The sequence below is a fragment of the Pseudomonas sp. genome (assembly GCF_035554175.1).
Classification (GTDB): Bacteria; Pseudomonadota; Gammaproteobacteria; order Pseudomonadales; family Pseudomonadaceae; genus Aquipseudomonas.
This window is the reverse complement of the sequence record NZ_DATMIV010000050.1, coordinates 1-57,671: the sequence shown is the minus strand read 5'-3', so window position 1 is coordinate 57,671 and position 57,671 is coordinate 1. Positions and strand designations below refer to the sequence as shown.

General features: G+C 59.1%; 44 protein-coding genes (1 of these 44 running past the window's edge). 23 read left to right on the top strand and 21 right to left on the bottom strand.

Going from position 1 to position 57,671, the window contains the following annotated elements:
• The 4 genes in view from VNV36_RS21835 to VNV36_RS21820 are tightly spaced (at most 55 nt apart) and all read right to left on the bottom strand, a layout consistent with a single transcriptional unit that may run on beyond the window.
• Positions 1-880, bottom strand: partial view of a polyamine ABC transporter substrate-binding protein gene (locus tag VNV36_RS21835; protein ID WP_325720432.1) — the 5' portion only. 206 nt of this gene lie to the left of the window's left edge; 880 of the gene's 1,086 nt are visible here — the first part of the coding sequence; it begins with the start codon at positions 878-880; the stop codon falls past the left edge of the window.
• 55 nt (positions 881-935) lie between these two features.
• Positions 936-1,280, bottom strand: a complete 345-nt coding sequence (locus VNV36_RS21830) for a cupin domain-containing protein (protein WP_042610052.1) — start codon at positions 1,278-1,280, stop codon at positions 936-938.
• 31 nt (positions 1,281-1,311) lie between these two features.
• Entirely contained in the window at positions 1,312-2,718 is a 1,407-nt protein-coding gene (locus VNV36_RS21825) for an NAD(P)/FAD-dependent oxidoreductase (RefSeq protein WP_325720428.1), read from the bottom strand.
• Between the two features lie 52 nt (positions 2,719-2,770).
• Positions 2,771-3,586 (bottom strand): helix-turn-helix domain-containing protein, encoded by an 816-nt coding sequence (locus VNV36_RS21820; RefSeq protein WP_325720425.1) that lies wholly within the window; start codon positions 3,584-3,586, stop codon positions 2,771-2,773.
• A 265-nt stretch (positions 3,587-3,851) separates the two neighbouring features.
• Between VNV36_RS21820 and VNV36_RS21815 the strand changes: the two genes are divergently transcribed.
• Entirely contained in the window at positions 3,852-4,124 is a 273-nt protein-coding gene (locus VNV36_RS21815) for a DUF1652 domain-containing protein (protein WP_041480416.1), read from the top strand.
• 50 nt (positions 4,125-4,174) lie between these two features.
• Here VNV36_RS21815 and VNV36_RS21810 read toward each other — a convergent pair whose 3' ends face one another.
• Complete coding sequence (locus VNV36_RS21810) at positions 4,175-6,649, bottom strand: UvrD-helicase domain-containing protein (protein WP_325720423.1); 2,475 nt, start codon at positions 6,647-6,649, stop codon at positions 4,175-4,177.
• 256 nt (positions 6,650-6,905) lie between these two features.
• Here VNV36_RS21810 and VNV36_RS21805 point away from each other — a divergent pair, with 256 nt between their 5' ends.
• Complete coding sequence (locus tag VNV36_RS21805) at positions 6,906-7,601, top strand: pirin family protein (RefSeq protein ID WP_325720421.1); 696 nt, start codon at positions 6,906-6,908, stop codon at positions 7,599-7,601.
• Positions 7,602-7,655: 54 nt separating this feature from the next.
• Here VNV36_RS21805 and pgm read toward each other — a convergent pair whose 3' ends face one another.
• The 4 genes from pgm to VNV36_RS21785 all read right to left on the bottom strand — a co-directional run bounded on the left by pgm (position 7,656) and on the right by VNV36_RS21785 (position 13,898).
• The gene (pgm, locus tag VNV36_RS21800) at positions 7,656-9,302 is read right to left on the bottom strand and encodes a phosphoglucomutase (alpha-D-glucose-1,6-bisphosphate-dependent) (protein WP_325720419.1); all 1,647 of its coding nucleotides are present in this window, start codon (positions 9,300-9,302) and stop codon (positions 7,656-7,658) included.
• A gap of 108 nt (positions 9,303-9,410) precedes the next feature.
• Positions 9,411-10,811, bottom strand: coding sequence for an aminotransferase-like domain-containing protein (locus VNV36_RS21795; RefSeq protein WP_325720417.1), 1,401 nt, complete (start codon positions 10,809-10,811; stop codon positions 9,411-9,413).
• A gap of 49 nt (positions 10,812-10,860) precedes the next feature.
• Positions 10,861-12,327, bottom strand: coding sequence for a hypothetical protein (locus tag VNV36_RS21790; protein WP_325720415.1), 1,467 nt, complete (start codon positions 12,325-12,327; stop codon positions 10,861-10,863).
• Between the two features lie 548 nt (positions 12,328-12,875).
• On the bottom strand, positions 12,876-13,898 hold the full coding sequence (locus tag VNV36_RS21785) for a zinc-dependent alcohol dehydrogenase family protein (protein ID WP_325720413.1): 1,023 nt from the start codon (positions 13,896-13,898) through the stop codon (positions 12,876-12,878).
• A gap of 270 nt (positions 13,899-14,168) precedes the next feature.
• Here VNV36_RS21785 and VNV36_RS21780 point away from each other — a divergent pair, with 270 nt between their 5' ends.
• Positions 14,169-15,083, top strand: a complete 915-nt coding sequence (locus tag VNV36_RS21780; RefSeq protein WP_016774850.1) for a LysR family transcriptional regulator — start codon at positions 14,169-14,171, stop codon at positions 15,081-15,083.
• Between the two features lie 19 nt (positions 15,084-15,102).
• On the opposite strand, the gene VNV36_RS21775 is transcribed toward VNV36_RS21780, so the two are convergent.
• The 4 genes from VNV36_RS21775 to VNV36_RS21760 all read right to left on the bottom strand — a co-directional run bounded on the left by VNV36_RS21775 (position 15,103) and on the right by VNV36_RS21760 (position 17,981).
• Positions 15,103-15,864 carry an SDR family oxidoreductase gene (locus VNV36_RS21775; protein ID WP_325720409.1) on the bottom strand — a complete coding sequence of 254 codons (762 nt, stop codon included), beginning with the start codon at positions 15,862-15,864 and terminating at the stop codon, positions 15,103-15,105.
• 28 nt (positions 15,865-15,892) lie between these two features.
• Complete coding sequence (locus tag VNV36_RS21770) at positions 15,893-16,720, bottom strand: DMT family transporter (RefSeq protein ID WP_325720407.1); 828 nt, start codon at positions 16,718-16,720, stop codon at positions 15,893-15,895.
• Positions 16,721-16,795: 75 nt separating this feature from the next.
• Entirely contained in the window at positions 16,796-17,692 is an 897-nt protein-coding gene (gene gcvA / locus VNV36_RS21765; protein WP_325720405.1) for a transcriptional regulator GcvA, read from the bottom strand.
• 52 nt (positions 17,693-17,744) lie between these two features.
• Positions 17,745-17,981: a hypothetical protein gene (locus tag VNV36_RS21760; RefSeq protein WP_325720403.1), complete on the bottom strand. Its 237-nt coding sequence runs from the start codon at positions 17,979-17,981 to the stop codon at positions 17,745-17,747.
• Positions 17,982-18,107: 126 nt separating this feature from the next.
• Between VNV36_RS21760 and mexE the strand changes: the two genes are divergently transcribed.
• The 3 genes from mexE to VNV36_RS21745 are packed head-to-tail and all read left to right on the top strand — an operon-like array spanning position 18,108 to position 23,986.
• The gene (mexE, locus tag VNV36_RS21755) at positions 18,108-19,361 is read left to right on the top strand and encodes a multidrug efflux RND transporter periplasmic adaptor subunit MexE (RefSeq protein WP_325720401.1); all 1,254 of its coding nucleotides are present in this window, start codon (positions 18,108-18,110) and stop codon (positions 19,359-19,361) included.
• Positions 19,362-19,376: 15 nt separating this feature from the next.
• On the top strand, positions 19,377-22,568 hold the full coding sequence (locus VNV36_RS21750; protein ID WP_325720399.1) for an efflux RND transporter permease subunit: 3,192 nt from the start codon (positions 19,377-19,379) through the stop codon (positions 22,566-22,568).
• On the top strand, positions 22,565-23,986 hold the full coding sequence (locus VNV36_RS21745) for an efflux transporter outer membrane subunit (protein ID WP_325720397.1): 1,422 nt from the start codon (positions 22,565-22,567) through the stop codon (positions 23,984-23,986). The genes VNV36_RS21750 and VNV36_RS21745 overlap by 4 nt, the downstream gene beginning before the upstream one ends.
• A 226-nt stretch (positions 23,987-24,212) precedes the next feature.
• On the opposite strand, the gene VNV36_RS21740 is transcribed toward VNV36_RS21745, so the two are convergent.
• From VNV36_RS21740 to VNV36_RS21730, 3 genes are read right to left on the bottom strand one after another with little or no spacing between them, the layout of a single operon-like run.
• Entirely contained in the window at positions 24,213-25,136 is a 924-nt protein-coding gene (locus VNV36_RS21740) for an HlyD family secretion protein (RefSeq protein WP_414705535.1), read from the bottom strand.
• 25 nt (positions 25,137-25,161) lie between these two features.
• Positions 25,162-25,362, bottom strand: a complete 201-nt coding sequence (locus VNV36_RS21735; protein ID WP_325720393.1) for a DUF1656 domain-containing protein — start codon at positions 25,360-25,362, stop codon at positions 25,162-25,164.
• Positions 25,352-27,487 carry an FUSC family protein gene (locus VNV36_RS21730; RefSeq protein WP_325720391.1) on the bottom strand — a complete coding sequence of 712 codons (2,136 nt, stop codon included), beginning with the start codon at positions 27,485-27,487 and terminating at the stop codon, positions 25,352-25,354. The genes VNV36_RS21735 and VNV36_RS21730 overlap by 11 nt, the downstream gene beginning before the upstream one ends.
• 170 nt (positions 27,488-27,657) lie before the next feature.
• Between VNV36_RS21730 and VNV36_RS21725 the strand changes: the two genes are divergently transcribed.
• The 3 genes from VNV36_RS21725 to VNV36_RS21715 all read left to right on the top strand — a co-directional run bounded on the left by VNV36_RS21725 (position 27,658) and on the right by VNV36_RS21715 (position 32,021).
• Positions 27,658-28,713 (top strand): tetratricopeptide repeat protein, encoded by a 1,056-nt coding sequence (locus VNV36_RS21725; protein ID WP_325720389.1) that lies wholly within the window; start codon positions 27,658-27,660, stop codon positions 28,711-28,713.
• 132 nt (positions 28,714-28,845) lie between these two features.
• Entirely contained in the window at positions 28,846-30,348 is a 1,503-nt protein-coding gene (locus VNV36_RS21720) for an ATPase domain-containing protein (protein ID WP_325720387.1), read from the top strand.
• Between the two features lie 50 nt (positions 30,349-30,398).
• Positions 30,399-32,021, top strand: a complete 1,623-nt coding sequence (locus VNV36_RS21715) for an ATP-binding protein (protein ID WP_325720930.1) — start codon at positions 30,399-30,401, stop codon at positions 32,019-32,021.
• Positions 32,022-32,128: 107 nt separating this feature from the next.
• Here the strand turns inward: VNV36_RS21715 and VNV36_RS21710 are convergent, their stop codons facing one another.
• From VNV36_RS21710 to VNV36_RS21690, 5 genes are read right to left on the bottom strand one after another with little or no spacing between them, the layout of a single operon-like run.
• Positions 32,129-32,506: a response regulator gene (locus VNV36_RS21710; RefSeq protein ID WP_325720385.1), complete on the bottom strand. Its 378-nt coding sequence runs from the start codon at positions 32,504-32,506 to the stop codon at positions 32,129-32,131.
• Positions 32,507-32,550: 44 nt separating this feature from the next.
• Positions 32,551-33,765 carry a hybrid sensor histidine kinase/response regulator gene (locus tag VNV36_RS21705; protein ID WP_325720383.1) on the bottom strand — a complete coding sequence of 405 codons (1,215 nt, stop codon included), beginning with the start codon at positions 33,763-33,765 and terminating at the stop codon, positions 32,551-32,553.
• Positions 33,759-34,352 carry a chemotaxis protein CheB gene (locus VNV36_RS21700; protein ID WP_325720381.1) on the bottom strand — a complete coding sequence of 198 codons (594 nt, stop codon included), beginning with the start codon at positions 34,350-34,352 and terminating at the stop codon, positions 33,759-33,761. The genes VNV36_RS21705 and VNV36_RS21700 overlap by 7 nt, the downstream gene beginning before the upstream one ends.
• Positions 34,349-35,182 carry a CheR family methyltransferase gene (locus VNV36_RS21695; protein ID WP_325720379.1) on the bottom strand — a complete coding sequence of 278 codons (834 nt, stop codon included), beginning with the start codon at positions 35,180-35,182 and terminating at the stop codon, positions 34,349-34,351. The genes VNV36_RS21700 and VNV36_RS21695 overlap by 4 nt, the downstream gene beginning before the upstream one ends.
• Complete coding sequence (locus VNV36_RS21690; RefSeq protein WP_325720377.1) at positions 35,182-38,655, bottom strand: response regulator; 3,474 nt, start codon at positions 38,653-38,655, stop codon at positions 35,182-35,184. Before VNV36_RS21690 ends, VNV36_RS21695 begins: the two co-directional genes overlap by 1 nt.
• A gap of 266 nt (positions 38,656-38,921) precedes the next feature.
• Between VNV36_RS21690 and VNV36_RS21685 the strand changes: the two genes are divergently transcribed.
• The 14 genes from VNV36_RS21685 to tssI all read left to right on the top strand — a co-directional run.
• Positions 38,922-39,287 (top strand): response regulator, encoded by a 366-nt coding sequence (locus VNV36_RS21685; RefSeq protein WP_325720928.1) that lies wholly within the window; start codon positions 38,922-38,924, stop codon positions 39,285-39,287.
• 599 nt (positions 39,288-39,886) lie between these two features.
• Positions 39,887-43,375: a hypothetical protein gene (locus tag VNV36_RS21680; protein WP_325720375.1), complete on the top strand. Its 3,489-nt coding sequence runs from the start codon at positions 39,887-39,889 to the stop codon at positions 43,373-43,375.
• Positions 43,376-43,472: 97 nt separating this feature from the next.
• Positions 43,473-44,777: a glycosyltransferase gene (locus VNV36_RS21675; RefSeq protein ID WP_325720373.1), complete on the top strand. Its 1,305-nt coding sequence runs from the start codon at positions 43,473-43,475 to the stop codon at positions 44,775-44,777.
• Positions 44,778-44,890: 113 nt separating this feature from the next.
• Entirely contained in the window at positions 44,891-45,754 is an 864-nt protein-coding gene (locus tag VNV36_RS21670; protein WP_325720371.1) for a phosphatidylinositol-specific phospholipase C domain-containing protein, read from the top strand.
• Between the two features lie 90 nt (positions 45,755-45,844).
• Positions 45,845-46,750 (top strand): AraC family transcriptional regulator, encoded by a 906-nt coding sequence (locus VNV36_RS21665; protein WP_325720369.1) that lies wholly within the window; start codon positions 45,845-45,847, stop codon positions 46,748-46,750.
• Between the two features lie 342 nt (positions 46,751-47,092).
• Positions 47,093-48,403, top strand: coding sequence for an ABC transporter substrate-binding protein (locus tag VNV36_RS21660; RefSeq protein ID WP_325720367.1), 1,311 nt, complete (start codon positions 47,093-47,095; stop codon positions 48,401-48,403).
• Between the two features lie 186 nt (positions 48,404-48,589).
• A complete protein-coding gene (locus VNV36_RS21655; protein WP_325720365.1) occupies positions 48,590-49,516 on the top strand; it encodes a carbohydrate ABC transporter permease in 927 nt (308 codons plus the stop codon).
• Positions 49,517-49,524: 8 nt separating this feature from the next.
• Positions 49,525-50,355, top strand: coding sequence for a carbohydrate ABC transporter permease (locus tag VNV36_RS21650; RefSeq protein ID WP_016774872.1), 831 nt, complete (start codon positions 49,525-49,527; stop codon positions 50,353-50,355).
• Positions 50,356-50,486: 131 nt separating this feature from the next.
• Positions 50,487-51,590 (top strand): ABC transporter ATP-binding protein, encoded by a 1,104-nt coding sequence (locus VNV36_RS21645; RefSeq protein WP_325720362.1) that lies wholly within the window; start codon positions 50,487-50,489, stop codon positions 51,588-51,590.
• 15 nt (positions 51,591-51,605) lie between these two features.
• Positions 51,606-53,078: a mannitol dehydrogenase family protein gene (locus VNV36_RS21640; RefSeq protein ID WP_325720360.1), complete on the top strand. Its 1,473-nt coding sequence runs from the start codon at positions 51,606-51,608 to the stop codon at positions 53,076-53,078.
• 137 nt (positions 53,079-53,215) lie between these two features.
• Entirely contained in the window at positions 53,216-54,712 is a 1,497-nt protein-coding gene (xylB, locus tag VNV36_RS21635) for a xylulokinase (RefSeq protein WP_325720358.1), read from the top strand.
• Between the two features lie 13 nt (positions 54,713-54,725).
• The gene (locus VNV36_RS21630) at positions 54,726-55,664 is read left to right on the top strand and encodes a carbohydrate kinase family protein (protein ID WP_325720356.1); all 939 of its coding nucleotides are present in this window, start codon (positions 54,726-54,728) and stop codon (positions 55,662-55,664) included.
• A 44-nt stretch (positions 55,665-55,708) separates the two neighbouring features.
• Positions 55,709-56,329, top strand: coding sequence for a transglycosylase SLT domain-containing protein (locus VNV36_RS21625; RefSeq protein WP_325720354.1), 621 nt, complete (start codon positions 55,709-55,711; stop codon positions 56,327-56,329).
• Between the two features lie 285 nt (positions 56,330-56,614).
• Positions 56,615-57,671 (top strand): type VI secretion system tip protein TssI/VgrG (gene tssI, locus VNV36_RS21620; RefSeq protein ID WP_325720352.1); only part of this gene is annotated, 1,057 nt, incomplete at its 3' end.

Sequence of the window (57,671 nt, the reverse complement as noted above, 5' to 3'; positions counted from 1 at the left end):
CCGGGCGCAGCAGGTAGTTCATGAAGGCGTAGCCGGCCTTCTCATCCGGTGCGTCGGCGGGCATGGCGACCATGTCGAACCAGATCGCTGCGCCCTCTTTGGGAATGGCATACCCGATCTCGACGCCATTTTTAGCTTCCTTGGCGCGGTTCTCCGCTTGCAGGATGTCGCCGGAAAACCCGACCGCTACGCAGATATCGCCATTGGCCAGGTCACTGGTGTATTTCGAGGAATGGAAGTAGCTGACGTAGGGGCGGACTTTCATCAGCAGCGCTTCGGCTTTTTTGTAGTCTTCGGGGTTCTTGCTGTGGTGCGGCAGGCCGAGGTAGTTGAGCGCCGCCGGGAGCAGTTCCGGGCCATTGTCGAGGATCGCCACGCCGCACTTCTGCAGCTTTTCCATGTACTCGGGTTTGAAGATCAAGTCCCAGGAATCCACCGGCGCGTTGTCGCCCAGCACCGCTTTGACCTTGGCGATGTTGTAGCCGATGCCGGTGCTGCCCCACAGGTATGGAAAGCCGTGCTCGTTGTTCGGGTCGTTGGTCTGCAGGGCCTTGAGGAGCGCCGGATTAAGGTTCTTCCAGTTCGGTAACTGACTCTTGTCGAGCTTCTTCAGCGCCCCGCCCTGAATCTGCCGCGCCATGAAATGGTTCGACGGGAACACCACGTCGTATCCGGATTTGCCGGTCATCAACTTGCCGTCGAGGGTTTCGTTGCTGTCATAGACGTCGTAGGTGACGCCGATGCCCGTGTCTTTCTGGAAATTCTTCGTGGTATCCGGGGCGATGTAGTCCGACCAGTTGTAGACCTTGACCGTCTCGGCCGCGTGACTGATGGAAGCGACCAGCAGCAGCGGCGCCAATGCGAGGGTTTTCTGGATCATGGGGCGATTCCTGTATGGGCTTTTTTTGTTGGCAGGCAATCAAAGGATCAAACAGTCAGAAAATCAGCACGTAGCTCTTGCGCACGGTTTCCTGGATATCCCAGATCCCGAGCGTGTTAGCTGGCAACATCAGTGCGTCGCCGCCTTGTATGTGAAGGGTTTCACCACCACCGTCGGGGGTGAACGTGCAACGCCCGGAAATGAAATGGCAGAACTCCTGCGCGGTGATCTGCCGCCGCCAGCGCCCCGGGGTGCATTCCCAGACGCCGGTTTCAACGCCGTCGTCGCGCTCGACACTGGTGGTCGAGGCGATTGCAACGGGCTCGCCGAGGGGCACGGCGACCGGGCTGGATTCTTCGAGCGCCAGCGTGGCGGTGTTCTTGAATTGGGTGATGCTCATGGCGTGACCTGTTTGTCGAGGGAAACGGCGTTTAGTGCATGAAACCTTCCATGAAGCCGGCCACACGGCTGGCGAGTTTGCGTCGCCAAGGCGCAGTCGCAGGGTTGGCCAGGGTCTGGTCTTCATGCACAAAGCTTTTGATGATCGCGTTGTAACCCAGCCAACGGCACGGCTCCGGCTCCCAGGCACGCAGCGCATGAATGCCACCGTCGGGCAGCACCCACGGCTGCTGCACCAGTTCGCTGTCGCGCTCGAGAATCAGATCAGCCAGTGTGCGCCCGCCAAGGTTGCTGGCACCGACGCCCTCCCCGCCATAACCGCCGCTCAGCGCGATGCCGTTGGCGCGATCGCAGAGCATGTGCGGCTTGAAATGTCGCGACATGCCGAGGTTGCCGCCCCAGGCGTGGGTGATCTGCACGTTTTTCAATTGTGGGAACAATTCGCCGAACAGATACCGGCGCAGTTCGACCTCGTCGCGGGTGAGGTCGAAGTTGTCGCGCAATTTGCCGGCGAACTGATAACCGCCACGGGCGCCGAAAATCAGGCGGTTGTCGGCACTGCGTTGGCCATAGGTGACCTGACGGCTGAATTCACTGAAGGCCTGGCCACGGTCGAGGCCTATTTCATTCCAGGTCGCCGCGGACAGCGGCTCGGTGGCGACAATCAGGCTTTGCACCGGCAACTGATAACGGCCCAGCGGTGGCAACGTCACCGAATAACCTTCCACTGCTGGCACGATCCAGCGGCTGCGCACGCTGGCCTTGGCGGTACGCAAACTGCCGGATTGCCAGTGGGTGACCGGGCTGTTTTCGTAGATCTTCACGCCCATGTTCTGCACGGTCCGCGCCAGACCACGCACCAGTTTCGCCGGATGAATGGTCGCAACGTGAGGGGCAAAGATGCCACCGTAGGGTTTCGCCACACGAATCTGCTGGGCCAGTTGCTCGGGGCTGAGCCAGCGGTAATCGTTGTCGGTGAGGCCTTGGGCGTGCAGCTTGCTCAGGTAGTCGCGCAGAACGGTGCCCTGCTCTGGATAGCGCGCAGCACAATAAAGCACCCCGCCCTTGCGGTAATCGCAGTCGATGCCTTCGCGTTCGAGGACGATTTCCACCTCATCGGGAATGCTATGCAGCAGATCGAACGAAGCCCGGCGTTGTTCTGGCGACAACCCGGCCAACAGTCGGTCCTCGCCCAGCAAGTTCCCCATCAGCCAGCCACCATTGCGTCCGGACGCACCGAATCCGGCGGTTTGCGCCTCGACGATGGCGATATCCAGGCCAGGCGCATGTTTTTTCAGGTAGTACGCCGTCCACAGTCCGGTGTAACCGGCGCCGATTATCGCTACGTCGACATCCAGATCCCGTTCAAGCGCGGGCCGTGCCAGCAGCGGTTCATCGAGCTGATCCATCCACAAACTGATCGTGCGCCACGCCGACATGCCAGACTCCGCCACTGAAAAACTTCGATGACGTCGATCCTAGTGGCTGCCTTCAGTTGATGTCTTGCGCGCGTGCCCGCAGAGAAATTTGTTTGGCGTAGGCCTTCGGCGACTGACCGATGTGCTCGCGGAAGCATTTGTAAAATGCCGACAGCGAATTGAACCCGGCGGCAAACGCCAGCTCGTCGATGCGTAACGGCGGTGTGGCACTGTCGAGCGCACGCAGTAAATGCTGCAGGCGCGCCTGATTGACGTAGCGGTAAAAGCTTTGCCCGAGCACTTGATTGAGCAGATAGGAAATCTGATTGCGGCTGTACCCGCACTCCTTCGATACCCGCTGCAGATCGAGATCGGGGTCCAGATAGGGTTGCTGCTTTTCGAAATACTGCTGCAGATCCTCAGCCATGAAACTCAGTTGCCGCGGTGACAGACCGAGACGACTGACCGCCGGGCGCTGTCTCGACGCCGAGCCGTCGTCGGCCTGGGTTCGCACCAGAGAAGCGTATTCGTTGACGCGCCAGATCAGATCATCCTTGACCGTAATCGCTTCGCTGGAGCGGAAAGACACCAGACCGTCACCGCCGCGCAGCGTCACCTCGTACTGAATGAACGCGGTATTGCCATCCACCCGGATACGATCGCAGTGTTCGAGCAGCTCATCGGATTCCCGCGGCATGCTCACGCGCACGTACTCACGCAGCTCAGCGAGGCCGAGCACGCGGTTCTGGAAGAAATCGTTGTACTGGATGTCCGGGTGATAAAGCGCCATGACGCTGTCCAGATCCCGGTGTTTCCAGCTCAGGTGATAGCGCATGACCGTGGCGGCCGTGGCCTGGGTCTGTTCGGGGCCGTCATCGTCGGCGTGCATAAGAGGCTCGGCGAAAAAGAATCGAGCTTGCCCAAGTTCCTCTGCAGCTTCAATGAAAAATCCATAGTGGCAATTTGGCGATAAACCATGAGCCAGTGACTTACATCAAAAAACGCCAATCAATCGCCAAACAGACTGAAAAAACTCACAGTATTTTCACACACGGATGCTACTTTTATAGCTCAAGCACTGGTTGAGCCAATGACGGCTCTTCCCACCTAACATGAGCAAAAGGAAGCGCTCGATGAAGCAGGCCGGCAACACCATGAATAAAGGGTTCAGCAAAGTCACATTCCCCAATGCCTGCCAGCTGATGCGCTGGCATTTTCATCCCATGGGATTCGAAGCGACTATGGACGCACCGGGCAGCCTGATTGCCCGTCTGTTCGACCGCGCCAGCGGTGAAACCATGATCGCGATCGCCGGCATTCCCTGTGCGACAGTGATGAATGCGGCGGACGTCGAGCGAATCATCGAAGCCATTGAAGATGAGCTGGAAGCTTTCACTCCTCCGGAATCACTCAAGAACTACGCATAAGGCACTGACCTAAAACAAAAAAGCCCGCAGCGATGCGGGCTTTTTTTCATTCAGGCAGTTGTCTTTTCCTTTCGATGATCGACAAAAAACGGCCTGTCCTGGGCAACTCGATCCGATGCTCTGGGCATGTTCACAGCCTGGGCTTCTTGCGGCTCGACATACCAGTAGCAATGGCTGACGGCGCGGGTAATACCTACGTAGGCCAGACGCAGGATTTCATCCCTCTGTGCGCTGTCGTACGGCTCACTGTCACCAGCCTTACCGAGTCCAGCCATGCGATATACCTGGTTCTTGTAAGGCGAAGTGGTCAAGTGCTGACAATCGCCGAGCAGAAATACCGCATCAGCCTGCAAGCCCTTGGCGCTGTGATAGGTGAGCTGCTTCAACCTCCGCGCTTCGTAAGGCAAGCTCGAATCGACATTAACTACTGGCTGAATATGCTTTTCTATCAATGACTTATCGCTGCTTTTTCGATAAAGCATCAAGATCGAGTGACCTTGGCGGTAGTGTTCCGCCACGCGCTCACCCAGTGCTTGGTCATCACGTTCCAGCACGTTGACCGGTTGCAGCGGCTTGGGCGCGCCACTGGCCTTGGCCTTCTTCCCCGCAATGGCCGGGGCGGCGCGGACAATGTGCTCGGCGGCATCAATGATGTGCTGATGGCTGCGATAATTATCGCTGAGCATGACCCGGGTAGTGGCTGGCGACGGAAATTCCTTGTTGAACTCCATGAAATAGCTCGGCGAACTGCCGCGCCAGCCGTATATGGATTGCCAGTCATCACCGACGCACAACAGCGACGAACGCTGCGCGCCCCGCCCGACGTGCATTGCCGGGCCACGGCTGCGGATTTCATTAAGGCTGGCGCGAATCCACGAAACGATCTGCGGGGAAACATCCTGGAATTCGTCGATCATCAGATGCGCCATCGGCCGCAGAAGCGCGTCGCTGAGCAGCTTGAGATTTTCCGGTGAATGCTCGCTGAACAGCGCGAACATGCGGTTGTAGGTCATCACCGGCGGTTTCTGATCCAGCAAGTGATCTTCGAACGCGCGCCAGAACAGACTCAAGGCTTCAAAGAAAAACCGGTCGGGGTCATCCTTGGCGAAGCTCATGCGACTGACCGCGTCTGGCACATCCAGGCCGAGGTTTTCGATGAAGCCGGCTGCGCCGACAAAACAATCGAGCAACGGCGCCGATGCCAGCTCGCCTTTGACCTTGTAATCGAAACCTGGGCCAGCGCTGGCATCACCCGCCAGAGTCGCGAGAACACGCTTGGAAGACTCATAGTTTTCCAGCCATATCAATGGCTTACGACAGAAAGCTTGAAACAGGGTACGTTTGACAGCCCATTCTGCGCGGATACACAGCTTGGCGTTCGGCCGACACAGCTGTGGATTTTCCTTCGGGTCAAAGCCAAGCACCACCCAGGCATCAAGGCTCGGAATATAGCCGTGACAGTGGAACGTCGAGCCGTTGATTTCGAATGTCTGCCGATTGGGCTCGATGCCTTTGATGGGCCAGGCGCCTGCGCGAAACCAAAGATCCTCAATGACATCACACAGCTCTTCATCGCGTTTGGCCGCCAGTTCCGTAACGGCCATGCGTTTTTGCACATCGGGGTGGTCGCGTTCCAGCTCCTTCAATTGCAGGCCGGCACGGGATAGCGGCTGAATCAACTGGCGGAAACGTTCGTCGTCGTTGAACAAGCGGTAATAACAGGCGTTGAGTTGCTGGCGTTGCGCGTCATTGATGCGCAGGTCAAACGGATTGCTGTCGATGTCTTCGTCGCCACCCTGTGGTCGATCGCTGAGATTCTCAAAGGCCTGCAAACGCTCGAAACCCGGCAGGCTGCGAACCATCGGCAGGATGCGCGAATGGAAGGTTCGCACCAGTTCGCGGGCCTGCCTGAGGCTCAACGGCTGGTCCCACAGCGTAAAGATTTCAATGAGTTTGTTGATGAAGTCCTTGCGCGACTCGCGGGTAAACGTCACCACGGTCATCGAGTCCAGCTCAAAGCCCAGATAGTGGCTGAGCACAAGAATGCGCAGCACCAGCGTAGTCGATTTACCTGCGCCGGCACCGGCTACCACCGAGGTGGACGGTGTGTCGCTGAAGATCATTTTCCATTGTGCGGCGCTGGGCTGAGCGTGCGCCGGCAGTAATCGGGCAACATCAGCCTTTATGCGTTTCTTCAGCTCCGTCGTGAGCGGCAGGCGCCAGTCATCGAACAGATGATTATCGATACTGGGCGGGCGATGCTCAGTGTTGCGGCTGTCGCGAATCAGCAAGACCTGCCGTCCCTCTTCCAGCCCCTCAAGTTTGCCTTCCTTGAAACCGTATTCGACGCCAGCGGTGTGGCCACTGCGAAATCCGTCGGCCTGGCCGTGCAGCCACGAGGCCCGGTGTTGGGCGCGCAATTTTGTCAGACCATGACCAAAGAAACGCGCGGCCAGACGCTTGAACCAGGGCATCTCGGCCAGTGGACGAAGTTCGGGAGGAAGATCGGAGGTGTGTTGCGCCACGCTGACGGACTCCAGTGTGTGAGGCTGTGGCGGCTATGGTGTCTGGATTTGCCCTTTAGTTCTAGCGAAATGCTTACAGGTCATTGGTTTAGGCGACGAACTGAAAGTCGGGTAAGACCATTTCCGGGCTGCGTTCCATCTAATAACCCGATCATGATGCGGCAGTTTTTGCGCTTTTTATCGATGATTGGCTGATAGATGATCGTCGTCATCAACCACGGGGTCCGCCCTGACGAACCCTATTGAGGAGACGATCATGCTTGAACTCAGACCCTTCAACTCGCTGGGCGGCGCCCATCACGGCTGGCTGGATGCACACCATCACTTTTCGTTTGCCGAATACTATGACCCGCAGCGGATGAGCTGGGGCAATCTGCGGGTCTGGAACGATGACATCATCGCCGCCGGCAGCGGTTTCCCGCAGCATCCGCACCGCGACATGGAAATCATCACCTACGTGCGTGAAGGTGCAATCACCCACCAGGATAACCTCGGCAACAAGGGCCGCACCGAAGCCGGTGATGTACAAGTGATGAGCGCCGGTACTGGCATCGCCCACAGCGAATACAACCTGGAAGACAAGCAGACCAAAATCTTCCAGATCTGGATTCAGCCGACCGAAACCGGAGCGCCGCCATCCTGGGGAGCCAAGCCCTTCCCCAAAGGTGAGCGCGAAGGTTTCGTCACGCTGGCCAGCGGCAAGGAAGGCGATGATCAAAGCCTGCGCATCCGCGCCAATGCACGTCTGGTGGCGGCAAACATCAAGGCCGGCGAGACGGCTGAATACCGTCTGGAAGCAGGCCGTCGCGCCTATCTCGTCCCGGCCACCGGGGTAATCGACGTCAACGGTTTGCGCACGCAAGCCCGTGACGGTGTGGCAGTAGCTCATGAACAAGTGCTGACGGTCACGGCGATCGAAGACAGCGAGATCGTTCTGGTAGACCTGGCTTGATCGGCAGGCGATAAAAAAGGGCAACCATCACGGTTGCCCTTTTTCATGTGCGCATCATTGGGTGGAAATCGCGCCATCCACCAGAGTTTGCGCTTCGGCCACCAGTTGCTTGAGGTGGTCGTCGCCAATGAAGCTTTCGGCGTAGATCTTGTAGATGTCCTCGGTACCCGACGGACGTGCGGCGAACCAGCCGTTTTCGGTCATGACTTTCAGACCGCCAATCGCCTGATCGTTGCCCGGCGCATGGCTGAGAATGCTCTGAATCTTCTCCCCCGCCAGTTCGGTCGAAGTGACCTGCTCCGGCGAAAGTTTGCTCAGCAGGGCCTTTTGCTCAGGATTGGCCTTGGCATCGACGCGTACCGAGAATGGCTCGCCCAACTCGTCGGTCAGCGCGCGGTAGGCCTGACTTGGATCACGGCCCGTGCGCGCGGTCATTTCTGCGGCGAGCAAGGCCGGGATCAGACCGTCCTTGTCGGTGCTCCATACTCCGCCGTCCTTGCGCAGGAACGATGCACCGGCGCTCTCCTCGCCACCAAAACCCAGCGAACCGTCGAACAGGCCTTCGGCAAACCACTTGAAGCCAACCGGCACTTCGTACAGACGACGGCCCAGACGTTTGGCCACGCGATCGATCAGGCCGCTGCTGACCACGGTTTTGCCCACGGCGGCATCGGCGCGCCACTGCGGGCGGTTCTGGAACAGGTAATCGATCGACACCGCCAGGTAATTGTTCGGTGCGAGCAGACCACCGGACGGCGTGACGATGCCGTGACGGTCGTGATCAGGGTCACAGGCAAACGCCACGTCAAAGCGTTCCTTGAGACCGATCAGGCCCTGCATCGCGTGGCTGGACGAGGGGTCCATGCGGATCTGGCCGTCCCAGTCAACGGTCATGAAACGGAAAGTCGAATCGACTTGTTTATTCACCACGTCCAGATCGAGACGGTAATGTTCAGCGATCGCCGACCAGTAGCGCACCCCTGCTCCGCCCAGTGGATCGACGCCCAGGCGCAATTTAGCGTCGCGGATTGCATCGAAATCGATGACGTTGATCAGGTCGGCGACATAGGTGTTCAAGTAGTCGTGGCGATGAGTGGTGCTGGCCTTGAGCGCCTGCTCATAGCTCACGCGCTTGACGCCGGCCAGTTTGTTGGCCAGCAGTTCGTTGGCCTTGGCTTCGATCCACTTGGTGATGTGAGTATCGGCCGGGCCGCCGTTGGTAGGGTTGTATTTGTAGCCACCGCTTTGTGGCGGATTGTGCGACGGGGTGATGACGATACCGTCAGCTAGGCCGGAGGTGCGGCCGCGGTTGTAGCAGAGAATGGCGTGGGAAATCGCCGGGGTCGGCGTGTACTCATCACCCACGGCGATCATTACAGTTACGCCGTTGGCAGCCAGTACTTCCAGCGCACTGGCGCCCGCTGGAGTCGACAGTGCATGGGTGTCTATGCCGACAAACAGCGGCCCGGTGATGCCCTGGGCTTCGCGATACAGGCAGATCGCCTGACTGATGGCCAGAACGTGCCATTCATTGAAGCTCAGATCAAACGAGCTGCCACGGTGACCGGAAGTGCCGAACGCCACTCGCTGGGTAGAAATCGATGCATCAGGCTGGCCTGTGTAGTAGGCCGTAACCAGTCGCGGGATATCGACCAACAATTCTGCCGGTGCCGGTTTGCCCGCAAAAGGACTGAGTGTCATGCAATAACCTCTGAAATCGGAGTGGTTCAGGAAATACAGCGCAGTTTACTGGCAGTTTGACCACTGTGCGACGGGATGTATCCGATACACGTCCGATGTTTTTTAACGTTATCTGCCCGGGGATAAACGCAAGGCATCACCCAAAAGCCCGATGACACTCGATAGGTCTCTTTCGCCATGATTCAGCGCGCTTAAACGCAGATGGTCCGCGTGCAGGCCTTGCAGACTGAACAGCTCGCCCGGTGCAATGATGATCTGCTGCTTGAGCAGTCGGTGAAACACATTCGCCATGTCTACCGGTCGTAACGAACGCACCCAGACCGTCGCCCCGCTCTGTGGCTCGGCAATCTGCAACGCATCGCCCAAACGCTCGCGCAATACCTGGATCAACAGGGTACGACGCTCACTGAGCATTCGCCGCAGCACGAATAAATGCTGATCAAGCCGCCCACCGTTCAACAGTCTGGCAATCGCCTTCTGGCGGATGGGCGACAAGCGAAACGCGCGTAACAGGAAATGGCGTTGCAACGCCTGGCGCCAATGGCGCGACAAAACGAAGCCGAAAGGCGCTTCTGCGCCGATGAACTTCTCGAAGGTGGAAAACACCAGCAGGCGATCAGGGGCGAGCCAGTTACGCAACCGCTGCGCAACACTGCGCTCATCAAACTCGCTGTAGCAATCGTTTTCCAGTACCCAGATGCCGTATCGGTCGAGCAGCGTGGCGATTGCCTGCTGCTGATCCCGAGTGAAACTGCTGCCCTGAGGCATGCTCAACACCGACGACAGGAGCACCAGGCGTACCGGCTCGTTTATGAGCAGCGACTCCAGTGCCGGAAGATCGGGCGCACCTTCAGCCAGCAAAGGCCATTCGATCACACGCACTCCGCACGATTCGAGCAGGCGCAAGATCACCCAGTCACAAGGCGATTCAACAACGACGGCGGCCTGCCGCAACTCAAGCACCGAAATCAGAATCTCCAGTACCCCGCGCAGATCAGCGCCGATATAAACGTCATCGGCATGCCAATAATTCGCCGTCGAACAGGTGTACCGCGCGGCCAGGGCAACCCGCAATTCCAGCTCGCCACAAGGTTGCACAAGCGTCTGTGGCTGGCGGGGGTACTGGCGCAAGAGTTCGCGCTCCAACGTCAACAACGGACTGTCCAACGGTTGCAGCGAAGCCGGTTCGTCAGCACTCAACACACACATGCCGGGACGTCTGGCGTTGACGTAAACGGTTTCGAGCAGATCACTGCCACTGCCGGGCGCGTCCATGCTGAAAAGTGCTTGCGCGTAATACCCGGATTTGGCTTTCGAATAGACCCGACCTTCTTTTTCCAGCAGTGAATAGGCGTATTGCACCGTAGAAATGGAGACATTCAGCCGGTCGGCCAATTGGCGCAACGAGGGCATGCGGACTGCCGTGCTGCCACCCGCCTCCTCAATCAGCGTGGTCAGATACCGATAAACTGCTTGATAAACAAAGTCATTTTCCCGCGCGCCCTTCACACCCTCATTTCCGTAGACATTGGTTCACAACTCAGGCTATGGCTCACAATCAGCCTTCCGTCGACCGCTCGAATTGCGCGGCCGAACCCGCCTCGCCCGAACCTCCACTCTCAGCGGCGAATTCATCGGATGTACAAATCTGGACAGGACCCCTTGCATAAAGACGGCTCACTAGCCTGACTGGCAAACCACTGACCTCAGTGATCCATTTCAATACCTGCTCCGGCGCGTGCAGGCCCTGCATGGCGCGGTGCAGGTCAGGCATCGCGACCAACATGCCGGGGTGACAGTTGCGCAGGAACCGTTCGAGGCCTTTGCCGCCGTCGATGAACGGCGCGAATAAAAAGCACGCCAGTTGCGTTTCGTTCAGTCCGAAACCATGCAGAAGATAGTCCTCTGCCAGCATCCGCAGCGGCTCTGGCCCGCCGACATTGTCGTAACTGGCCAGTAAATGCTCGCAAATGGGCTGCGCAACCTGCTTTCGGCGCATTTCGGCCAGCGTGTGCTGCACATAATCGTCGATACCCGCCTCATAGGCGCGCCCCTCGATGAGCCGTGAGTGCAAACCTCGCACATGCGCCGAGATCAGAGGATCGGCAAAAACCGCTTCGCCTTCATACAACGCCAGATCATCAGGTTCATGACCAAGAAATTCGCCCAGCAACGGCCAGCGTTCCTCGGGTTTGCCGACCATCATGTCGTTGATGTCGATAAAACTGGTGCGCCGACAGGCTTCGAATTCGCCTTCGGGGCGCCAGGCCGTCTGCTCATCATCTGGACGCAGCTCGCGATAGAAATCGCCCCCGAGCCCGTCAAGTAGTGGAAACAGCGCTTCGAATCCGCTGTGGACAAGCCCGGGGCCTGCTATCGCAACTCGTTGCATCGCACGGTTCAGACCTTCGAGGAAACGCTGCTGACTACCCTTGGTTTCGGTGCTGATCATGGCGTCGACACCATTGTTCCAGCGAGCGATCTGGCTGTAGTACTCGGCAGTGGCCAGATAGGCGTCGTCCCATAATTCGGGCGTTTCAAGCCAGGTGCGACAGTGCCCGACAAGAAGAAGATTGACTCGGCTGGCCTCACGCCCCTCATCGCTGACAGGCGTGCGATGGTCGAATGGCAGCACCTCGCGGTTATCCACCATCAGCACTTCGACCCGCGGATCGTCATAAAGAAACAATGCGCTGTAGCTGCGATGCAGGTTCTGCAGAGCGACAGCGCTGTCTCCATTCCAGCGCAGCGTGGCTACCCGCAACTGAAACGTCGCCGGCGCACGACCGGCAATGGTCAACTGCGCAGCCCTGAGCAGGGCCAGGGTGTAGCAGCTGTCACGCGAGCCGGACTGGTGTACCAGCACCTTGAACTGTCCTATGTTTTCCATGCCGCCGGCGGCCACGACCAGGCGCTGGATCAACAGCTGCAACGCCGTTCGCTCGGCTCGGGAGAAGAAACTCAGCAGACGCTGCAGTACTTGCTGATAGACGTAGTTCATTGCCTGATCATGGATCGTGCTCATCGGTATTTACCCGGTATCAAAAGTTTCATGCCACGCAAACAGGACAGTGAGCGCGCGACAATTGGATCAATAAGTAATAGACGCTGAAATGCTAACACTTACAAAGTTGTAGTTATTTGAAACACTTGTCCTGAAAAAACCTCTCCAGACGCCAAGCGACGGGCTCATCCACCCGTATTCATTGAGCTTTCCTCGAGAGGAATCAATCTGAGGAAACTTCCCACAGCGTCCCACGACAATTCATTACAAGAAAAAGAGAAGCAACTTCCGAATCGCCCTACAGCAATTAAACAGAAATTGACGAAGCCAGCAGAACTAGCCGTTTGATATTGCGCAGGACGAATTAAAAGCACAGCCATAGCTCATTCCTTGAGATGAAAGTAATCATTCAATTATCAGTGCTTATAGTGCGATTAGAAGATACAGATACCGGGCAAAAACCAGTTCAGTTGCCGGATTTGGACACACACGACGATAGCAAGGTGCTACCGAGAAGAAGGGATATAAACAAAAAGAGTCCGTGGGGCCACGGACTCTGCTGAGCGGATTTACGCCGGCTCGACTTGAAGGGCTACCCGCTCGCGGCATGGGCATTCGTCCATGTAACGATGCGCTTCGACAAACTCGTTGAAGGGAAATACACGGGTCTTGAGCGGCAGCACCACACGGTCAGCCGTCAACTGGTTGATGTCACGCAATGCACGTTGCAAAGCGACGTGATCCTGGACAATGCCCAGCTCGGGCTTGCCGGTAAAGTTGCCGATGCAATGCACAAAGAACTGGATGTTCTTCTGGAACGCTGCGCAGGCCGGGAACGGCGTCTGGTTGCCGCCCTGCAAGCCGTACAGGACCAGACTGCCGCGTGGCGCCAGCACATCACCGAGCAATGACATCTGCGGGCCGCCGAGGCCGTCGAATACCACATCGACGCCACGGTTGTCGGTGATCTTGTTGACTCGCATCAACAGATCTTCCTCCTCGGTGACGATGACCTTTTCCGCCCCAAGGGACAGCAGATATTCGCGTTCCTGTGCCGACTTGGTGGCCGCTATCACGCGCACGCCCAGCGCCTTGCCCAATTGCACGAACGACGGACCGGCGCAGTGGCTGGCATCAGTCACCAGCGCGAATTGTCCCGGTTTGACCCGCGCCAGATCGGCATAAGCGAAGTAGGCGATGAGCAGCGGCGTGTAATGCACGCTGGCTTCGATCGGGCTGAGCACATCCGGATAGCGGGTCAGCGCGGTACGCGGCAAGACGATCGATTCGCCGTACACCGGGTAATCGTTCGGACTTTCGGCCGGGAAACTGGCGACTTTATCGCCAACGGACAGGTCGTCGACATCAGCGCCCACCGCTGTCACCACGCCAGCCATTTCATGACCCAGGCCCGATGGCAGACGTGCCTGAGACGACGCCAGGTTCTGGCGCCACAGGGTGTCGTACCAACTGATGCCGATTGCCTCGACACGCACCTGCACCTCGCCAGGACCTGGCTGAGCAGCCGCATGCTCTTCGCATTTGAGCACCTCGGCCGGACCAAACTTGTGAAAACGGATCGTGCGGGACATCGCAAACCTCGTCAAAGTAACCTCTAATGCCATGAACTCTATCTGGGCTTTCGACCCAAGACCATCAGTGGCTATTAATAGTCGACATGCCTGTCATTGATTCCGCAGCAGGAGCGGCATTGGCAAAATCCATGAAAAAAGGCCTGCCGCGGTCGCACTAAAGCTGAATTTTCCGGTGCAGAGTACCAGTCTTTCCCCGTAAGATTCATGCCGGCCATTGTTCTCATATGGCCGCCCTCGTCAAGTTTGATGACTCTGCCAGGACTCCAGATGAATCGTAATGACCTGCGTCGTGTCGACCTGAACCTGCTGATCGTGTTCGAAACATTGATGCACGAACGCAGTGTGACTCGGGCCGCGGAAAAGCTTTTCCTCGGCCAACCGGCTATCAGTGCGGCGCTGTCGCGCCTGCGCAGCCTGTTTGACGATCCACTGTTTGTCCGCACCGGCCGGAGCATGGAACCGTCCGCCCGGGCGGTGGAAATCTTCGCCCTGCTCTCGCCTGCCCTCGATTCGATCTCCACGGCGGTGAGTCGTGCCGCCGATTTCGATCCGGCGACCAGCACCTCGGTATTCCGCATCGGTTTGTCCGACGACGTCGAATTCGCCCTGCTGCCAATGCTGCTCAAACGCTTGCGTGCCGAAGCACCGGGCATCGTCCTCGTCGTGCGGCGAGTCAATTACATCTTGATGCCGGGCCTGCTGGCTTCTGGCGAAATTTCCATTGGTGTCAGCTACACCACCGATTTGCCGGCCAACGCCAAACGCAAGGTCTTGCGCCGCAGCGCCCCCAAGCTGTTGCGCGCCGATACCGTACCGGGGCCACTGAGCCTCGACGACTATTGCGCCCGCCCCCACGCGCTGGTGTCGTTTGCCGGTGACCTGAGCGGATTCGTCGATGAAGAGCTGGAAAAACTCGGGCGCAAACGGCACGTGGTGCTGGCAGTACCGCAGTTCAACGGCCTGGGTACGCTGCTGGCGGGCACCGACATCGTCGCGACCGTGCCGGATTACACGGCGGAAGCACTAACGGCAGCTGGCGGTCTGCGTGCTGAAGATCCGCCGTTGCCAACGCGTACGTTTGAGCTGCATATGGCCTGGCGCGGCTCGCAGGACAACGACCCGGGCGAGCGTTGGTTGCGGTCGCGGATTCAGATGTTCTTCGGCGATCCGGACAGTCTCTAGCAAACCTGCCCTGCCCGGTTCATTTGCCGCCCGTCACGTCCAGAAACGTACCGGTCACAAATGAGGCCTCCGCGCTGGCCAGCCACAAAATGGCCCGCGCCACCTCCTCCGGCTGGCCGCCGCGGCCCATCGGGATCGAGTCCTTGACCCGGTCTACCCGCCCCGGTTCGCCGCCGCTGGCGTGCATATCGGTATAGATGTGCCCCGGGCGGATACAGTTGACGCGAATCCCCTCTCGCGCCACCTCCTTGGCGAAGCCGATGGTGAAAGTTTCCAGTGCGCCTTTGGAGGCTGCGTAGTCGACGTATTCATTCGGGCTGCCCAAACGTGCCGAGGCTGACGAGACATTGATCACCACGCCGCCCGAACCGCCGTGCCGCAGGGACATGCGCTTCACAGCCTGCTGGGCACACAGAATCGGCCCGAGAGCGTTGACCGCAAAAATGCGTTGCATACGCTCGAAGTCCAAATCCTCAAGTCGTGACTGTTTCGCCAGCACGCCGGCGTTGTTGACCAGCACGTCGATGCGCCCGAATGTGCGGTCGATCGCCGTGAAAAGATCAGTGACCTGCTCGGGGTCGGCGCTGTCGGCGCGCAGTGCCAATGCCTTGCGCCCCATCGCTTCGATATCGGCCACCACCGCCAGGGCGGCGAACTCATTGGCCACGTAACTGATAGCGACGTCGTAGCCTTGTGCGGCGGCGAGTCGCGCGGTGGCGGCGCCCACGCCACGACTGCCACCGGTAATCAGAATCAGTGGGGCCTGCGAGACATTAGTCATGAAAGTGCTCCTGCACAGCCAAGCTGTGTCAGCCGATGATGATTGCGCCGCTGGCGATCACCACGCACGCCAGAACACGGCGGATGGTGAGTGTTTCGCCAAGGAACAGGTAACCAAGCAACGCCGCGAACAACACGCTGGTCTCGCGCAGTGCCGATACCGCGCCCAGTGGGGCTTCGTTCATCGCGTAGATAACGATCCCATAGGCCAGCAGAGAGACCAGCCCGCCCATCGCTGCAGCGGACATTCCAGGCCGAATCGAAAACAGACTGCGGGCTTCGCGCAGACCGATATACACCACCGGCATCAACACGCCCCACAGCGCGCTCATCCATACGGTGTAGGCCAACGGAGCACCGGAAAGCCTGGCGCCAATGCCGTCGACAACACTGTAAGCCGCGATAAAACAACCCGTTCCCAGCGCATAAGGCAGGCTCGGCACCGACAGGCTACGCCCCCGGAAGGCCAGCGAAATGATCCCGCCAGACACCAGCGCAATGCCGAGCAGCTCGCCGGGGGTGATGGTTTCGCCGGCAAACAGCGCGGCGCCGAGGGCGATCAGCGCGGGCGACGAGCCGCGGGAAATCGGATAAATCTGCCCAAGATCGCCGACCCGATAGCTGCGCACCAGAAACAGGTTGTAGCCGACATGCAGCAGCGCCGAGAGCAGCGCATAACCCCAGCTTTCGGGTGCCGGCGCCACCATGAACATGGCGGCGAACGCGCAGACGATGGCAATGGCAACGCACATCACCGTCATCGACCACAGCCGATCGGCGCCGCCACGCAGCAGCGCGTTCCAACTGGCGTGCAGCAGCGCCGCGAACAGGACAAGGAGGACGAGATGAGTAGGCATTGCCCATTCTAGACAGCCCGACCGAGCGGATTACAGAGAAGTCTCCTCATCGCACCATGAGCGATAATTCATACTTCAAGCCTGCAGTTTGAGCGCTTCACCGAGCAGCCATTCGCGGAAGCTGACAATGTGTGGCTGCGCCTCAATACCCTTGGGGCATACGAAATAGTAGGCAAGCGGTGACTGAAACGGCACATCGAACAGGCGCACCAGACGGCCATCGCCGATTTCCTTCTCGACATGGCCGCTGCGCACCAGCGCCACGCCATGGCCGAGCAAAGCCGCCTCCACCGTCATATTGGTATCGCCAAACCTGACGCTTTCCCGAAGCGGCGAAAATGCCAGCCCGACGGACTCGAACCACACTTCCCATTTCGGCGCCAGCTCGGCACCGTCGCGAGCCAGCAAAGGCAATCGCAACAACTCCGCGGGGCTGCCCGGCACCCCGACGCGCTGCAGGAATTCAGGACTGGCCACGGGGAAGACCTGTTCGCCGAACAGGAACTCCGAGTACAGTCCGGGCCAATTACCCTTGCCCAGGCGGATCGCGACATCGGCTTCACCGCTGGCGAAATGGATGATTTTGTCCGTGGTGTCCAGCGACACCAACAGCTCCGGATGCTGGCGGGACAGGCTCGGCAAACGTGGCAGCAGCCATTTCAAAGCGAAGGAATAAGTGGTGCTGACACTCAGCCGGACCCTGCCCTTTTGCTCGCGCAGATCAGCCAGCGTTGCCTCCAGGCTCATGAAGAATTCGCGCACAATCGGCGCCAGCGTTGCGCCCGCAGGCGTGAGGCGTAACGACTTGCCCCGTTCGAACAGCTGTAATCCCCAAAGATCTTCCAGGTGCCGGAGCTGGTGGCTGACCGCGCTCTGGGTCACATGCAACTCCTGTGCGGCAGCGGTGAACGTCGGGTGCCGGGTGGACACCTCGAAAGCACGCAAGGTCGCGGTTGGGGGCAGATCTCTCATGGGTACGGGTCCGAGAATTGGCAAAAACGCAGGGCATGAATGTCAGGTCATGTTAGAGCGAAAAGTCGCTCATCGCTTCTTCCACGTACAGGATCTGCGATGTTTGCGTATTGCTTCCGCTTGCTGTGCGCTGCGCCTGGACAGCGTGGGGGTGTCGAGTACCGGCAACCTCAATCGAGCTTTTAATCGCCGCGTAATCATCTGCGCGCAGCTTCATCCGCACCGTTGCAGATCGCGCAACACAGAATTGCCGGCAAGCCAATTGATAGCCACCTAACGAAAGGTGCATGCTAGAGGGCTCGTTCGGGCCTTATATCATTCCGGATGATAGTTACCTTCGCTTCATTCGATTCGTGCCATCACACCCGCGCCGAGCATCATCCGCCCATCTTCAATACTTCGGCGGATTGCATCCATGGAACAATCACTCAAACATTTGCGCTTCCCGTTGGCCATGTTGGCCGTTCTGGTGATGAGCGCCTGCGGCAAAACTCCGGAGAATGCCGGCGCCCCGCCAGCCGCCAAAGTCAGCGTGGCCAAGGTGCTGGAACAACCGGTCAACGAGTGGGACGAATTTACCGGGCGCCTGGAAGCGCCGGAAACCGTTGAAATCCGTCCGCGGGTTTCCGGCCAGATCGATCAAGTTGCCTTCACTGAAGGCGCACTGGTCAAGAAAGGCGATCTGCTGTTGCAGATCGACCCGCGCCCGTTCCAGGCCGAGGTACGCCGCCTCGAAGCACTGGTGGCCCAGGCCCGCGCTACCGCAACCCGCAGTGAAAACGAAGCCGCTCGCGGTGAGCGTCTGCGTGCCAGCAACGCCATTTCCGCGGAACTGGCCGACTCGCGCACCAGCGCCGCTCAAGAAGCACGCGCCGCCGTCGGCGCCCTGCAGGCACAACTGGATCTGGCCAAACTGAACCTAAGCTTCACCCGCGTCACCGCGCCGATCAGTGGCCGCGTCAGCCGTGCCGAAATCACTGCCGGCAACCTGGTGACCGCCGACACCACGGCGCTGACCAGCGTGGTCTCCACCGACAAGGTCTATGCCTACTTCGATGCCGACGAACGTGTGTTCCTCAAATACACCCAACTGGCGCGCAACGGCCAGCGCGGCGCGACAACGCCGGTGTACATGGGCTTGTCCAACGAAGACGGCAACCCGCACCTGGGCCAGATGAACTTCGTCGACAATCAGGTCAATCCGAAAACCGGCACCATCCGTGGTCGCGCCGTGTTCGACAACACCGACGGCACTTACACCCCGGGCCTGTATGCACGGTTGAAACTGGTCGGCAGCGGCACCTATAACGCCATGTTGATCAACGATGAAGCCGTCGGTACCGATCTGGGCAAGAAATTCGTGCTGGTGATGGATGGCGACAACAAGACCGCCTACCGCGCCGTCGAACTCGGGCCGAAAATCGAAGGCCTGCGCATCGTCCGCAACGGTTTGAACAAAGACGACACAATCATCGTCAAGGGCCTGCAGCGGGTGCGCCCTGGCTCGCCGGTCACCCCTGAAGTGATCCCGATGGCCAGCGAGCAGACCCTCGCCGCCCTTGCTCAACAACGTCAAGCGCTGGAAGCCAGCAACCTGCCCAAAGTTGCCCCTGCCAAGGGTGCATCGGGTTCGGCTGCGAAGCTGGCCGCTACGACCCCACGCGGTTAAGGGACGACAACTCCGATGAATTTTTCCCAATTCTTCATTTCCCGGCCGATCTTCGCAGCGGTGCTGTCGCTGTTGATCCTGATCGCCGGTGCGATCTCGCTGTTCCAGTTGCCGATCAGCGAATACCCGGAAGTCGTGCCGCCAACCGTGGTCGTACGCGCCAACTTCCCCGGCGCCAACCCGAAAGTCATCGGTGAAACCGTGGCCGCGCCTCTGGAGCAGGCCATCACCGGCGTCGAGAACATGCTGTACATGTCCTCGCAATCGACTGCCGACGGCAAGATCACCCTGACCATCACCTTCGCGCTGGGTACTGACCTGGACAACGCGCAGGTGCAGGTGCAGAACCGGGTGACCCGCACCGAGCCGAAGCTTCCCGAGGAAGTGACGCGCATCGGCATCACCGTCGACAAGGCTTCGCCCGACCTGACCATGGTTGTGCACTTGACCTCGCCGGACAAGCGCTACGACATGCTCTACCTGTCCAACTACGCAATCCTCAACATCAAGGATGAGCTCGCTCGCCTCGGTGGTGTCGGTGATGTGCAGTTGTTCGGCATGGGTGACTACTCGCTGCGCGTCTGGCTCGACCCGAACAAGACCGCTTCGCGCAATCTGACCGCCACCGATGTGGTCACCGCCATTCGCGAGCAGAACCGTCAGGTCGCCGCCGGCCAACTGGGCGCGCCTCCTGCGCCGACCGCGCAGAGTTTTCAACTGTCGGTCAACACTCAGGGTCGTCTGGTTTCCGAGGAAGAGTTCGAGAACATCGTCATCCGTTCCGGCGACGATGGTGAGATCACTCGCCTCAAAGACATCGCTCGCGTCGAACTCGGCTCCAGTCAATATGCCTTGCGTTCGCTGCTGAACAACCAGCCAGCCGTAGCGATTCCGATCTTCCAGCGTCCGGGCTCCAACGCCATCGACATTTCCAACGAAGTGCGCGGCAAGATGGAAGAGCTGAAGAAAGGCTTCCCGCAGGGCATGGACTACAGCATCGTCTATGACCCGACGATTTTCGTGCGCGGCTCGATCGAGGCGGTGGTTCACACCCTCTTCGAAGCGCTGATCCTCGTGGTGCTGGTGGTGATCCTGTTCCTGCAGACCTGGCGCGCCTCGATCATTCCGTTGGTGGCGGTGCCGGTATCGTTGATCGGTACATTTGCGGTCATGCACCTGTTCGGCTTTTCGCTCAACGCTCTGTCGCTGTTCGGCCTGGTGTTGGCCATCGGTATCGTGGTCGACGACGCCATCGTGGTGGTGGAGAACGTCGAACGAAACATCGAACTCGGACTCACGCCAGTCGAAGCCACCAAGCGCGCCATGCGCGAAGTGACCGGGCCGATCATTGCCACCGCGCTGGTGTTGTGTGCGGTGTTTGTTCCGGCGGCGTTCATTTCCGGTCTCACCGGGCAGTTCTATAAACAGTTCGCACTGACCATTGCGATTTCGACGGTGATCTCGGCGTTCAACTCGCTGACCCTGTCGCCTGCATTGGCCGCTGTGTTGCTGAAAAGCCACGACGCGCCGAAAGACCGCTTCTCGAAAGTGCTCGACAAGATCTTCGGTGGCTGGCTGTTCCGTCCGTTCAACCGGTTCTTCGACCGCGCCAGCCACGGCTACGTCGGCACCGTGCGCCGGGTCATCCGTGGCAGCGGCATCGCCCTGCTGCTGTACGCGGGTCTGATGGTGCTGACGTTCTTCGGTTTCTCCAGCACACCGACCGGTTTTGTACCCGGCCAGGACAAGCAATACCTGGTGGCTTTCGCGCAACTGCCCGACGCCGCGAGTCTGGATCGCACCGAAGACGTGATCAAGCGCATGTCCGACCTGGCGCTGAAGCAGCCCGGCGTGGAAAGCGCCGTAGCGTTCCCCGGCCTGTCAATCAACGGCTTCACCAATAGCCCGAATGCCGGCATCGTCTTCGTGACCCTGAAACCGTTCGATGAGCGTAAAGACCCGAGCATGTCCGCCGGTGCAATTGCCGGTGCCTTGAACGGCCAGTACGCGAACATTCAGGAAGCGTACATGGCGATCTTCCCGCCTCCACCGGTACAAGGCCTGGGCACCATTGGCGGTTTCCGTCTGCAAATCGAAGACCGGGGCAACCTCGGCTACGACGAGCTGTACAAGGAAACCATGAACATCATCACCAAGAGCCACAACGTGCCGGAACTGGCGGGCCTGTTCACCAGCTACACCGTGAACGTGCCGCAGGTCGATGCCGCCATCGACCGCGAAAAAGCCAAGACCCACGGCGTCGCCGTCAGCGACATCTTCGACACCCTGCAGATCTATCTGGGTTCGCTGTATGCCAACGACTTCAACCGCTTCGGGCGCACCTACCAGGTCAACGTTCAGGCTGAACAGCAGTTCCGCCTCGAATCCGACCAGATCGGTCAACTGAAGGTGCGCAACAACAAGGGCGAAATGATCCCGCTGGCGACCTTCATCAAGGTCAGCGACACCTCGGGTCCCGATCGCGTGATGCACTACAACGGCTTCATCACCGCTGAAATCAATGGTGCCGCAGCCCCGGGCTACAGCTCCGGCCAGGCCGAAAAAGCCATCGAGAAACTGCTCAAGGAAGAACTTCCGAACGGCATGACCTATGAATGGACCGACCTGACCTACCAGCAGATCCTGTCCGGCAACACTGCGCTGTTCGTGTTCCCGCTCTGCGTACTGCTGGCGTTCCTGGTACTCGCCGCCCAATACGAAAGCTGGAGCCTGCCACTGGCGGTGATCCTGATCGTACCGATGACCCTGCTGTCGGCCATCACCGGTGTGATCATCTCCGGCGGTGACAACAACATCTTCACCCAGATCGGCTTGATCGTACTGGTGGGACTGGCCTGCAAGAACGCGATTCTGATCGTCGAATTCGCCAAGGACAAACAGGAAGAAGGCCTCGACCCGCTCGCCGCGGTCCTGGAAGCCTGCCGCCTGCGTCTGCGGCCGATCCTGATGACCTCCTTCGCGTTCATCATGGGTGTGGTGCCACTGGTGTTCTCCAGCGGTGCCGGTGCCGAAATGCGTCATGCCATGGGTGTGGCGGTGTTCTCCGGGATGCTCGGGGTGACCTTCTTCGGTCTGTTGCTGACGCCGGTGTTCTACGTGCTGATCCGTAACTTCGTTGAACGCAGTGAGCAGCGCAAAGCAGCCAAGGCACACAATCTTCAAGAGCAACTGGAGGCGCAACAATGAGTCTGAAAGTCTTCCTGCCGAGTCTGCTGGTGCTGGCTCTCAGCGCCTGCGCAGTCGGCCCCGACTACAAGACCCCAGCCACGGAGGCGGCCAATATCACCACCGCCACCGATGGCGCCGCCGGGCAGAAGAACTTCGACCGGTCGAAATTCGAAGGCATCTGGTGGCAGCAATTCGACGATCCGACCCTCAACCAGTTGGTGAGCCAGTCGCTGCAAGGCAACCGTGAACTGCGCGTGGCGTTCGCCCGCTGGAAAGCCGCCCGGGCGATCCGCGACGACGCCAGCAACGACGCCATGCCGACCATCACCAGCCGCGCCAGCAGTGATCTGGGCAAGGGCCAGATTCCTGGCCAGACCACCGACCGGGTCAATAGCGAACGCTATGACCTGGGACTGGACATGGCCTGGGAGCTCGATCTGTTCGGGCGTATCCAGCGCAACCTGGAAGCCAGCGACGCCGACCAGCAGGCCGCCGAAGCCGACCTGTACCAACTGCAAGTCACCATGATTGCCGAGCTGGTCGATGCCTACGGCCAATTGCGCGGCGCCCAGTTGCGGGAAAAAATCGCCGTGGCCAACCTGAACAATCAGCAGGAATCGCGCAAGATCACCATCAGCCTGCGGGATGCCGGTGTCGGTGATCAGCTCGATGTCGAGCGCGCCGATGCGCGCCTGGCCAACGTTGAAGCCACCGTGCCGCAGTTGCAGGCAGAACAGGTTCGGCAGAAAAACCGTATCGCCACCCTGCTGGGTGAGCGGCCGGACAAACTGACCGTCGACCTGAGCCCGAAAGACCTGCCGGCAATCGCCAAAGCGTTGCCCATCGGTGATCCGGGTGAGCTGCTGCAACGCCGTCCGGACATCCTCAGCGCCGAACGGCAGTTGGCTTCGGCCACTGCGCGAATCGGCGTAGCCAAGGCCGACCTGTTTCCTCGGGTCAGTCTCAGCGGCTTCCTCGGCTGGACGGCCGGGCGCGGCTCGCAAATCGGTTCCTCGGCGGCCAATGCCTGGGCACTGGGTCCGAGCATCACCTGGGCAGCATTTGACCTGGGCAGCGTGCGCGCCCGACTGCGCGGCGCCGACGCCGATGCCGAAGGCGCACTGGCGAACTACGAGCAACAAGTGCTGCTGGCTCTGGAAGAATCGGAAAACGCCTTCAGCGATTATGGCAAACGTCAGCAACGCCTGATCTCGCTGATCCGTCAGAGTGAGTCGAGCCGCAAGGCTGCCGATCTTGCGCAAATCCGCTATCGCGAAGGCACGACCGACTTCCTCGTCCTGCTCGACGCCCAGCGCGAACGTCTGAACGCCGAAGACAGTCAGGCCCAGGCCGAAGTCGATCTGTATCGCGGCATCGTTGCCATCTACAAGGCCCTCGGCGGTGGCTGGCAACCGGAGACGGTCGCCAGCAAGTAAAGATTGTTGAAGAGCTCCTTTGGTTGGCCGCAACCAACCAAATTTTTTGCCCCGCGTATCATTCGGTCGCGGGGTTTTTTTATGCCTGCCTGATTCACCAATCCCGTGTAGGAGCTGTCGAGTGCAACGAGGCTGCGATCCTTGATGGGAATGCAGCCGGGGACGCTCTGCGTCCCAGGATCAAATGATCGCAGCCTCGTTGCACTCGACAGCTCCTACAGGGGGATCAGGGTTCCAGGACGGTGACGGTAGCGGTGGTACCGGCACGCAAGCGGTTCTTGCCGGCAAAGTCGCCATCAATGCCGATTCGCACCGGCACCCGTTGGGCCAGTTTTACCCAGGTGTAACTCGGGTTGATATTCGCCAGCAATCGACTGCCCGGCGCGTTTTCCCGGTCGGCGATGGCGAAGGCAATACTTTCTACCGTGCCGCCAAAGGTCTCTCCGCTCATCAACTGAATGCGTACGCGGGCGCCCTCCTCGATTCGCGGCAGTTTGGTTTCCTCGAAGTAACCGCTGATGTAGAACGAATCGCTGTCGACCAGCGCCAACAGCGCCGCGCCCGCTTGCGCATAATCACCCTGACGGGTCAGCAGGTTGGTCACGTAACCACTCACCGGCGATTCGACACGCGTGCGCTGCAAGTCCAGTTCGGCCTGAGTGAGCGCGGCGATTGCCAACTGTACATTGGCCTCGGCCAGACCAAGATTGGCCTGGTTGCGCAACAGATCGGCCTGAGCGACAGCCACGTCAGTGCTGGCTTTCTCCCACTCCTCACCGGAAATCGCGAAACCCTGCTTCAGCGTGCGGCGCCGGCGCTCTTCGCTCTGGCGCTGTTTGAGCAGCGCTTCGCTGGCAACAATCGCCGCCTGCGATTGCCCCAGCGAAGCCTTGGACACTTCCACCGAACGCCGGGCATGCTCGACCGCCAATTGATAGCGCGCCGGGTCGATCTCCAGCAACAACTGGCCTTTGTCGACATGCTGATTGTCCTGCACCGCCAGTTTGACGATACGCCCCGAGACATCCGCCGACAGCGTCACCACATCCGCCCTCACCCGCGCATCCCGCGTCCATGGCGCACGGGTGTAATACTCCCAGGCGAACCAGCCGAGGACGATCGCCAGGATCACCACCGCTACGGTCATCATTCGTGCAACTAGCGCTTTCAAGTCATCAGGCTCCCATCAACAAAATCAGCGTGGCACAGACGCAGGCGTAAAGAGCGCCCTCAAACAATGCTTCATGCCAGACCAGCCGCAGCACGCCCAAGCGTCGCAAGCACCAGTCCAGCAGCAGGAAAATCGGAACAGCCAGCAATAGCGCCTGGGCAATCGGCGGCAGATAGACCCCGCCAATCTCGAAATCAATGGGCAAGTTGCGGTTCTCCATCCAAAGCTTCGGGTTGCAGATATTCGCCATGGCGTTCCAGGAACGACACGACGATCAGTAGCGCGACGCGCATGCGGAACACCGACCATAAATGCTCATGGCTGGCGGTGTGCAGCTCGTCCAGTTCATCGCCCAGTTCGTGCAGCGTGGCCAGCAGCACCCTGAGCTGCATGTCCTGGCGTCCGGCGACGAAACGACCGGTCTTGCGCAAGGCTGAGGCCAGGCGCTGGCTGAACGCCTCGGTGAGTAAGGCGTTGCCCTGTGCTTGCTGGCGCAACTGATGCATCGCCACGCCCAGTGCCACGCAAGCCAGGCTGATTTCATACAAGCGCTGCATGGCGCGGTCGTTCACTGCCGGGAGTAAACCGAGCATGCTGGTCAGCCGATCGGTCATCCGACTCTCGAAGGCAAACTGTTGTTCATCGGTCGCCGGCATTTTGCTCAGTTGATACACCTGCTCCCGCGCTTCGCCGTACAAGCGCCCGATACGCAACCGCGGGCGGAACGGAAAGATCAGGGCATAGACGATCAGGGCCAGCATCGCTGCACTGACATAGGCGCCGGCGAATTCGAACCATTGAATCGCTGTGTTCTGCCCGGTGCCGGTATTTTGCGGTCCGAGCATGAGAAAACTGGACAGGCCAAGCCCCATGCCAATCCCCGCAGTGGCCGGGCTGGAAATACCGACGGCAATGGCATACAGCAGCGGCGCCAGCAGCAAGGCAAGCAACTCGAAATCACTGATCGCCGGCACCAGCATGAATTGATAAATCGCCGACACCACCAGCGCCAGGCCCAAGCCACGGGCATAGCTTTGCGCGGCCATCAGCGGACGCGGGAAGGTTGCCATGAGCGAGCAGAGAATCCCCACCAGAATCATCCCGCCCCGCGCGCCGTCCCATGCCGTTTCGATCCAGATCAACCCGGCAACCAGCAGTGCAGTAAAGGCACGAATCGCGTTCATCGAGGCCAGAGTGAAATCCAGATGCAAAGGACTGCTCTGCCCGCGATAAAGGCAACTGGCCGGGCGTCCTTCCTGAATGGCGTCGCTCAGCTCAAGAATCTGTTCCAGTTGCTGCAGCAGTCGCGCCTGCTCCCAGCGCAAGGCCCAGGCCAGCGAACGCAGGGTCGCGCTCATGTCCTCGGTCAGTTGTTCGGCCTTGTACGCCAGCGCTTCGAAGCGTTGCTGCAATGTGACGAAGCGCTGCCGATCTTCGCCCGACAAGGCCCGCCCTTGTTGCGCCAGTTGGTCCAGTAACGCCAGCTCCTCGGCACGCAGCTCCTGAACCTCCAGCGGCAGATCGCCTTCCCAGCGTGCGGTGAGCAATTCGCGCTGATGACGCAAAGCGGTCAGTCGCGACGTCAGCAACATCAGTTGATTGCCCAACAGCAGCACCAGGTTGTCGGCGCTGCGCAAACGTGGCGCATCGAAATACAAATGCCGCCGCAACCCTTCCAGCGCGCTGATTTCACCGAGCAGTTGCATTTGCCGACGCTGGAAATCGGCTTCGCTTTCTTGCGTACGAAGCACTTCAGCGGCGTGGCTGGCGGCCAGTTTGATCACTTGATCGACCTTGGCGAAATAACCCTTGGCCACGGCTTCCGGGCGCGCCGTCAGCAAACTGACCACGCAGACACAGGCCACCGCCAGCAGGGTTTCGGTCACACGGGTGACGGCCAGCAGGAACGTGCCGTCCTGATCCGGAATCGCCAGCAGCGCCACGACCACTGCGGTGTAACCACTGAGCACGAACGCCTGGGAGCTGGTGTAACGCAGCAAGGTGCCGCCCGCTGTGCACAGCGCCAGCCAGAGGGCCAGGGTGGTAATGAACGGCAGCGGCGCCTGCGGGAAAATCGCCATGATCAGCACCGCCACCGCAGCCCCAACGGTGGTGCCGATGACCTGGCCAAAGCTGCGCGCCAACGCCATACCCGCCAGTGGCTGGCTGACGATCACCACTGCCATGATTGACCACTTGGGCTGCTCGAGATCGAACACGAAGGCCAGATAAAGGGTCAACAGCCCGGCGGCGATGGTCCGCAGGGCGAACAGAAAAACAGCCTGACCGGGATGGATCAAAGCCTTGAAGTAAGCAAACAGCGCTGACATGGGCACACTCTTTAAAACGACTTCTGCAAGCGTAGACACTGGCGCAAAAGCCTGACGGAATTCACAGTCGACGCGAGTCGTAGGAGGATTCGCTGGCAAGGGTTTGACTCGCGCGCCAAGCTGACCGAAGCTTGCCGCTCTGCTCCAGTTCGAAGCTTTCGGAAACCCGCATGACTCAGTCCCGCCGCAACCTGCTGATCGGCCTTGGCCTCGTACTGATCCTCGGCGTCATCTGGCTGTCTTTGCGCAGCACCACACCGACCATCCCCGATGCTATCAAACATGGCTACAGCGAAGCGCTGAACGCCGCGCGAACCGGTGAGCCAGGGGCGGCGCGGCAGTTATACCAGCAACTGGGCCGCCCGGACATCTCGGTCAAGCGTCGGGTCTGGCTGCATGGCGAGCTGCCCAATTATCCGAGCCCACAAGCGTTGAAACTGGCTGACATCGACTTGCACCACGAAGCGCCGCAAGTGCGCGTGGCGGCGATTAAAAGCATCGTTGGTCTGGTGCCCGGCGGGCAGCGCAGCCTGTTGCTGGGCCCGTTGCTCGATGATCAAGAGCAAAGTGTGCGGTTCGCCACGATCAACGCCCTGCTCGGCCTGACGCCAGATGAGTTGGGGCTGTATTTCGCACCGTTGCAGCAAGCCATCGATGGCTGGCAACAGACACTCGAAGGCCAGCCGGAAAGCGCCGCCAACTACGCACAATTGGCACGTCTCTATATTCACAATGCCGAATACAGACAGGCGCGACAGGCATTGGACAATACCTTGCGCCTGGAACCCGGCAATCTGCCGGCGCTGGTCATGCAGATTGATGTGCTCGACCGTCAGGGCCAGAGCGATGCCGCCCGGCAACTGCTTGCGCAACAGCTCAAGGCACAACCCGATTCGGCCTATCTGCAACATGCTCTCGGTCTGTGGCTGTTGCATCACGGCCAGCGCGAATACGCCCTGCTTGGGCTGTCTAAAGCCGTCGAACTGGAACCCGACAACAAGGATTATCGCTACGACCTCGCCACCACTCTGCACAGCGCAGAAGAACTGGAAGCGGCGCAAAAGCAGCTGCAGGAAATCGTCCAGCGCCACCCGGCCGACCGCAAGGCGCGAGTGCTGCTGATCAATTACTGGAAGGAAAGCGGTCAGTTGCAGAATGTGCAGATTCTGTTGGCCCAACTCGAACAGTTGAATCCGGACGACCCCGCCCTGCAGCAAGGTCTTTGATCAACGTACAACGGGTGCAATTGGCCACCTGTCAAAAGAAAAAGCGGAACCGCCAACACGCCATGAGGTCAAGTTACTCAGGCGAAACAATTTGGAAACCGCCTGATTACCCTAGTCATAAGAGGGCATTTTTTGACTACATCAAACGAGTTGATCAGTGCGAAAGCCGCCATCGGCGTTGAAGGTCTGGATGACATCCTGGCCGGTGGTCTGTCTCGCGGCCACGTGTTTTTGCTCGAGGGTGAACCCGGAACCGGCAAAACCACGGTGGCGCTGCATTTTCTTCGAGCCGGCGCGCTGGCAGGGGAACGCTCCCTGTACATCACTCTCTCGGAAACCGAGAAAGAACTGCGCCAAGGCGCGCGCTCCCACGGCTGGGAGCTGAACGAAAACATTCAGATCTTCGAGCTGACGCCCCCGGAAAGCCTGCTCAATGCCGAGCATCAGCAAAGCCTGCTGTATTCCTCTGACCTGGAGCTGGGTGAGGCGACCAGGCAGATTTTCGAAGTGGTCGAACGTTTCAAACCGACCCGCGTGGTGCTCGACAGCCTTTCGGAGATCCGCCTGCTGGCGCAAAGCTCGTTGCGCTATCGTCGGCAGATTCTGGCGATCAAGCACTACTTCGTGCGCTACGACGCCACCGTCCTGTTGCTTGATGATTTGACTACCGAATCCCTCGATAAAACCGTGCACAGCGTCGCCCACGGCGTGATCCGTCTCGAAGAGCTGACACCGAGCTACGGCGCAGAGCGTCGCCGGGTGCGGGTGGTCAAATACCGCGGGCAGAAATACCGTGGAGGTTTCCACGACTTCACCATCATGAACGACGGCGTACACGTTTTCCCACGCCTGGTTGCGGCGGAACATCGCGGCGACTATGCGCGCCTGCAATTGTCCAGCGGCATCACGGAGCTGGACGCGCTGCTCGGCGGCGGTATTGAAACCGGTTCGAGTACCCTGGTGCTCGGCCCGGCCGGTACCGGCAAATCGCTGATTTCGATGATCTTCGCCGCCGCCGCAGTGGCTCGGGGCGAGAAAGCCGCGCTGTTCATTTTCGATGAAGAGCTGGGCCTGTTGTTCGAACGCATGCGCCACATCGGCATCGACCTCAAAGCATTGCAGGCGACCGGCAACCTGCTGATCGAGCAGGTGGATGCCGCCGAACTGTCTCCCGGCGAGTTGTCGCACCGCGTGCGACGCTGCGTCGATGAGCGTGACATCAAAACGGTGGTCATCGACAGTATCAACGGCTATCAAGCGGCAATGCCTGAAGAAAACGCGCTGGTGCTGCACATGCACGAGCTGCTGCTATACCTGAACCGCAAAGGCGCGTCGACCTTCATGACCGTCGCCCAACATGGCCTGGTCGGCGACATGCAGGCACCGGTCGACATCACTTATCTGGCCGACACGGTGATCCTGTTGCGTTACTTCGAAGCCCTGGGCAAAGTCCGCCGGGCCATTTCGATCATCAAAAAACGCACCGGCAACCATGAATCGACCATTCGTGAATATCGGATTTCTTCTCGCGGCATGACCATCGGTCAGCCGCTGGAATCCTTCCAGGGCGTGCTACGTGGCGTTCCGACTTATCTTGGAGCGAGCAATCCGTTGCTCGAGGATGAAAGCCCGTGACGGACATTGCGCCGCTGGTTCTGGCCGAACGGGTATTGATTCTGGCGCCCATGGGGCGCGACAGTCAGATCGCACTGATGATTCTCAACGAGGCCGGTTACGAAGGTAAGGTGACCACCGGCCTGGGCGCCTTGTGCACCGAACTCGAACTCGGTGCCGGGCTGCTGCTCATCTCGGTGGAAGCCTTGCGCGGGCCGGAACTGGAAGCCCTGATTGTGTATCTCGAAGAACAGCCGGCGTGGTCGGATCTGCCCATCGTGCTGCTGACCCATCACGGTGGCCAGGAGCAAGGGCCGCCTTCTCAGCTGAGTGCGCTATTGGGCAACGTCACCTTCCTTGAACGTCCGTTTCATCCTGCAACCCTGGTCAGCCTGGTCTCCGCCGCGCTGCGTGGGCGCCGACGACAATACGAGGCCCGCGATCGTCTGATCGATTTGAGTGAAAGTGAACGGCGTCTGCAGTCGACTCTCGAGACCCTTGAGCAACAGGTCGAAGAGCGCACTGCGCAATTGCGCCATAACGAAGAAGCCTTGCGTCAATCGCAAAAGATGGAAGCGGTCGGCCAGCTCACCGGCGGTATTGCTCACGACTTCAATAATATGCTCACGGGGATCATTGGCAGTCTCGAACTGTTGCGCCGGCGTCTGGCCCGAGGCCGCACCGAAGACCTCGACAGCCTGATCGATCTGGGCGTGACTTCGGCCAATCGAGCCGCCGGTTTGACCCACCGTCTGTTGGCGTTCTCTCGCCGTCAGTCACTCGATCCGAAAGCCGTGCAAATGAACTCACTGGTGCTGTCGATGGGTGAGTTGCTGCAGCGCAGCCTCAATGAAAGCATCCATCTGGAGATGCGCCTGGACGACAATCTCTGGGTCGCCGAAGCCGATCCCAATCAACTCGAAAGCGCCCTGCTCAACCTGGTGATCAACGCCCGCGATGCCATGCCCGATGGCGGCAAGCTGGTCGTCGAAACCAGTAATCAAGTGCTGCACCGCGATTTCACCGAGGCCTACAGCAATCTGGAACCGGGTGATTACGTGATGCTCAGCGTGACCGACAACGGCAGCGGCATGCCGCAAAGCGTGGTCAGTCGGGCGTTCGATCCGTTCTTCACCACCAAGCCCATCGGCCAGGGCACCGGGTTGGGCCTGTCGATGATCTATGGCTTCAGCAAGCAGTCACGCGGTCATGTCTCGATCGACAGTGAAATCGATCAGGGCACCACGGTAAAGCTTTACCTGCCGCGCTTTCGCGGTGAGGAAGTCGAGCATCCAAATTCCGATACGCCGCAAGCACCCTACGCAATGGACGGCGAAACCGTGCTGATCGTCGAAGACGACCCCGCGGTACGTGTACTGGTCAGCGCCGTGCTCAGTGAATTGGGTTATGCCTTTTTAGAGGCTGGTGACGCCGACGGCGCGATGCCGATTCTGAACTCTTCGCAGCGCATCGATCTGCTGATCAGCGACGTCGGCCTGCCGGGCATGAACGGTCGTCAACTGGCGGAGGTTGGCCGGCAGTATCGGCCAGGTCTGAAAGTCTTGTTCATCACCGGTTACGCCGAGCATGCGGCGGTGCGTGGCGGATTCCTTGATTCAGGCATGCAGATGATCACCAAACCGTTCACCTTCGATCTGCTGACCGCCAAGGTACGCGAGATGATCAACAGCTGAACCCGGGGAACTGCCGAAGGCTGCGAGCTTTGGACATTGATCCACAAAAGCAGGATCAAAAGATCGTCCGATCGCGGCCCGAGCCTTTGGCAGTTCCTGCATGCGAATCACGCGAGCAATTCCCGGATCTTTTCCTGCAGCACATCCAGATCGAATGGTTTTTCGAGGATCGGGGCTTTTTGCGTGATCGGGCTGCCGGTCTCGCGGATTTCCTGCGGGTAACCGCTGATGAAAATAACCTTGAGGTCGGGCCGCAATTTCACTGCCGGTTCGGCGATCTGCACGCCGGAGATCCCGCCCGGCAGGCGGAAATCGGTGATCAGCATGTCAAGGTGTGGCTTGCGGGCGAGAATATCGAAAGCCTGCTCACCGTTTTCCGCTTGCAACACGCGATAGCCCTGCCCTGACAGGTAATCCGTCAGGACCATCAAGATAACCGGTTCGTCCTCGACGACGAGTACTACATCTTGCGCATCTACGCTCATGGGAAGCCTTTGTTCGGTCAATAGCTGCTGATACGACCGTGTGGTCACTCAGAGGTTGCGTCGGATATGCCGTTTTCCTGGATCGGCAGGCAAACGCGAAACAGGGCGCCTTGGTTGATTTCACTCTCGACGACGATGCAGCCACCGTGGGCGGCGACGATCTGCTCGGAAATGAACAGCCCGAGCCCGAGCCCAGCCACCACCGTCTTGGCGGACACTCGTTCGAACTGCTGAAAAATACGCTTCTGGTTCTCGGCACTGATGCCGATACCATGATCCTGAACTTCGACCCGAGCTTCGTCCCCTTCGCGATAGACGCGTACCTGAATCGGGCTGCGACCGCCGTAGCGCAAAGCGTTGGTCAGCAGATTGGAGACCACTTGCTCAATGCGGAACTCATCCCAGCAACCTTCGACCGGCGCCGGCGCCTCGAAGGAAACGCTGGTTTCAGCCGCTTCCATCTGCGGAGCAAAGTTCTGCAGCAGATTGCTGACCAGACTCACCAAATCGAAGCGATGTGGACGGATCGACAGTTTGCCGGTACGGATTCGCGACACATCAAGCATGTCCTCGATCAGACGAATGAGGCTCTTGATCTGACGCTCGTCGCGATCGACCATCGCCTGCATCTTGTCGAGGGTGAACGCCGAGGCGTTGTCCCGGGCCAGGTGCATCTTGCGCAGTTGGGTTTCGAGAATCAGGCCGTTGAGCGGCGTGCGTACTTCGTGGGCGACGATGGACATGAAGTCATCACGCATGCGCACCGCTTGCTCCAGTTCAAGTTGCGTGCTTTGCAACTGTTGCAACAGCGCTTCCTGCTCGCGACGGGCCTGTTCCAGCGCCTCGACCTGCTGCTTCATGGCTTTGCTCTGGCGGTACAGATCGACGAACACGTTGACCTTGCTTTTCACCGCGTGGATATCCAGCGGCTTGTGCAGGAAATCCACCGCCCCGCTCTCGTAGCCTTTGAACGCGTAGTTCAGTTCACGGCCGGCGGCGCTGACAAAGATGATCGGGATGTTCTTGGTCTTCTCGGTGCCGCGCATCAGTTCGGCCAGTTCAAAGCCGTTCATGCCGGGCATCTGCACATCGAGAATGGCCATGGCGAATTCGTGTTGCAGCAGCAGCGACAGTGCTTCGTCCGCCGAAAGAGCCTTGTAGACCGTCCGATCTTCGCGCTTGATCAGCGCTTCCAGCGCCAGCAGGTTTTCTGGCAGATCGTCGACGATCAACAGTTTGGCTTGGATATTACTCAGCATGCGATTCGTTCCAGCTCGACTAGCAGACGGCCGATGCCGTGAATGGGTAGGACATGATCCGGCTGCAGAACGTTCAGTGCAGCCTGGGGCATGGTGGCGACTTGTGCATCCTCGGGGTCTTGAACAATGGTCAGGCCGCCGCAGCGCTTGACGTAAGCCAGCCCGCGCGCGCCGTCATGATTGGCGCCGGTCAGCAACACGGCGGCGAGAGTCGGGCCGTAAACGTCGGCGGCGGATTCGAACAGGTAATCGATCGAGGGCCGCGAATGGTGCACACGATCCTCAAGGCTCAAAGACAGGCTGCGATCCGCTTCGACCGACAGGTGATAGCCGGGCGTGGCGAAATACACTGTGCCGGCTTCGATGTCCTGTTTGTCTTCGGCCTCCTTAACCGGAATCGCCACGCGCCGGGAAAACACTTCGGCCAGATGACTGCGGCGCTCCTCCGGCAAATGCAGAACGATGATGATCGGCAGCCCATAGCCTTTGCGCAAAGGCCCGAGCAGGCTCAGCAAAGCCTCGACACCGCCTGCCGAGGCGCCGATCACGACAGCCTCGATGCGAGGCAGGCCCGGAGTGTCGTTCATGATTTGCGGTAGATCCGTTCTTGTTTGACCAACGCCTCGAACCGGTTCGAAAAGTTGGAAAAATCCAGGGTTTCCTTGCTGCCCAGCACCAGAAAGCCGCGGTGGCACAGCGATTCATGGAACAGTCCGAACGCCCGATCCTGCAGCTTCTTGTTGAAGTAGATCAGCACGTTGCGGCAGGAGATCAACTGGGTTTCGGAGAACACGCTGTCGGTGGCCAGGCTGTGGTCGGCGAACGTCACGTTTTCGCACAGGGTTTTGTCGAAAATCGCGTAACCATAGGCTGCCGTGTAGTAATCGGCAAACGAACGCTGGCCGCCCGCCTGCTGGTAATTGGCGGTGTAGGCGCGGACGTTTTCCATGGAGAAAATTCCCTGCTTGGCCTTTTCCAGCGAGCGCGGGTTGATGTCGGTGGCATAAATGATCGTGCGGTCGAGCAGGCCTTCTTCGCGCAGCAGAATCGCCATCGAATAAACCTCCTCGCCCGTACTGCACCCGGCTATCCAGATTTTCAGCGACGGATAGGTGCGCAGCAGTGGCACCACTTCGTTGCGAATCGCCAGAAAATGCGACGGGTCGCGGAACATCTCGCTGACCGGAATCGTCAGCAGTTGCAGCAACTGCATGAACGCCGTCGGGTCGTGCAGGACTTTTTCCTGCAGGGCCGAGATGGTCGCGCACTCGAACTGACTCAGCGCATGCTGCACCCGGCGCTTGATCGAAGCACCGGAGTAGTCACGAAAGTCATAGCTGTACTTCAGGTAAATCGCCTCGATCAACAAGCGTAATTCGATTTCGCTGTTGCGTTCGGCTGAACTGCTGCGTTCCACTAGATGCGTTCCATTTTCGGTAACCACACACGTATCAGCGAGAACAAACGATCAAGGTCGATGGGCTTGGCCAGGTAATCGTTGGCGCCCGCCTGCAGGCAGCGCTCCTGATCGTCCTTCATGGCCTTGGCCGTCACCGCGATGATCGGCAGCTTGCGCCAGCGCGGCTCCTTGCGGATTTCCATGGTGGCTTCGAAGCCATCCATTTCCGGCATCATCACGTCCATCAGCACCAGATCGATGTCATCGACTTCGCTTAGCCTCTCAATCGCTTCACGGCCATTACGACCTATCACCACGACCGCGCCCTTGTGTTCCAGCGCGCTGGTCAGGGCGAAGATGTTGCGCACATCGTCGTCGACCAGCAGCACTTTGCGCCCCTCGAAGACCTTGTCGCGGCTGCGCGCGGTCTTGAGCATCTTCTGCCGTTCATGGGACAGCTGCGATTCGACTTTGTGCAGAAAGAGTGTGACCTCGTCCAGCAGCCGCTCCGGCGAGCGTGCACCCTTGATGATGATCGAGCGCGAATACTTGCGCAGCTCGGCTTCTTCGTCGCGGGTCAGGTTGCGTCCGGTGTAGACGATCACCGGCGGGAACGAGCAGATGTCCTCGGTGGACATGCGCTTGAGCAGGTCATTGCCGAGCATGTCCGGCAGCTTCAGGTCGATGACCATGCAGTCGTAAATGGTCGTGCGCAACAACTCCAGCGCATCCTGCGCCAGGCCGACCGCGGTGATTTCGATGTCTTCGTCACCGATCAGCCGCGCGATGCTTTCGCGTTGCAGATCGTCGTCCTCGACCAGCAATACGCGTTTGACCTTCTGCGTCAGTTTCGCTTCCAGACGAGCGAACACATCCTTGAGCTCTTCGCGGGTCGTTGGCTTCACCGCATAGCCGATGGCGCCCATGTGCATCGCCGCTTCGACGCGGTCTTCGACGGAAATCACGTGCACCGGAATGTGCCGGGTTTCCGCGCGTTCCTTCAGGCGTTGCAGCACGGTCAGACCGGAGTGATCCGGTAGACGCATGTCGAGCAGAATGGCGTCCGGCACGAATTCGCGGGCCAGGTCGTAACCTTCGTCGGCGCCATGGGCGACCAGGCACTGATAGCCCAGTTCGTGAGCCAGATCGTAGAGGATGCGAGCGAAGTTGGGCTCATCCTCGACCACCAGAATGCAGCGCGTGGCGAATGGCGCCTGGTCGCGATCATCGGCAAAACGCGGAATCACCGCAGGCATCGCCGATGCCACCGGGGCCGCAATGGCCATTGGCGTTGGCGTCGAGGGAGGTGGGGTCAAGGTCAGCGGCGCAGCAGGCATTTCACCGAGCTCATGGTATTGACGTGGCAGCACCAGGGTAAAGCTGCTGCCCTGCCCCGGCACGCTGTCGACGCTGATCGAGCCGCCCAGCAATGTCGCCAGATCCCGCGAGATCGACAAGCCAAGACCGGTGCCGCCGTACTTGCGGTTGGTGGTGCCATCGGCCTGACGGAACGCCTCGAAAATACTTTCCTGCTGATCGGCAGCGATGCCGATCCCGGAATCCTTGACGATAAAGGCGATGTGATCGTCCGGCCAAGCACTGATCGTCAGGCTGACCGCGCCGTGCTCGGTAAACTTGATGGCGTTGGACAGCAGGTTTTTGATCACCTGTTCCAGACGCTGGCGATCGGTGAAGAGTACGCCGGGGGCGTCCGGCTGAACCTCGACACTGAAAGCCAGTTGCTTGTCCGCTGCCAGCGGTTCGAACATTGACCGCAACCCATCGACCAGGCGCTCTACCCGGGTGTTTTCCGCGATGACTTCGAGCTTGCCGGCTTCGACCTTGGAAATGTCGAGAATGTCGTTGATCAGGTTGAGCAGATCGTTGCCCGCCGAGTAGATCGATTCGGCGAACTTGACCTGTTCCGCCGATAGATTCTGCTGCGGGTTTTCCGCCAGCAGCTTGGCCAGGATCAACGAACTGTTCAGCGGCGTGCGCAGTTCGTGAGACATGTTGGCGAGGAACTCGGACTTGTACTTGCTCGAACGCTGCAGCTCTTCGGCACGCTCTTCGAGCTGGATCTGCGCCTGATTCAGCTCGGTGTTTTTCTTGTCCATCGCGTCGCGCTGTTCGGCGAGTTGCTCGTTGGTCTGCTCCAGTTCGACCTGCTGGGTTTCCAGATGGGCCTGGGATTCCTTGAGGATCCGCGACTGCTCTTCCAGCTCTTCGTTGGCGGTCTTGAGCTCTTCCTGCTGCACTTGCAGCTCTTCATTGAGCTGCTGGGTTTCGGCGAGCACTTCCTGCAAACGCTGGCGATAGCGCGCCGCCTCGATGGACGTACCGATGTTGCCGGCAATCAGTTCCAGCAGGTCGATGTCGCGGTCGGACAGCGGGCGCAGGAAGCCGAGTTCGATCACACCGTTGACCCGGTCGTCATCACTGGTCGGTACCACCAGCACACTGTGCGGCAGGCCGGCGCCGAGACCGGAGCTGACTTTGAAGTAATCGGCCGGAACCGAATCGAGGCGGATCAGCCGCGCTTGCTCCGCCACCTGGCCAACGATGCCTTCACCGCTGTAGATCGACTGGTTCTGCTCTTCCTGCTCGCGGGAGAAGCCATAACTGGCCACGCGCTTGAGGCCGCCATGTTCTTCACGAACATAAAGAGCAGCGACCGCAGTGCCCAGGTATTGCGCACAGAACTGCAGAATATTGCGCCCCAGCAGGTTGAGCGTCAGTTGCCCCAATACCTGCTCGGCCAGTTGTGTCTGGCCGTTGCGCAGCCACGCCTGTTTCTCCAGACGTTCGGCGCTGGCCTCTTGCGCAGCCAGATTGGCGCTGTAATTGGTCGAGAGGTTGAGCAGATCACGACGACCGATGTAGGCCAGCAAACCACTGATGCCGAGAATGAAGATCAGGTACAGCGTGATGCTCCAGATGGTGGTGCGGCGCACATCTTCGTTGCGCGTGGCACGCAGCACCTGCTCGGTTTCGATGACATCTTCGAACTGCTTGCGGATTTCATCGGTCAGGCGCTTGCCCCGCCCGGCCTTGACCGCGCCGCGATAATCGCCGCTGCTGCGTTGCAGATCGATCATCGATTGCGCGTAGTTTGCCCACTCCAGTTGCAATGCCTGCAGCCGACGCAGACGATCGGTCTGTACCGGATTGTCGGCGGTCAGTTCCAGCAGCGTATTAAGGGCCACGGCAATGCGCGGCTTGGCAGTTTCGTAGGGATCGAGGAAGTGCTCGTCGCCGCTGAGCAGATAACCGCGCATGCCGGTTTCCAGGTCGACGGTGAGCTTCACCGCTTCATTGGCGTTATTGATCACCCGGTCGGTGTGCTCGACCCATTGGATGACCGACAGCAAATAAGTGATCAGCGAGACGAAAAACACGGCACTGAGAACGCCGACGCCCAGCGGCAAGCTGACGTTGCGACTCAGGAGTTTACGAAACCGTTGTTCATCAACCGAGGACGGAGAGGACATGGGGCAGCCTTGTCGAACTGTTGAAAACCCGAGAGTTTGCCCCAAAACAACTGCGTGGATCCATTTTTCTCACACATTTGATGGCATTTTCCTACGCACGCCTGCGCATTGGGCGATGCCAACGGTTATCCTTGTCGCGTCGCACTGAGCTGTTCTTTTTTGTATCAGCTCGGGAACTTGTGGCTGTGCGCCACTTACTCATGCAAGAGTCCGGCAATTTCGATCGCTCGGTATCCCCCGATTTCATTTTTTTTGAGAGCCCCGCCATGTCTGCCACCCCATCCACCATCCTCGTCGTCGAAGACGATTCCATCGTGCGCATGCTGATCGTCGATGTGCTGGAGGAGTTGGAGTTCAATGTGCTTGAGGCTGAAGACGGTGACGCGGCACTTGAGATTCTCGCGGACACCGGCAAACCGATCGATTTGATGATGACCGACTACGGCCTGCCTCGCATGAATGGCCGCGAACTCGCTGACCGGGCGCGCAAGCTGCGCCCTGCTCTACCCATCCTGTTTGCCAGCGGTTATGCCGAGGCTATCGCAGCACCCGGCGACATGAATATTATCGGCAAACCCTTCTCCATTGATCAACTGCGCGACAAAGTTAAAAGCATCCTGAAAAACCCCTGACTAGTCCAACGCAGAAGCAACTTGTCATATCACCAAATAATCAGCAATCAACTAACGCTGCCATTCAATAACTTGCACCCTCTATCCTGAACGAACTTTGGCTACGTTAATGAATAACGAACATTCAGCCAGAGAACTTTCGACATTCAATCAGGATAGAGCCAATGAAATTTATCTCGTCCGACGTGCCTGCTGCCGTCGATCGCTCCACATACAACAAACAGGAACGCGCGCTTATTGCCCAGGCACTTGCCAAAGCGCTTGAAGCGAGCGAGCTTACAGTCTCGACTGGTTATTACTCGGCAAGCGCCTCGCTGCCTTTTACCAGTGTTTTCAATGTGCAAGACCGCTTCATACCCCGAGTCAGCGGTAGCAGTTTTGACGAACGCTGCGAGCCAGCACGACATGTCTTTGACAAAATGATCGCAACTCCCGAGTTTACCCAGCTATTACGCAAACATTCATATGCCGATGACATTCAGCTAGGAGTTGACGCCAACGCCAGCATGTTCGTTGTTTATGATTCTGAGTTGGAATCTCCTCGATTCAGCGTTGCATTTGATAGCAAAGAAACTTCCATATTTTCCGAAGAGCTGAACATGCTCGCCGATCTGGCAAAAAGCATCGGTGGCGTCGTTTATTCCGGCCAAGTGGTTGGCATCGCACAATGGTTGAATTTCAACGGTTATAACGTGCCGACTACTATTGGCGAGACCAGAGCATTGATCGAATGGCTTGCCTTCGAACTGCCTGAGCCGCCGGCCTTGGGCGACTACCACGAGTTGTTGCACGCCGACGTATCCTCGCCGTTTCATTTATCGATTGCAGACCGCAAAGTCATCACCCAGACAGCGCATGAACTGACCCAAGGCGCGACAAGCCTGCTGCAGGCACTCGCGTTCGCCAACTTCAACCTGATCCCTGCGCAAGAAATTCGCGACCACGCAGACAAATTTCTGCAAAACATCCTGAGTCGCAAGACGGCTCGCGCTTTGGGAGAAACCCTGCATCAACGGCTTGGCTGGCATCTGGAAGCGGGCGATCCGGATGTTCGCGAGCGCCAGCTCAACGAGTTGACCCTGGCTGCACTGATCATCGATATGCAATTGCGCTCCGATCAACCCCTTGTTGCCGGCTATGATTTCTACCAACCGGAGAACGCCGCACGAAGCGCGGCTGAAGTACGCGTCCTGTTCGAACAGCATCTGATTGAGCAGGGCCTGAGCGAACCACACAACAGCCCACTGGCAGCACATCTGTTACTGGCGGGTGGGGCACCGGAGCTGCTGATCGGACAGATCCCTTCCGGGCTGACGCTGGACAAACCTGGCTGGGTCACCGTTCGCCAGAACGTTGCCATCATCGAACACGCCGCACCTGGCAGCACGCGCGCGATGACCTTTGCGCAACTCAAGACATTTTCCGAGCTGACACCGGTTTCCGGTGAGCTCGAAAAGCTGTACGAGGCCGCAGCGATTCCCGCAGTGGTGGATTGGGCGGTATTGAACGGGGTCATTTCCTACCGCAGCAATAAAGACTACGACAAGGCAGCGGTGATCGAGGCCAGCGCGTACTTCTCGCGCTACATGGAGGCCCTGGCCCAATCTGAGACCGGATTGTCCACCGTGCCCCCCGACCGGCGCAAAATCGCGCTGCGTGCGCTGGAGCAGGTGATGCCCGCCGGCTCCTACCTTGAGCAACAAGCCTTCCAGATCAAGTACCTGGAGAGTATCGGCGAACGTCGCTGGCTAGAAAATTTGAAGGCTATACATCCGGGGGGAATCCTCAGCGATTTCTGGGATTTCCTCGCCAGCGCCACTGACAACAACGAATACGCACTCAACAGCCTGCTGCGCATGCGCCTGTCGATTCTGGATCTGTACCTTTCCGGGGATCTGGTCGAGGACGGACAACTGTCGGACAAATTCAAGACCCTCGATAACTTCCACCCCCCAGCCAATGCTTTCTCCCGCCTGGCCGAACTGCAGTCACCTTCGCAGCTGTTTGACCAGGAATTTGATCGTTACTACCAGAACGTGCGCGAGGGCTTGTCGTCGCTGATCAAAATGGCCATCACGCAGATGCCTGAGCGCGATCGTGTCGCCCTGACCAACGGCCAAATGTCCTTCTACACCGTCAGGAAAGAGGTCAATCCAGCGAATCCGCAACAGGAAACGCAGATCCAGCGAGACGAGGCCAATGGGCGGTACGGGATCATCCTCTGCTGCAACAACGGAGATCAGATCCGCGCCTACGAACTGTTCACTTTGCGCGGCGCCTGTTACGAGCGTCCCGATCTTGCGCTCATGTTGCGGGACACCGGTCTCGTTCATCAGCGTCCGACCCTCTCGTTTACCGGCAGCAAGTACGATTTCCAGGACAAGAACAAAGCCCGCGAATGGCCCCTCGATTATGCCGCCTACCGCGAGGGCAGCGAACCACGCCAGGACGTGACTTCCCAAGTGGTGGTGGAGAAGCTCTGGCAGTTGCACCTCGAAGCGACTGATGTACGCGCGGTTCCCCTGTTCTTTTCTGCACAACTGGATGAGCTCGCCACGTGCCTGCTCGATATCCATCCCGTCGCCCGTCGCGAAGAGTTGTATACAGCACTGGATGTGCGCAACGGGCTGGAAGAGTGGCGCACCAGCAGGGAAATCGTCGAAAACCTGGCAATCAACGTCATCGTGCCATTCAAACAGTGCATTGAAGACATTCGTTCCGGGCGCACCGACCGCGTCGCCGAAGGCATTGGTGGCTGCGTTCTTGACGGCCTGTCGGTCATCGGCCTGCTCGTCGGTCTCGGCGCGTCGGCAGCGAGCATTCTCGCCAAGAGCGGCTCGACTACTCTCAAGCTGTTGAAAGTCGCCAAAGCCGTCGCCCGATCGGCCGCGTCGTTGATCAACCCGTTCGATGGTTTGCCTTCCCTCGCCCGCAAAGGGTTTCGCCTGGTCAAGCGCGGCGTCGTACTTGCCGGCAAAAATGCGCTCGACTCCGCGCACGCCGCCAGCGTGCAATTGAGAAGATTGATGCATGGCGCCGAGGGTCGTGACTGGATCAGGCTGTCCCGCACCGGCGATGTGCGTCAGGCAACCTGGCGAGGGGTCGATGCGCTTGGCGAGGCACTCGATATCGCAGTGCTCGAGCGCAATCAGAATTGGCACGCGCTGAACATCCGCACCGGCGGCGCCTGGGGTCCCCGCCTGAAAATACTCGACTTGGGTAATTTCGCCCCGTTGAAGCGCCTGTTTGGCCGCTTCAAGCCGTTCAGCTACACCCGCGGCTATCTGAACAAAGCCATTCCGCATGCCCGGGCCAAACTGGACAACTCCATCAGTTCGCTGTCGCAATTGTCTTCCAACGACGACATTCGCGCGGTGCTCAGGCACGTATTCGGCAATGATTCCGATGAAATGGCCAAACATGTGGCGAATCACCTCAGCGCCATGCGCAAGGATCTCGAATCGATCACCTTCAGCAACATAACGTTCCGCCCCCATGAACCCGGCGTGATCGCGTCGCTGTCGCCGCCGGCTTACAAACGGTGGCAGACGGCGCTGCGCTCTGGTCAGAAAATCGACGAGTCCGCAGGCAGGTTTCTGTCGATCTATCCTGACAATCTGGATGAACTCTACAAGTCGCTGCGCTACGACGACGGCAGCGTTGCCGACGTTCTCATTCACGAAATGTCTCACGGTGGTCCGGACACCCTCGATCTGTATTACGGCAAGGTTTATCCCGAGTTGTATCATGCGGAGTTCGATGCCGTGGGCTTGCTGGAGCTGGCGCGCGATGCGCGAAAAGCTCATCCGGACAACCTGATCAATCCACACCATGCGCTGGCGCACCGACCGGGATTCGTTCTCTACGATCAGTTGAAAGGCAGTCTGCCGAAACTGGTTCAAGATCACCCCGCGCTGGCCAACGCCGAGTCCTATATGCTCGCGGTGTCTCTGCTCGACCAGGCCCAAACCCGGCCGGCCATATTGAGTTTCAATGTGAAGACCATGAACGATGCTGTAAGGCGCACCGCTGCCGGCAAGTTTCTGCCGGGACCGGTGCTGCTCAATCTTGCCAAGCCGGTCGGTTAAGCGCTGAAACGATCCGACGCTGAGTGGTACAGGGTGCATTTCAATCACTTCGTTGTGGTTTAATTGCGCCCTTTTTTCATGGGTCAGAGGAACAGTCGTGAGCCATTCGCGCACCACCAAAGTTCTGGTCATCGGCTACGTCTGGCCAGAGCCGCGCTCGTCAGCGGCCAGCGGGCACGTGATGCAGATTCTCGAGACTTTCGTCGATCAGGGCTGGGACATCACCTTCAGCAGCCCGGCTGGTCCGGGCGAGCACAAGGCCGATCTCACTACCCTGGGGATTCGTGAAGTACCGATCGAGCTCAACAGCAGCAGTTTCGATACGTTCATCAGGGCGCTGGCCCCGGATATCGTGCTGTTCGATCAGTTCATGATGGAAGAACAGTTCGGCTGGCGCGTGGAGAAACACTGCCCGGACGCCCTTCGCATCCTGGAAACATCCGATCTGCAAAGTCTGCGTCATGCGCGGCATCAGCGCTTGAAAGAGCGGCTGAAATTCAACGATGACCAAGCTGATTTCACTGAGCTGTTTTCGCCTGCGTTGCGTGACGAGTTCCAGCTCATGGCCGGTACCGACCTGGCCAAGCGGGAAATCGCCGCGCTCTACCGGTGTGACTTGAACCTGATGATTTCCGAATTCGAAATCAATCTGCTTGTGCAGGAATTCGGTCTTCCTCGCCAGCTCCTGCACTGGTGCCCGTTGATGGTAGAGCCTCCCGCAGCAGCATCAAGGACGTTCGCCGCCCGCGCGCATTTCCTCAGTATCGGCAATTTCCGGCATGCACCCAATTGGGATGCGGTGCTCTGGATGAAAACCACACTGTGGCCGTTGATTCGCGCGCAATTGCCTTGCGCGCAGTTGCATATCTATGGAGCGTATACGCCGCCCAAGGCCACCGCTCTGCATAACCCGGCCCAGGGTTTTCACATCATGAATTGGGCTGAAGATGCGCTCGAGGTCATGTCAGCCGCCCGCGTCTGCCTGGCACCATTGCGCTTTGGCGCGGGAATCAAGGGCAAACTGCTCGATGCGATGCTGTGTGGCACACCGAGCGTGACCACCCCGATTGGTGCCGAAGCCATGCACGGCGACAGTCCGTGGCCGGGAGCCGTTGCTCTCGGCGCGCACGCGTTAGCCGAGCAGGCCGTGCAACTCCACGAGGACCCGGCGCGCTGGCAGCAGGCGCAGGTCCTGGGGGAAACACTTGTGCGTCAACGCTATCAACGCAGCATTCACGGCGCCGCGCTTATTGGCAAAATCATTGAGTGCCGCGAACACTTGGTACAACTTAGAACCAACAACTTTACCGGTGCCATGTTACGCCACCACACGCTCAAGAGCACTCAATACATGGCCCAATGGATTGAAGCCAAAAATCGACCACACCCAAAAAATCAATAATCACACCAGTTACACGAATTGCATCACAAGCAAACTTCCTCCTTCAGCCAATTAATCTTATAAACATCCTGCGCGCAAACTCTATTACTTAACAAACTCGCAGGATGTACAACATGGACAACTTTGGCAGTTTTCAAGCCTATCAATGGATGGCTGACACCCCGCAAATCGATAATCTTTCGCTGTTTGAAATGACTTTACCCGGCACGCATAACGCTGGTTGCGACTGGGAGGCATCTTATGCGCTGATCCCTGGTAAAAACTGGCTTGCCTGCCAGGATATTTCTTTTTATTCACAATTGAATCGTGGTGCTCGCGCACTCGACGTACGCCTTGTTTACAACAACAAAGCGAAACATTTGGCCAGGTTCCGTTTCCACCACAATGGATATACCTCTTCGCGCACTCTCGAAGACCTGATCCGGGACTTGAAGGGATTTTATGAAAGAAGTCCGGATGAATTTGTCATCCTCGACTTCCATGAACTATCTGACGCTCAAGATCCATTCAATTACAAGGAATTCAAAATAGCGTTACTGGAACATCTCGGGGAGCGAATCATTCCCACCGAAAACTTGCATCTGACCTTGGGCCAACTCAAAGCCATCCACCCATTGCAACGCATCATGGTGGCAGCGTCGATGACTTGGGACACGCAGGACTATCGCTTTTACAACCAGATCACTCACAAATGGATCGGTCAAGCGCAGGTCAATACCTCGGATCTGCATGGTTATATCAATAACGTATTGAGCTTGCCGGTCAGTACGCGCCGGCCATGGTCGCTGTCGGCAACCAGTTACACCCTCGGCGGCCCCCAGCGGATCCTCGACAGTCTCGACAGCTGGTTCGATCCGGAAAAATCAGACTGGGCGAGCAAGTGCAACATCATCAATTTCGACTTCATCAAAAACTCGAACATTGTGCGCTTCTGCCAGATGGCCAATCTGCAAAAAGCCCGCGCCAAGCTCGACTGAGTAAAATGCCTGGCAAGGATTGGCCGCAAGTGGCACAAAGGTCGAAAAACGAGGCATGATCGCGCAGCTATTATAAAAAAGTGCCCTGTCATGACCCGAACCGCTCGCGTGACCGACCCCTCCTACGAGTTGATGGACGACCACAACGGTTTGTCCATCATCTATCGCCAGCATGGTTTCCCCTGCCCTCTGGTGCGCTGGCATTTTCATAAGGAATACGAGCTGCACCTGATCGTCGCCAGTTCCGGTAAGGTCTTCATCGGTGACTACATCGGCAACTTCTATCCGGAAACGTTGTTTTTGACCGGCCCGAATCTGCCACACAACTGGATCAGCCAGGTGGCAGAAGATGAAGTAGTCGAGAAGCGCGACATGCTGGTCAACTTCACCGAAGAATTGTTCGAGAGCGGGCATCAGGTATTCGCCGAACTGAAAACTCTTGTACCGTTGCTGGAGCGTGCGCAGTACGGCATTGAGTTCCGCTGCAAACGTACGATCCGCCAGGCCATGGCACTGATGCAGCGCATCGCCGACAGCACGGGTATCACTCGCCTCGGACACTTCTTCATCCTGATGGAGTTGCTCGCGGCCAGCGATGATTTCCAATTGTTGTCCGGGGCCACCACGCCGCAACTTGCCGACGAACATAATATTGACCGCACCAACCGTGCGGTCGATTACATCTTCAGCCACTACGCCCGGGACATCTCGCTGGAGGAAGTGGCTGAGCACCTGGGCATGACGCCGACCTATTTCAGCCGCGTATTCAAACAAGCCACCGGGCGCAACTTCATCGAGTTCGTCAACCGTTTGCGCATCAGCAAGTCTTGCGAACTGCTGGCCGATGGCCTCAAACCGGTGACCGAGGTGTGCTTTGAGTCGGGATTCAACAACATCTCCAACTTCAATCGGCGCTTTCAGCAACTCAAGGGCATGACGCCGTCGCATTACCGGCGGCTGGCGGTGCAGCGCCTCACAGAACAAAACCACCTGTAACACCATTGTTCGCAGTGGGAGCGAGCCTGCTCGCGAAAGCATCTTTTCATTAAAAAACCCTGTGGCTGACACACCGTCTTCGCGAGCAGGCTCGCTCCCACAAAAGACTGTGCCCGGCATCAGAAATCTGTACGCATTCGCTAACCCTCCCTCGCGCAAAACCCCTTCCCAGCGCTCACCCAACCAAACCCCAGTGCAAAAAAGTATCAACAAAAGTGCTAGGGATGATTTGTCAGCCCCCCAATTGAAGGCTGTAATCAGCGCACATTCTTCCTGCATTCGGAAGACACAAAAACAATAACTGTCCTTCTGCCCCGTCGGGTGTCAGAAAAGGAGTGCACGATGCAACCCACCGCAAAAGCTCTGCTCGCTCTCACCTGCATGACCCTCAGCAGCGTCAGCCTTGGCGCCCAGACCCTGACCATCGCCACCGTCAACAACAGCGACATGATCCGCATGCAAAAACTCTCGAAAACCTTCGAGAGCGAGCACCCGGACATCAAGCTCAATTGGGTGGTGCTGGAAGAAAACGTGTTGCGTCAGCGCCTGACCACTGACATCGCCACTCAGGGCGGCCAGTTCGACGTGTTGACCATCGGCATGTACGAAGCGGCACTCTGGGGCGGCAAGGGCTGGCTGGAGCCGATGAAGGATCTGCCGGCCAGTTACGCCCTTGACGATGTCTTCCCGTCGGTGCGCGAAGGCCTGTCGGTGAAGGGTTCGCTGTATGCCCTGCCGTTCTACGCGGAGAGTTCGATCACCTACTACCGCACCGATTTGTTCAAACAAGCCGGGCTGAGCATGCCCGAGCGTCCGACCTGGGAAGAGATTGCCGGTTTCGCCGAAAAGCTCACCCAGAAAGACAAAGAGCAGTACGGCATCTGCCTGCGCGGCAAGGCTGGCTGGGGCGAGAACATGGCGCTGGTCACAACAGTCGCCAACGCCTACGGCGCGCGCTGGTTCGATGAGCAGTGGAAACCGGAATTCAGCGGGCCGGAATGGAAAAACGCGCTGAATTTCTACGTCAACACCATGAAGAAATCCGGCCCGCCGGGCGCGTCCAGCAACGGTTTCAATGAAAACCTTGCCCTGTTCAACAGCGGCAAATGCGCGATCTGGGTCGATGCCAGCGTCGCCGGCTCGTTCGTCACCGACAAGACCCAAAGCAAGGTCGCCGATCACGTCGGTTTCACCTTCGCCCCGCATCAGGTCACCGACAAAGGTTCCGCCTGGCTGTACTCGTGGGCGCTGGCGATTCCGACCAGCTCCAAGGCCAAAGAGGCGGCAAAAACCTTCAGCGCCTGGGCCACGTCCAAAGAGTACGGCGAACTGGTCGCCAAAACCGATGGCATTGCCAACGTGCCGCCTGGAACCCGCGCCTCGACTTATAGCGCTGAATACATGAGCGCCGCGCCGTTCGCCAAGGTGACGCTGGAATCGCTGAAGGCCGCCGACCCGAGCAAACCGACGCTCAAACCGGTGCCGTACATTGGCATTCAACTGGTGACCATTCCTGAGTTCCAGGCCGTAGGCACCCAGGTCGGCAAACTGTTCTCGGCGGCGCTGATCGGCCAGACCTCGGTGGATCAGGCCCTGGCCGCGGCGCAGCAGACCACGGAACGCGAGATGAAGCGCGCGGGTTATCCGAAGTAAGCGCCATCCACTTCCAATTGTGGCGAGGGAGCTTGCTACCGCTGGGCTGCGAAGCGGCCCTCGACCAGGCAATCGCGGTTTACCTGAATGATTAGGATCGCCGGGTTTACGACTGCTGCGCAGCCGAGCGGGAGCAAGCTCCCTCGCCACAGAGAACTCGCTGTATCCGAGTAAGTGAGCATCACCATGAATACTTCAACTGCCAAAGCCCACATCGACCTGTCGCCACCCCAGCGCAAGCTGCGCATGCGCAATCCTGGCTGGTTTCTCGTCAGCCCGTCGGTGGCGCTGTTGCTGCTGTGGATGGTCGTGCCACTGGGCATGACCGTGTACTTTTCGATGATCCGCTACAACCTGCTCTACCCCGGCGAAAACGAATTCGTCGGGCTGGAAAACTTCACCTATTTCCTCACCGACTCAGGTTTCATGCCCGGTGCGACCAATACGTTATTGCTGGTTGGCAGCGTGCTGCTGATCAGTGTGGTGTTCGGCGTGTTGATCAGCGCGTTGCTGGAGGCCAGTGAATTTCTCGGTCGCGGCCTCGTGCGGGTCATGCTGATTTCACCGTTTTTCATCATGCCCACGGTGGGCGCGCTGATCTGGAAGAACCTGATCTTCCATCCGGTTTCCGGGATCCTCGCCTACATCTGGAAACTGTTCGGCGCGCAACCGGTGGACTGGCTGGCGCACTACCCGCTGCTGTCGATCATCATCATCGTCTCGTGGCAATGGCTGCCCTTCGCGATCCTGATTCTGATGACGGCCATGCAGTCGCTGGATCAGGAACAGAAAGAAGCCGCGCGCCTGGACGGAGCCGGCCCGATCGCAATTTTCTGGCACCTGACCCTACCGCATCTGGCGCGGCCGATTGCCGTGGTGGTGATGATCGAAACGATCTTCCTGCTCTCGGTGTTCGCCGAAATCTTCACCACCACCAACGGCGGCCCCGGCTACGCATCGACCAACCTCGCCTACCTGATCTACAACCAGGCGCTGGTGCAGTTCGACGTCGGCATGGCCTCGGCGGGCGGTTTGATTGCCGTGGTCATCGCCAACATCGCCGCGATCATTCTGGTGCGGATGATCGGCAAAAACCTGACTGACAAAGCGTGAGGCCTGCCATGACCCTGCAACAATCCCGCCGCCTGCAAAGCCTGCTGCTCGGCACGCTGGCCTGGGCCATCGCGATCGTGATTTTCTTCCCGATCTTCTGGATGGTGATGACCAGTTTCAAAAGCGAAATCGACGCCTTCGCCACGCCGCCGCAATTCATCTTCACGCCGACGCTGGAGAACTACCTGCACATCAACGAGCGCAGCGACTACTTCAGTTTCGCCTGGAACTCGGTGGTGATTTCTTTCAGCGCCACCGCACTGTGTCTGTTGATCGCAGTGCCGGCGGCGTACTCGATGGCGTTCTACGAAACCCAGCGCACCAAGGGCACGCTGTTGTGGATGCTCTCGACCAAGATGCTGCCGCCAGTGGGCGTGCTGATGCCGATCTACTTGCTGGCCAAGAGTTTCGGCCTGCTCGACACACGCATTGCGCTGATCGTGATCTACACGCTGATCAACCTGCCGATCGTGGTCTGGATGGTTTACACCTACTTCAAGGACATCCCCAAAGACATCCTCGAAGCCGCCCGTCTCGACGGCGCGACGCTGTGGCAGGAAATGGTTCGCGTGCTGCTGCCGATCGCCAAGGGCGGCCTCGCCTCGACCGTACTGCTGTCGCTGATCCTGTGCTGGAACGAAGCGTTCTGGTCGCTCAACCTGACCTCGTCGAATGCCGCGCCACTGACTGCGTTGATCGCCTCGTACTCAAGCCCCGAAGGACTGTTCTGGGCCAAGTTGTCGGCGGTGTCGACCCTGGCCTGCGCGCCGATCCTGATCTTCGGCTGGATCAGCCAGAAGCAACTGGTGCGCGGCCTGTCGTTTGGTGCCGTCAAGTGAATTGAAAAGCAAAAGATCGCAGCCTTCGGCAGCTCCTACAGGAGATTTATGCCGATTCGACATTCCATATAGGAGCTGCCGAAGGCTGCGATCTTTTGATCTTGAAAAACAACAATGCGGAGGCCCATCACATGGCCAACCTGAAAATCAAGAATCTGCAAAAAGGCTTCGAAGGTTTTTCCATCATCAAAGGCATTGACCTGGAAGTGAACGACAAGGAGTTCGTGGTGTTCGTCGGCCCGTCGGGCTGCGGCAAGTCCACCCTGCTGCGGCTGATTGCCGGCCTTGAGGAGGTCAGCGGCGGCACCATCGAACTCGACGGCCGCGACATTACCGAAGTCAGCCCGGCCAGGCGCGATCTGGCGATGGTGTTCCAGACCTACGCGCTGTACCCGCACATGACCGTGAAGAAGAACATGTCGTTCGCCCTTGATCTGGCCGGCGTGCAGAAAGCCGAGGTCGAGCGCAAGGTTGGCGAAGCGGCGCGAATTCTCGAACTCGGCCCGATGCTCGAGCGCAAGCCGAAACAGCTGTCTGGTGGCCAGCGCCAGCGCGTGGCGATCGGCCGGGCCATCGTGCGCAATCCGAAAATCTTTCTGTTCGATGAACCGCTGTCCAACCTCGACGCCGCGTTGCGCGTGCAAATGCGTCTTGAACTGCTGCGCCTGCACAAGGACCTGCAAGCGACGATGATCTACGTGACCCACGATCAGGTTGAAGCGATGACCATGGCCGATAAGGTCGTGGTGCTCAATGGCGGCAGGATCGAGCAGGTCGGCTCGCCGCTGGATCTTTATCACAACCCGGCCAACCTGTTCGTCGCAGGCTTTCTCGGCACGCCGAAAATGGGCTTTCTCAAGGGCAAGATTGCCCGCGTCGATGGTCCCAACTGCGAAGTCTCGCTGGACGCCGGCACGCGCATTACCCTGCCTTTCAACGCCGCCCACCTGAGCATCGGCAGCGCGGTAACGCTGGGCATCCGCCCGGAACACCTGGAACTTGCCCAATCCGGCGATTGCACGCTGCTGGTCACTGCCGACGTCAGCGAACGCCTGGGCAGCGACACCTTCTGCCACGTCACCACCAGCGCGGGTGAAGCCCTGACCATGCGCGTGCGCGGCGATCTGGCCAGCCGTTATGGCGAGCGACTGAGCCTGCGCCTGGCCCCGACCCACTGCCATCTGTTCGATGCCGAAGGTGTAGCGCTGACCCGTGCGCTGCGTGCTGCGGCCTGATTTCGAGACTATCCGATGAAACTCAACCAACTGAATCTCAATCGCCTGGCCGCCGAAGTGCAGCTGCCGGGCTACAACCTCGGCGACACGCGCCAGGGCATCGCCCACATCGGCGTTGGCGGTTTCCATCGCGCGCATCAGGCGTATTACACCGACGCCTTGATGAACACTGGCCAAGCGCTGGACTGGGCCATCTGCGGTGTCGGCCTGCGCCCCGAAGATCGCCGCGCCCGCGACGATCTCAGGGAGCAGGATTACCTGTTCACCCTGTTCGAACTCGGTGACAGCGACGACACCGAAGTACGCGTCATCGGTGCGATCCGCGACATGCTGCTGGCCGAGGATGGTGCGCAGGCACTGATCGACAAACTCGCCGAGCCGCAGATTCGCATCGTCTCGCTGACCATTACCGAGGGCGGTTACTGCATCGACGACAGCAACGGCGAGTTCATGGCGCACTTGCCACAGATTCAACACGATCTGGCCAATCCTGATACGCCGCAAACCGTGTTCGGCTTCCTCTGCGCCGCGTTGGCCAAGCGCCGTGCGGCGGGCGTTGCGGCGTTTACCCTGATGTCTTGCGACAACCTGCCGCACAACGGCGCCGTGGCCCGCAAAGCGCTGCTGGCCTTCGCCGCACTGCGCGATCCGGAACTGCGCGAGTGGATCGACCAGAACGTCAGTTTCCCCAACGCCATGGTCGACCGCATCACGCCGATGACCAGTACCGCGCATCGCCTGCAACTGGCCGACAAACACGCGGTCGACGACGCCTGGCCGGTGGTCTGCGAACCGTTCGTGCAATGGGTGCTGGAAGACAAATTCGTCAACGGCCGCCCGGCGTGGGAAAAGGTCGGCGTGCAGTTCACCGACGATGTTTCGCCGTACGAGGAGATGAAAATCAAACTGCTCAACGGCAGTCATCTGGCGCTGACGTATCTGGGCTTTCTCAAAGGCTATCGTTTTGTCCACGAGACTATGAACGATCCGCTGTTCGTGCGTTACATGCGTGCCTATATGGACCTCGACGTGACACCGCAACTGGCACCGGTGCCGGGCATTGATCTGAGCGAGTACAAGGACACGCTGGTAGCGCGGTTTTCCAATCAGGCGATTGCCGATCAGCTTGAGCGAGTGTGTTCGGATGGTTCGTCGAAATTTCCAAAGTTCACGGTTCCGACGATCAACCGCTTGATCGCAGACGGCCGTGAGACCAAGCGTGCAGCGCTGGTAGTCGCAGCGTGGGCGTTGTATTTGAAGGGCGTGGATGAAAATGGCGATACGTATTCGATTCCGGATCCTCGCGCGGCGTTTTGTCAGGAACTGGTTGTCGATGATGGTCTGATCACCGAACGATTGCTCGGCGTGGAAGAGATTTTCGGCACGGCGATACCGAAGTCGGCGGAGTTTGTTGCGGCGTTCGAGTGGTGCTGCCAGAGTCTGCGCGAGGTTGGCGTTACGCGAACATTGGAACGAGTTCTAGCCTGATCCTGCGGCGATGCGACTGACGTCTTCGCGAGCAGGCTCGCTCCCACAAGGATTTTGGAACACTACCCTGTGGCAGCGAGCCTGCTCGCGAATAGCCACCATACATGGAAATACCCTGACATCCTGAGGACCTCACTGTGACCACCCAACAACTCTTCCTCGGCATCGACTGCGGCACCCAGGGCACCAAAGCGATCATCCTCGATGCCGATAGCGGTCAGGTGCTCGGTCTGGGCGCGGCGCCACACACGATGATCAGCGGCGCCAACGGCCGCCGCGAACAGGACGTCCGGCAGTGGCTTGACGCCTTCGTCAGCGCCACCCGCCAGGCATTGCAGGTGGCAAAGGTCGACGGTCAGGCGATCCTCGGCATCGGCGTCTCCGGCCAGCAACATGGCCTGGTGCTGCTCGATGAGCACGGCGCAGTGCTGCGCCCGGCCAAGCTCTGGTGCGACACCGAAACCACGCCGGAAAACGACCGCTTGCTCGCGCAACTGGGCGGCGAGAAAGGTTCGCTGGAACGCCTCGGCGTGGTCATCGCCCCAGGCTACACCGTGTCAAAACTGCTCTGGACCAAAGAGCAGCATCCCGACGTGTTCTCGCGCATTGCGCGCATTCTGTTGCCTCACGATTACCTGAACTTCTGGCTCACCGGGCGCGCCTGCAGCGAATACGGCGACGCGTCCGGCACCGGCTATTTCAACGTCCGTACGCGGCAGTGGGACTTGCAGATCCTGCACGACATCGACGCCAGCGGGCGTCTGCAAGCCGCGCTGCCGGAGCTGATCGACGCGCACGCCGCAGTGGGCAAGATCCTGCCGGCCATTGCCGAACTACTCGACATCAATCCCAATGCCGTAGTCGCCAGCGGCGGTGGCGACAACATGATGGGCGCCATCGGCACCGGCAATATCCAGCCCGGCGCGATCACCATGAGCCTCGGCTCGTCCGGCACGGTCTACGCTTTTTCAGATGCGCCGAACGTCAGCGCCGATGCCTCGGTCGCTACCTTCTGCTCATCCAGCGGCGGCTGGCTGCCGTTGATCTGCACCATGAATCTGACCAACGCCACCGGTGCAATTCGCGAGCTGTTCAACCTCGACCTGCAAGCCTTCAACGAACGGGTTGCGCAGTCACCGATCGGCGCCGAAGGCGTGAGCATGCTGCCGTTCCTCAACGGCGAACGCGTGCCCGCCCTGCCCCACGCCACCGGTAGCGTCCACGGACTGACACTGGACAACCTGACCCAGGCCAACCTGTGCCGCGCCGCCGTCGAAGGCACCACCTTCGGTTTGCGCTACGGACTGGATTTACTGCGTCAGAATGGTTTACAAAGCCTGCGCATTTGCCTGATCGGCGGCGGTTCAAAAAGCGCGGTGTGGCGGCAGATCGTCGCCGACATCATGAACGCCCCGGTGATCTGCACCGAACAAAGCGAAGCCGCAGCGCTGGGCGCGGCGATTCAGGCGGCGTGGTGCGAGGCGCGGTCGTACGGCCGGGAAGTCAGCCTCGCCGATCTGTGTCAGCGTTGCGTGAAACTCGACGCTCGCAGCGAAACGCTGCCGATTGCCGCCAACGTCGCGGCCTTCCAGCAGGCCTACGAACGCTATCAACAGCATGTCGCAACCCTTTAACGAGCAAACAATTATGTATCTGGTGTGTGGCGAAGCCCTGTTTGATTTCTTCAGCGAAAACGACGCCAGCGGTCTGGCCTCGAAAGTCAATTTCAAGGCGATCGCCGGCGGCTCGCCGTTCAACGTCGCCGTGGGTCTGCGTCGTTTGGGCGTCGACTCGGCACTGTTCGGCGGCCTGTCCACCGACTACCTCGGCCGCCGCTTGCAGCAAGTGCTGCAGGACGAAGGCGTGCGCCCGGACTATCTGGTGGATTTCGCCGCGCCGACCACCCTGGCGATGGTTGCGGTAGGCGCCAACGGTTCGCCGCATTACAGCTTCCGTGGCGAAGGCTGCGCCGATCGGCAACTCAGCGAGGCGCATCTGCCCTCCTTGGGCGAAGACGTTCGTGGCCTGCACATCGGCTCGTTTTCGCTAGTGGTGCAACCGATCGCTGACACGCTGCTGAAACTGGTGCAACGCGAAAGCGGCAAACGCCTGATCAGCCTCGACCCGAACGTGCGCCTCAATCCTGAACCGAACATTGATCTGTGGCGCGAGCGCATCGCGACACTGGTACAACTGGCCGACCTGATCAAGGTCAGCGATGAAGACCTGAGCCTGCTCTACCCCGAACAGGACCCGCAGAACGTCATCGAAGGCTGGCTCGAACATCGCTGCCAGCTCGTCTTCCTGACTCGCGGTGGCGACGGCGCGAGCGTGTTCAGTCGCGCCCATGGCGCATGGTCGGTGCCGGCGAATCCGGTAAAGATCGCCGATACCGTTGGCGCCGGCGATACCTTCCAGGCCGCGCTGATCACCTGGCTGACCGAACATTCGCTGGATTCGGTCGCAGGCGTACAGCAGCTGAGCCGCGAGCAGATCGACGGCATGCTCCGGTTCGCCGGGCAAGCCGCCGCGCTGACCTGCAGTAAAACCGGTCCGGATCTGCCCTATCGTCATCAATTGAGCTGAGCGCGTAGACTGTCGGCCCTTTTGCGCATGACGGGAAACGGCTTTTGAATCACAGGCACACCCTCGCACTCCTGACCCTGGCCATGCTGCTGAGCGGTTGCGGCACCTCGCCGCCCCGCTCGCCGGAAGACATCTGCGCAATCTTTCGCGAGAAAAGCGATTGGTACGACGCCGCGCAAGTCACGCAGAAACGCTGGGGCGTGCCGATCCAGGTGCCCTTCGCGATCATGTATCAGGAATCCGGCTACCGCTACGACGCCAAGACACCGCGCAAATACCTGCTCTGGGTGATTCCGTGGGGCCGCGTTTCAACCGCTTCCGGCTATGCGCAAGCCAAGGACGAAGTCTGGGCCGACTACCAGAAAAGCACCGGGCGCAACTGGGCCGATCGCGAAGATTTCGACGACGCCATCGACTTCATCGGCTGGTACATGGACAAGACCGCTTCGATCAACGGGATCTACAAATACGACGCGTACAACCAGTACCTGAACTACCACGAAGGCTGGGGCGGTTTTCGCAACAGGACCTACACGAGCAAGGCCTGGCTGCTGCCGACTGCGCGCAAGGTGCAGACTCGCTCGGACATGTATGCGCGGCAATATGCCGGGTGCAAGGAGGATCTGAATCGCGGGTTCTGGAGTCGGTTCTGGCACTGGTTGTAGCCCCAAAAACCCCTATCGCGAGCATGCTCACTCCTACAAGGGATCTTCGGTGGAAGCGTTAATCATGTCCGCCACCATTCCAATGCAGGTGTGAGCCTGCTCGCGATAGCATCCGATCAGACACTAAAAATTCATTCGCTGCCCGGCTTTACTGGCCGAAACCACCCCTCTAAGGGTTTTCCCTAGGCAAGCCGCCCCCCACGCCTACGCCATTTGCGCCTTGAATGAGACGGTCTAATCCTGCAACATCCATCACCTGCTTATTCAACGGACGGAATTCAAGGCATGCTGGACGCCAATGCAACCCACATCACCCTCTCGATCGAAGACGCCAACGCCGACCTGCAAGTCCTGAGCTTCACCGGTCGCGAAGCCCTCAACGAACCGTTCCGTTTCGACCTCGAACTGGTCAGCGCCCGCCCCGACCTGAAGCTCGAAGAGCTGCTGCACAAGCGCGCCTGCCTGACCTTCGGTGCCACTGGCGAAGGCAAGATTCACGGTCAGGTCTATCGCATCGAGCAAGGCGACTCCGGCAAGACCCTGACCCGCTACAGCATCAGCCTGATGCCACAACTGGCCTATCTGCAGCACAACCATGATCAGCAGATCTTCCAGCAACTGACGGTGCCGAAAATCATCGCTCAAGTGCTGGAGGATCGCGGCATTCTCTCTGACGCCTACAGCTTCCAGCTCGGCGCCGAGTACCCGGAACGCGAATATTGCGTGCAGTACGACGAGTCCGACCTGCATTTCATCCAGCGCCTGTGCGAAGAAGAAGGCATTCACTTCCACTTCCAGCACAGCAGCAGCGGTCACAAACTGGTGTTCGGCGACGACCAGACCGTGTTCCGCAAACTGAAGCCGGTCAGCTATCAGCAAGACTCCGGCATGGCCGCCGAGAAACCGGTGATCAAGCGCTTCAACCTGCGCCTGGAAACCCGCACCACCCGCGTCAGCCGCCGCGACTACGACTTTGAAAAACCCAAGCTGCTGCCCGAAGGCGCGGTCAAATCCGAATTCGCCCCGGACCTGGAAGACTACGACTACCCCGGCCGCTTCACCACCCGCGAGCGCGGCAAGTTCCTCTCGACCCGCGCCCTGGAACGCCATCGCAGCGACTACAAACTCGCCGAAGGCAAAGGTGACGAACCAACGCTTACCAGCGGTCATTTCCTCAACCTCGCCGAACACCCACGCGCCGAGTGGAACGACCTGTGGCTGCTGCTGGAAGTCTTCCACGAAGGCAAACAGCCGCAAGTGCTTGGCGAAAACGTCACCAGCGACGTCACCGACAACAAGAGCGATTTCCACCAGGGCTACCGCAACAGCTTCCTCGCCACGC

Coding starts and splice junctions, on each gene's coding strand:
- VNV36_RS21830 (WP_042610052.1), bottom strand. CDS start 1,280: ATGAGCATCACCCAATTCAAGAACACCGCCACGCTGGCGCTCGAAGAA.
- VNV36_RS21825 (WP_325720428.1), bottom strand. CDS start 2,718: ATGTCGGCGTGGCGCACGATCAGTTTGTGGATGGATCAGCTCGATGAA.
- VNV36_RS21820 (WP_325720425.1), bottom strand. CDS start 3,586: ATGCACGCCGACGATGACGGCCCCGAACAGACCCAGGCCACGGCCGCC.
- VNV36_RS21815 (WP_041480416.1), top strand. CDS start 3,852: ATGAATAAAGGGTTCAGCAAAGTCACATTCCCCAATGCCTGCCAGCTG.
- VNV36_RS21805 (WP_325720421.1), top strand. CDS start 6,906: ATGCTTGAACTCAGACCCTTCAACTCGCTGGGCGGCGCCCATCACGGC.
- pgm (WP_325720419.1), bottom strand. CDS start 9,302: ATGACACTCAGTCCTTTTGCGGGCAAACCGGCACCGGCAGAATTGTTG.
- VNV36_RS21790 (WP_325720415.1), bottom strand. CDS start 12,327: ATGAGCACGATCCATGATCAGGCAATGAACTACGTCTATCAGCAAGTA.
- VNV36_RS21785 (WP_325720413.1), bottom strand. CDS start 13,898: ATGTCCCGCACGATCCGTTTTCACAAGTTTGGTCCGGCCGAGGTGCTC.
- VNV36_RS21780 (WP_016774850.1), top strand. CDS start 14,169: ATGAATCGTAATGACCTGCGTCGTGTCGACCTGAACCTGCTGATCGTG.
- VNV36_RS21775 (WP_325720409.1), bottom strand. CDS start 15,864: ATGACTAATGTCTCGCAGGCCCCACTGATTCTGATTACCGGTGGCAGT.
- VNV36_RS21770 (WP_325720407.1), bottom strand. CDS start 16,720: ATGCCTACTCATCTCGTCCTCCTTGTCCTGTTCGCGGCGCTGCTGCAC.
- gcvA (WP_325720405.1), bottom strand. CDS start 17,692: ATGAGAGATCTGCCCCCAACCGCGACCTTGCGTGCTTTCGAGGTGTCC.
- VNV36_RS21760 (WP_325720403.1), bottom strand. CDS start 17,981: ATGCACCTTTCGTTAGGTGGCTATCAATTGGCTTGCCGGCAATTCTGT.
- mexE (WP_325720401.1), top strand. CDS start 18,108: ATGGAACAATCACTCAAACATTTGCGCTTCCCGTTGGCCATGTTGGCC.
- VNV36_RS21750 (WP_325720399.1), top strand. CDS start 19,377: ATGAATTTTTCCCAATTCTTCATTTCCCGGCCGATCTTCGCAGCGGTG.
- VNV36_RS21745 (WP_325720397.1), top strand. CDS start 22,565: ATGAGTCTGAAAGTCTTCCTGCCGAGTCTGCTGGTGCTGGCTCTCAGC.
- VNV36_RS21740 (WP_414705535.1), bottom strand. CDS start 25,136: ATGATGACCGTAGCGGTGGTGATCCTGGCGATCGTCCTCGGCTGGTTC.
- VNV36_RS21730 (WP_325720391.1), bottom strand. CDS start 27,487: ATGTCAGCGCTGTTTGCTTACTTCAAGGCTTTGATCCATCCCGGTCAG.
- VNV36_RS21725 (WP_325720389.1), top strand. CDS start 27,658: ATGACTCAGTCCCGCCGCAACCTGCTGATCGGCCTTGGCCTCGTACTG.
- VNV36_RS21715 (WP_325720930.1), top strand. CDS start 30,399: ATGGGGCGCGACAGTCAGATCGCACTGATGATTCTCAACGAGGCCGGT.
- VNV36_RS21710 (WP_325720385.1), bottom strand. CDS start 32,506: ATGAGCGTAGATGCGCAAGATGTAGTACTCGTCGTCGAGGACGAACCG.
- VNV36_RS21705 (WP_325720383.1), bottom strand. CDS start 33,765: ATGCTGAGTAATATCCAAGCCAAACTGTTGATCGTCGACGATCTGCCA.
- VNV36_RS21700 (WP_325720381.1), bottom strand. CDS start 34,352: ATGAACGACACTCCGGGCCTGCCTCGCATCGAGGCTGTCGTGATCGGC.
- VNV36_RS21690 (WP_325720377.1), bottom strand. CDS start 38,655: ATGTCCTCTCCGTCCTCGGTTGATGAACAACGGTTTCGTAAACTCCTG.
- VNV36_RS21685 (WP_325720928.1), top strand. CDS start 38,922: ATGTCTGCCACCCCATCCACCATCCTCGTCGTCGAAGACGATTCCATC.
- VNV36_RS21680 (WP_325720375.1), top strand. CDS start 39,887: ATGCTCGCCGATCTGGCAAAAAGCATCGGTGGCGTCGTTTATTCCGGC.
- VNV36_RS21670 (WP_325720371.1), top strand. CDS start 44,891: ATGGACAACTTTGGCAGTTTTCAAGCCTATCAATGGATGGCTGACACC.
- VNV36_RS21665 (WP_325720369.1), top strand. CDS start 45,845: ATGACCCGAACCGCTCGCGTGACCGACCCCTCCTACGAGTTGATGGAC.
- VNV36_RS21660 (WP_325720367.1), top strand. CDS start 47,093: ATGCAACCCACCGCAAAAGCTCTGCTCGCTCTCACCTGCATGACCCTC.
- VNV36_RS21655 (WP_325720365.1), top strand. CDS start 48,590: ATGAATACTTCAACTGCCAAAGCCCACATCGACCTGTCGCCACCCCAG.
- VNV36_RS21650 (WP_016774872.1), top strand. CDS start 49,525: ATGACCCTGCAACAATCCCGCCGCCTGCAAAGCCTGCTGCTCGGCACG.
- VNV36_RS21645 (WP_325720362.1), top strand. CDS start 50,487: ATGGCCAACCTGAAAATCAAGAATCTGCAAAAAGGCTTCGAAGGTTTT.
- VNV36_RS21640 (WP_325720360.1), top strand. CDS start 51,606: ATGAAACTCAACCAACTGAATCTCAATCGCCTGGCCGCCGAAGTGCAG.
- VNV36_RS21630 (WP_325720356.1), top strand. CDS start 54,726: ATGTATCTGGTGTGTGGCGAAGCCCTGTTTGATTTCTTCAGCGAAAAC.